The sequence below is a fragment of the Pseudomonas sp. DTU_2021_1001937_2_SI_NGA_ILE_001 genome, from assembly GCF_032463525.1.
Classification (GTDB): domain Bacteria; phylum Pseudomonadota; class Gammaproteobacteria; order Pseudomonadales; family Pseudomonadaceae; genus Aquipseudomonas.
Map to the genome: position 1 here is coordinate 2917355 of NZ_CP135971.1, position 57671 is coordinate 2975025.

Here is a 57671-nt window from a genome sequence, read left to right on the forward strand (position 1 = left end):
TTCTCCTCGCTTGTCACGCGGCAGGCGCAGCTCGGTGAGCGTGCCGCCCTGTTCATGACGATAGAGCCGGACCGAGCCGCCCGCACGGGTGACACTGGCCTTGCTCAGGAACAGGCCCAGGCCGAAGCCCTTGCCCTTGGTGGTGAAAAAGGGTTTGCCGATCTGCTCGGCGACCGCTGACGGCACACCCGAGCCATGATCGCGGATGCTGATGACGATCTCCGAGTGGTCCCAGTCCAGGGCCACCTGCAGGTTCTCGGCACAGGCATCGGCGGCGTTGTTAAGCAGGTTGAGCAACGCCTGGGTGAGATCCGGGGGCGGCGCCAGCATCGGCACACTGCCCTGCCCCAGTTGCTGGAAGCGGTAGCTGACCTCAGGGCGCATCAGGTGCCAGCGGTTCAGCGACTCGTCCAGCCAGCGCGAGGCGGTCTGGTATTCCACCGCCATGCGCCGGTTGGCCTCGGCGGCACGCACCAGGTGCTGCAGGGTGTGCTTGCACTGGCCCACCTGCTCCTGCAGCACCGCCAGATCTTCCTGCAGGCCGGGGTCGCTGTGGTCCTGGCGCATTTCCTTGAGCAGCACGCTCATGGTCGCCAGCGGGGTGCCCAATTCATGGGCGGCGCCAGCGGCCTGAGTGGCCACGGCCAGCAACTGCTCGTCACGCAAGCCCTCTTCGCGGCGCTCGGCGCGCAGTTGTTCCTGGCGGCGCAGCTCTTCGGCCATGCGCGCAGCGAAGAAGGTGATCACCCCGGCAGCCAGCACAAAACTCAGCCACATGCCGTAGACCTGCATGTTCTCCCGGGAGATCGGGTAGTTTTCCAGCGGGTAGACCTGGGCCAGCAGCCAGGTGTAGAGGGCCAGGGCGATGCCGGACAGGATCAGCGAATAGCGCCATGGCAGGGTCACCGCAGCGATGGCCAGCGGCACCAGGTAGTAGGACACGAACGGGTTGGTCGAACCGCCGGAGTAATACAGCAGCGCACTGTGGATGATCAGGTCGAGTGCCAGTTGCACGGCGTATTCCTGCTCGGAGACCAGCCAGGGCATGCGCAGGCGCAACGCGGTCAGGGCACAGAGGATCGCCGAGCAGCCGAGGGTGATCGACAGTTGCAGCCACGGCAGGGGCAGTACGTTGAACAGCCAGGCGACCCCCACCGAGCCCGCCTGCGCGGCCAGCACCAGAATACGGATGAAGGTCAGGCGCCACAGATTTTGCCGAGTGGCGGAAAGCATTAGGACGGGGACGAGCATGAGCTCTCCTGCTGGGCGCAACGCGCGCGGGTGGATCGGAGCGAGTATAACCAAGGCAGGCCGGCTACCGGCAACGCTGCGGCAATGCGCCACAGCGATGAGGCACGTGGATAAAGGCCTGCACGCAGACCGGAACCGCAACCTTTTCCCGGTAGTCTTATGCCACGGCCCGGCCAGACTGCCAGCCAGGGCCATTCGCCAACAAGGAGTTCCCATGCTTAGACTTCGCCCTGCCGCCGCCCTCCTGGGCCTCGGTGCCGCCATCCTGGCCAGTGCCCCGGCCCTGGCCGACGAACCCCGCTATAACCAGGTGTCGCTGCGCGCCGAAGTGGACAAGGAAGTACCCCGCGACCTGATGGAAGTCACGCTGTACACCGAAGCCCAGGACAGCGACCCGGCCAAGCTCGCCAAACAGGTCACCGAAGCGCTGAACAAGGCCCTGGGCCAGGCCCGCCAGGTCAAGAACATCGATGTTCGCCAGGGCAGCCGCAACAGCTTTCCGATCTACGACGACAAGGGCCAGAAGATCACCGGCTGGCGCGAGCGTGCCGAGGTACGCCTGGAAAGCGCCGACTTCGCCGCGCTGTCGCAGCTGACCGGTGAAATGCTCACCGACCTCAAGATGGACAGCATGAACTTCGCCATCTCCTCGGCCACCCGCAAGACCAGCGAAGACGCCCTGATCAAGGACGCCGTGGCAGCCTTCAAGTCGCGCGCCGAACTGGTCACCCAGGCCATGGGCGGCCAGGGCTACAAGGTCGTCAACCTGAACCTCAACACGACGGGTTCGCCACAGCCGTTCCTGCCGGCCCCGGCACCGATGAGCATGAAGCTCGACCGCGCCGAAGCCGCCGTCACCCCGGATGTGGAAGCTGGTACCGCCAAGGTCAGCGTGACCGCCAACGGCACCATCGAAGTGCAGATCCCCTGATCCACACCGCCCGGCTTGCCGGGCGACAGGTCCCGCCGGCTGGCGGGACCCTTTCTCTCTCGCCGGTGCGGACACTCCTGCCGGCGACGCTTGACGATCCCACAGTTTGCGGCGCCCCGCGCCGATAGGCCTGCTTGCCCTGAACAGTAAGCTCCAGTCCCGTACACCTTCATTCACCACCCGAAGAGGAATCACGGATGACTCCTGTCATGGCACAGACTCGGCCCCTCGGCCGACGCCATCATCACCGCCTGCCGATGGGCAGGCCCACCACAAGCGACCTGGCGTTACGCGTCCAGCCCCGGCCAGCGGCCTATCTGCACAGCCCCTTTGCCCTGGAGCAGCTCACCGCCCTGGCGCGCGACTGCCTGGAGCCCGAATTCGTCATGCTGCTGGCCCCGGTGTTCGGCCTGGACCTTTCACCCCAGGTCTACGCCCGGCTCAGGGCGGCCTTGCTGCAGGAGCGCCTGGCGTCGCCGGCATGCCAGATCGTCCAGAATGGCTTCTATCCGGCCGAGTACGACCCACAGACCCGCACCCTGCTCATTCACCTCGCGGCGCTGGAACACATCCGGGCCAACCCGCAGCGAACCTGGGAACTGCTGGAGATCCTTCTCCACGAATTCGGTCATTATCTCGACACCGTGCTGCGCGAGGACCTGGCCGAACCCTTCGTTCGCCGCGACGCCTCCGGCGAGGAGGGTGTGCGCTACGCAGAACGCCTGGCCAGCGCCGGCTGGAACACGCAGCAGCCCACCCTGCTGGCCCGCTACACCGACCTGCAGGGCGAGACGGTCGAGCTGTATGTCGAGGCGCCAGCAGCGCTGCGGCGCATTCTGCGCGACCACCGCTCACTCGGCATGCTGCCCTCGGGCACGCTGCATCGGCATCGCGAGCGTTTCGAAGCCACCGATCACCACGACGGCCATTTCAGCCACCAGCGTCTTGAACAGGGGCTGTTGACCCTGGGCTTTTCCGAGATGGAGCGAGAGCAGGTCTACTTCGGCAACTGGCTGCGCGATTATTCGCAGTTGCTCGACCCCAAGCTGGTGCGGGGTCCGCGCATGGCCAAGGCCTTTCCCACGCTGCTGTCCCGAGAAGCGCTGACCGACATCGTCGACATCCTCGCTTCCCGCCAGTTCGCCGAACAGCGCCTGCAGGACCGCGAAGCGTTTCGGGTGACCGACGCCCGCCTGGGTGTCTACCGCCCCACCGAGCACATCGACAACCCCCGTGTGGAGCCGCCGGTCCCCTTCGACCCGGCCGAACGCGACTGCGACTTCGAGCCCTGGGTGTTGCCCGAGGACGAAGTGCTGCAGGTCGACCCGCAGACGTCCCTGAAGCGCTATATCCAGCGCTCGGTGGACTACCTGCAGGAACAGTTGCGCGTCGCCATGCAGGCCGGGCGCAACAGCGACGGCCTGCACGCTTTCGGCGCCGCGCTGCATGTCCTCGAAGACCTGTTCGCCCACTCCAACTTCGTCGAACTGGCGCTGAACAAGCTGGGCCACGCCGTGCTGCCCTGGACCTCTCCGGCACAGTGCCGTCACGGGCTGCCGCTGGTGACCGGGCGCTTCGCCGGCGCTGACGTCATCGCCAGCCTGGCACCGCCCGTGGCGCGCCTGGTCGCCCCGGCGCAGAACTGGGCATTCACCCTCGCCCAGCCGGGGCAGCGCTCCGACAACGAATTGATGTTGCTGGTGCTGCTGCGCGAACACCCGGACCCGCGCTACCTCAAGGACTACAGCCGCTGGCTGGAATTCTGCGATGAAGTCAGGGCCAGCAAGCTCTATCCCCTCGTCAAGTTCAAGGCCTGGGCCGAAGCCGCGCCGCTGCGCCTGCTCAACAACGCCTGGAACGAAGTGCAGCGTGGCCTGCTGACACTGCTCGGCAACCAGGTCGACGAAGCGCAGATTTTCCTGGAGGGCGACCCGAACCGTAACGGCTCCACCGACCCTACGCATTCGCAACTGGCCAAGGATCACGGCGACCATCCGTTGCACGAAGCCGCCGCGCTGCTGGCCGAGCGAGCCGTCATGCGCGTCGCCCAGGCCATGCTCGCGCACTGGAACGGCCAGCCGGAAGAAGACCCGCTGGCCCTGGCGGCCAGTTACTTCGCCCACCCGCAAGACACCGACTGGCAGGACGAACTGCTGGCCGAATGGGCCCTGGCGAATCCGGCACGGGTCGAGCAGGCCAGCTCGCTCAGCGACCTGAAGAAACTCCAGGATCAGGCCCTCCAGCACAGCCTGGGCGCCCTGCAGCACCTGGCCGAAGAGACCCAGGCCACCTGGCACTACCTGCAGCGCACCTTCGAGAGCTGGCTGGCGCAATGGCCAGACTTCAAGGAATCGGAGCTGTGGAAATGGCTGGGCGATCGACTGGACGGCGCCGAACCGCCACCGCAGGGGTTAGAACCGTGAGTGCTGACGAGCGAACCATCTGATCTTGTAGGCAAAGCCATCAGTGCGGCATGCTCCATCGACACGCCAATCCACGCCCGACGATGGGGAATTCATGGACAAGACCGTCTTCAAACCCTTGCTGCTGACCACCGCACTGCTGGCCTGCGCGCCCCTGGCCCAGGCCGCCAGTACCCTGGTGTACTGCTCCGAGGCCAGCCCCGCCGGCTTCGACCCCAGCCAGTACACCAGCGGCACCGACTTCGACGCCTCGGCAGAAACCGTGTTCAACCGCCTGACCCAGTTCAAGCGTGGCGGCACCGAGGTCGAACCGGGGCTGGCCACCGATTGGCAGGTGGCCAGTGACGGGCTGAGCTACACCTTCCACCTGCGCAAGGGCGTGAAATTCCATACCACCGACTACTTCACCCCCAGCCGCGACTTCAATGCCGACGACGTGCTGTTCACCTTCAATCGCCTGCTCGACCCCGAACAGCCGTTTCGCAAGGCCTACCCTTCGGAATCGCCCTACTTCACCGACATGGGTCTGAACACCACGATCAAGAGCGTGGAGAAGCTCGACGACTACAGCGTGCGCTTCAACCTCAACAATGTGGATGCTGCCTTCGTACAGAACCTGGCGATGAGCTTCGCCTCGATCCAGTCTGCCGAGTACGCTGCCAAGCTGCTCAAGGAAGGCAAGGCCGGCGAGCTGAACCAGAAGCCGATCGGCACCGGGCCGTTCGTGTTCAAGCGCTACCAGAAGGACGCGCAGATCCGCTACACCGCCAACAAGCAATACTGGAAACCCGAGGACGTGAAGATCGACAACCTGATCTTCTCGATCAACACCGACGCCGCCGTGCGCCTGCAGAAGCTCAAGGCCGGCGAATGCCAGGTCAGCGGCTACCCGCGCCCCGAAGACATCGAGGTGGCCGAGAAGGACCCGAATCTCAAGGTGCTCAGCCAGCCGGGCTTCAATCTGGGCTTCCTGGCCTACAACGTGACCCATGCGCCGCTCGACCAGCTGAAAGTGCGACAGGCACTGGACATGGCCATCGACAAGCCAGCGATCATCAAGGCCGTGTACCGCAGTGCCGGGCAACTCGCCGAAAACGCTCTGCCGCCTGGCCAGTGGGGCTTCGATCCGAAGATCAAGGACGCCCCGCACGACCCGCAAAAGGCCCGGCAACTGCTCAAGGAAGCCGGCGTCGCCCCCGGCACGCAGATCAACCTGTGGGCCATGACCGTGCAGCGCGCCTCCAACCCCAACGCCCGGCTCTCGGCGCAGATGATTCAGGCCGACTGGGACAAGATCGGCATCAAGGCCAACATCGTCAGCTACGAGTGGGGCGAGTACATCAAGCGCGCCAAGGCCGGCGAGCACGACGTGATGATCTACGGCTGGACCGGCGACAACGGTGACCCGGACAACTGGCTGGGCGTGCTGTACAGCTGCGCGGCGGTCAAGGGCAGCAACTACGCCAAGTGGTGCGACCCGGCCTATGACAAGCTGGTCACCCAGGCCAAGACCACCAGCAACCGCGACGAGCGCATCAAGCTGTATCAGCAGGCCCAGCAGATCCTCAAGGCCCAGGTGCCGATCACCCCGATCGCCAACTCCCGGGTGTTCCAGCCCATGCGCAAGGAGGTGCAGGACTTCCGCATCAGCCCGTTCGGCCTGACGCCCTTCTACGGCGTGAGCCTGAGCCGTTGACCCCATCCCTGCGGGCCCGGTAACACACCGGGCCCCATTCGGGTGCATCGTACACATCTGTCCGATACATTTTGATGCACGTTAGGCGTAAACTCCGCCGCGCAAACGATCAACCGGGCAGACTTTGTACACATTTGCGACATTCCTGTACGAACGTCCCATCCTGGCGCGCTTATCTGACGTCAGTTTTCCAATTTGGGTATATACCCTGCATGACGCCCTTTCTGGTGCAGCGCATTGCTGCCCGAATCCAAAGTGACAATAAATTGAGGCCAACATGCTCAAACACGCGCTTGTTCCGTTTTTCGTCAGTGCCGGCCTGCTGGCCGGCGCGCCCCTCGCACAGGCCGCCGGTAACCTGGTGTTCTGCTCCGAAGGCAGCCCTGCCGGCTTCGACCCTGCCCAGTACGTGGCCGGGACCGATTTCGATGCCAGTGCCGAAACGATCTTCAACCGCCTGACCCAGTTTGAGCGTGGTGGCACCGCTGTCGTACCGGGCCTGGCGACCAGCTGGGACATCGCTCCGGACCTGCTCACCTACACCTTCCACCTGCGCAAGGGCGTGAAGTTCCACACCACCCCGTGGTTCAAGCCTAGCCGCGATTTCAACGCCGACGACGTGCTGTTCACCTTCAACCGCATGATCGACAAGGACCAGCCGTTCCGTAAGGCTTACCCGACCGAGTTCCCGTACTTCACCGACATGGGCATGGACACCAACATCAAGCAGATCGAAAAGCTCGATGACTACACGGTCAAATTCAGCCTCAACACCGTCGACGCCGCGTTCATCCAGAACCTGGCCATGAGCTTCGCCTCGATCCAGTCCGCCGAGTACGCCGCCAAGCTGCTCAAGGAAGGCAAGCCCGAAGAGATCAACCAGAAGCCGGTCGGCACTGGCCCGTTCGTGTTCAAGAGCTACCAGAAGGACTCCAACATCCGCTACACCGGCAACAAGGAATACTGGAACCCTTCCGACGTTCGCGTCGACAACCTGATCTTCGCCATCACCACCGACCCGTCGGTGCGCATGCAGAAGCTCAAGCGCAACGAATGCCAGGTCACCGCCTATCCGCGCCCGGCCGACCTCGAAGGTCTCAAGGCCGACAAGAACCTGCAGATGCCCGAGCAGGCCGGCTTCAACCTCGGCTACATCGCCTATAACGTCTCCGACAAGGTCAAGGGCAGCGATGCCCCCAACCCGCTGGCCCAGCTGAAGGTGCGCCAGGCGCTGGACATGTCGGTCAACAAGCCGGCGATCATCAGCGCGGTGTACCAGGGCGCGGGGCAACTGGCGGTCAACGCCATGCCGCCGACCCAGTGGTCCTACGACACCACCATCAAGGATGCCCCGTACGACCTGGAGAAGGCCAAGACCCTGCTCAAGGAAGCCGGCATCAAGGAAGGCACCGAGATTTCCCTGTGGGCGATGCCGGTCCAGCGTCCGTACAACCCCAACGCGCGCCTGATGGCCGAGCTGATCCAGGCCGACTGGAAGAAGATCGGCATCAACGCCAAGATCGTCAGCTACGAGTGGGGTGAGTACCTCAAGCGCGCCAAGGCCGGCGAAATCGGCGCCATGCTGATCGGCTGGAGCGGCGACAACGGTGACCCGGACAACTGGCTGGGCACCCTGTTCGGCTGCGACGCGGTCAACGGCAACAACTACTCCAAGTGGTGCGATGCCTCCTTCGACAAGCTGATCAAGCAGGCCAAGTCCACGCCGGGCCAGGACCAGCGCACCGTGCTGTACAAGCAGGCGCAGCACATCCTGAAAGACGCGGTACCGATGACCCCCATCGCGCACTCCACCGTGTACCAGCCGATGCGCGCCAACGTGCTGGACTTCAAGATCAGCCCGTTCGGCCTCAACTCCTTCTATGGCGTGGGCGTGAAGTGATGCACGGGTTCCGGGCATGAAGCCGCTCGCCAGGCGTCGTGTCCGGAACCGCCTCAAAGACGTTTCCTACAAGACTTGCATCCATTGGACCGACATACCGCACGTATCGTCCGACATACAGTGCAACGCTCAAGTCGCCAGCCCCAGGCATGGCGTGACGAGCCCACGGCCAAGGCGAGCACCTGACTCGCCTGTGCCTTGAGAAAGGGAAAATCATGCGCTCGATCATCATGAAGACATCACTCATCAGCCTGGCCCTGCTGGCCGGTTCTCCCGCCGCCATGGCCGCCAACAGCCTGGTGTTCTGTTCCGAAGCCAGTCCGTCGGGCTTCGACAACGCCCAGTACACCTCGGCCACCGACGGCGATGCCGCCTACCCGCTGTACAACCGCCTGGCCGAATTCGAAAAGGGCGGCACCGTCGCCGTACCGGCATTGGCCAAGTCCTGGGACGTTTCCCCCGACGGCCTGGTGTATACCTTTCACCTGCGTGAAGGCGTGAAGTTCCACAGCAACGCGCAGTTCAAGCCAAGCCGCGAATTCAATGCCGATGACGTGCTGTTCACGTTCAACCGCATGCTCAAGGCCGACCATCCGTTCCGTGTCGCCTACCCCACTGAATTCCCCTATTTCACCGGCATGGGCCTGGACAAGAAGATCCGCTCGGTGGAAAAGACCGACCCCATGACCGTGGTCTTCACCCTCAATACCGTCGATGCCGCGTTCATCCAGAACCTGGCGATGAACTTCGCCTCGATTCTCTCCGCCGAGTACGCCGAGCAGCTGATGGCCGCCGGCAAGGCTCGCGACATCAACCAGCTGCCGATCGGCACCGGCCCGTTCACCTTCCAGCGCTACCAGAAGGACGCGCAGATCCGCTACAAGGGCAACCCGGACTACTGGGACCCGCAGCAGGTCAAGCTCGACCAGTTGATCTTCTCCATCAATACCGACCCATCGGTGCGCTTGCAGAAGCTGCGCAAGAACGAATGCCAGGTCACCCTGCACCCGCGTCCGGCCGACGTCCCCGCGCTCAAGCAGGACCCACAGCTGAAAGTCCTGGAAAGTCCCGGCTACAACCTCGGCTATATCAGCTACAACGTGCGCCACGCGCCGCTGGGCAACCTGCAGGTGCGCCAGGCCCTGGACATGGCGGTGAACAAACAGGCGATTCTCGACGCCGTCTACCAGGGCGCCGGGCAACTGGCGGTCAATGGCATGCCGCCGACCCAATGGTCCTATGACAGCAGCATCAAGGACGCCCCCTTCGACCCGGACAAGGCGCGCCAGATGCTGCGCGACGCCGGGGTCAAGGAAGGCACCGAGCTGACCCTGTGGGCCATGCCCGTGCAGCGTCCCTACAACCCCAACGCGCGGCTGATGGCCGAAATGCTCCAGGCCGACTGGGCCAAGGTGGGCATCAAGGTACGCATCGTCAGCTACGAATGGGGCGAATACCTCAAGCGCACCAAGAACGGCGAACACGACATTTCGCTAATCGGCTGGACCGGCGACAACGGTGACCCGGACAACTGGCTGGGCACCCTCTACAGCTGCGCCGCAATCGGCGGCAACAACTACTCGATGTGGTGCGACGAGCAGTACGACAAGCTGATCAAGGCCGCGATTGCCACCACCGACCGCGACAAGCGCACCGCGCTGTACCAGCAGGCGCAACGCTACCTGAAGCAGCAGGTGCCGATCACGCCCATCGCCCACTCCACCGTCAGCCAGCCGCTGCGGGCCAATGTCCAGGGCTTCGAAGTCAGCCCTTTCGGACGCAACAGCTTTTTCGGCGTGAGCCTGGCGGACTGATCCGCCGGGCATGACCCACGGGCGAGCAAAGGAGCACCGACCTTGAAACCGACATTCCTGCACTGGCCACTGGCCCTGGCGCTGTCCTGCGCCGCCAGTGTCACCCTGGCCAAGCCCCTGGTGGTGTGCACCGAAGCCAGCCCCGAAGGCTTCGACATCACCCAGTACACCACGGCGGTGACCGCCGACGCCTCGGCGGAAACCCTGCTCGAACGCCTGGTGGCCTTCGCCCCCGGCACCACCGACCCGGTGCCCGGCCTGGCCGAGCGCTGGGAGATCAGCGACGATGGCCTGCAATACACCTTCCATCTGCGCCGTGGAGTGAAATTCCACACCACCGACTACTTCACCCCCAGCCGCGAGATGAACGCCGACGACGTGCTATGGAGCTTTCAGCGCCAGCTCGACCCGGCCCACCCCTGGCACAAGCTGACCTCGATCGGCTTCCCGTACTTTGAAAGCATGGGCTTCGGCCAACTGATCAAGCAGGTAGAAAAGCTCGACGAGCACACCGTGCGCTTCACCCTCACGCGCGCCGAAGCGCCGTTCCTGCGCGACCTGGCCATGCCGTTCACGGCCATCTACTCGGCCGAGTACGCCGATCAATTGCTCAAGGCCGGCAAGCCGGAGCAGCTCAACAGCCGCCCGGTGGGCACCGGCCCGTTCATCCTGACTCGCTACGCCAAGGACGCCCAGGTCCGCTTCAAAGCCAACCCGCACTACTGGAAAGGCCCGGTGCCCAGCGAAGCGCTGATCTTCGCCATCACCCTGGACAGCAATACCCGGCTGCAGAAGCTCAAGGCCAACGAATGCCAGGTAGCGCTGTACCCCAAGCCCGATGACATCGAGACCATCAAGGCCGACCCGAAACTGGCCATCGACGAAATGGAAGCCATGATGGTCAGCTACGTGGCCTTCAACACCAGCAAGCCCTGGCTCAAGGACCTGCGGGTACGCCAGGCCATCAACCTGGCATTCGACAAGCAGGCCTTCATCGACGCGCTGTTCGGCGCCGGCAAGGCCACTGCCGGGGTCGGCCCGTACCCGCCGACCCTGCTGGGCTTCGACCATCAGGCGCGCAACCCGGCCCCGGACCTGGCGAAGGCCAGGGCGCTGCTCAAGGAGGCCGGCGTTCCGCAAGGCCAGGTGTTCACCCTGTTCACCCGCAATGGCGGCGGGGTCACCAACCCCAATCCGTCCCTGGGCGCGCAGATGCTGCAGGCCGACCTGGCGAAGATCGGCCTGAAGGTCGACATTCGCGTCATGGAATGGGGCGAAATGCTGCGCCGCGCCAAAAGCGGCGAACACGACATGGTGTTCGCCGGCTGGGCCGGTGACAACGGCGACCCGGACAACTTCCTGACCCCGATGCTCAGTTGCGAAGCGGCGCGCAATGGCGAGAATTACGCCCGCTGGTGCAACCCAGAATTCGAAGCGGCGATCAACGCCGCGCGCGCCAGCAACGAACCTTCCGCGCGGGCCGACCTCTACGGAGAAGCACAGCGGGTTTTCATCCGCGAGCTGCCGTGGATCAGCCTGGCCTACCCCAAATTGTTCGTCGCAAGACGGCAAAACGTCGACGGCTTCCACATCAGCCCGTTGACCAACAACAACTTCACGACCACGAGCGTGAAGTAGATAACGACACCGCCGACTCCGACAGGAACGACCAGCCGCGCAGCCACCCTACTCCGGTGCTGCGTGGCCAGGCCACGGCGGATTTGCCTGACCGGCCGAAGAGGAACACCAAGAAATGCTGAGTTTCATTGCCCGCCGGGTGGGGTTGCTGATTCCCACCTTTTTCGGGATCACCTTGCTGACCTTCGCCCTGATACGCCTGATCCCTGGCGATCCGGTGGAAGTGATGATGGGCGAACGCCGGGTCGACCCGGAAATGCACGCCCAGGCCATGGAGCGCCTGGGCCTGAACAAGCCCCTCTATGAACAGTACATCGACTACGTGGGCAAGCTGGCCCAGGGTGACCTCGGCGAGTCGCTGCGCACCCGCGAGAGCGTATGGCGCGAGTTCCTCTCGCTGTTCCCGGCCACCGTCGAGCTGTCCCTGGCGGCGCTGCTGTTCGCCGGCACCGTCGGCCTGCTGGCCGGGGTGATCGCGGCGCTCAAACGCGGCTCGCTGTTCGACCACGGGGTGATGGGCATTTCCCTGACCGGCTATTCCATGCCGATCTTCTGGTGGGGCCTGATCCTGATCATGTTCTTCTCGGTGTCGCTGGGCTGGACCCCGGTGTCGGGGCGTATCGACCTGCTCTACGACATCCCGCCGGTCACCGGTTTCATGCTCATCGACACCCTGCTCAGCGACGAACAGGGCGCGTTCCTCGATGCGCTGCACCATATGATTCTGCCGGCCATCGTGCTGGGCACCATCCCGCTGGCGGTGATCGCGCGCATGACCCGCTCGTCGATGCTTGAAGTGCTGCGCGAAGACTACGTGCGCACCGCTCGCGCCAAGGGCCTGTCGCCGGCGCGTGTGGTGTTCGTCCACGGCCTGCGCAACGCACTGATCCCGGTGCTGACCGTGTTCGGCCTGCAAGTCGGCACGCTGCTGGCCGGTGCGGTGCTCACCGAGACCATCTTTTCCTGGCCCGGTATCGGCAAATGGCTGATCGAAGCCATCGGCGCCCGTGACTACCCGGTGGTGCAGAACGGCATCCTGCTGATCGCCTGCCTGGTGATCCTGGTCAACTTCGTGGTGGACATCCTCTACGGCCTGGCCAACCCACGCATCCGTCATCAACGCTGAGGTCAATGCCATGAGCGAACATCCAGTCATGAGCAAGGCCGCGACCAGCGTGGTCGACCAGAGCCTGCTCTACCCCTCTCCACTGAAAGAATTCTGGCAAGCCTTCGCCCGCAACAAGGGCGCGGTGGCCGGCCTGGCCTTCATGCTGCTGATCGTGTTCAGCGCGCTGTTCGCGCCCTGGGTCGCCCCGCACGACCCGAGCGAGCAGTACCGCGACTTCCTGCTCACCCCACCGGCCTGGCTGGAGGGCGGCCAGTGGCAGTTCATCCTCGGCACCGACGAGCTGGGCCGCGACCTGCTCTCGCGGCTGATCCACGGCGCGCGGCTGTCGCTGCTGATCGGCCTGTCGTCGGTGGTCATGTCGCTGATTCCGGGCATCCTGCTGGGTCTGCTGGCCGGGTTCTTCCCGCGCTTCATCGGCCCGTCGGTAATGCGCCTGATGGACATCATGCTGGCCCTGCCCTCGCTGCTGCTGGCGGTGGCCATCGTCGCCATCCTCGGCCCCGGCCTGATCAACACCGTGATCGCCATCGCCATCGTTTCGCTGCCGTCCTACGTGCGCCTGACCCGCGCTGCGGTGATGGGCGAGCTGAACCGCGACTACGTGACCGCCGCACGTCTGGCCGGCGCCACCCTGCCACGCCTGATGTTCATCACCGTGCTGCCCAACTGCATGGCGCCGCTGATCGTGCAGGCCACCCTGAGCTTTTCCTCGGCGATTCTCGACGCCGCCGCCCTGGGCTTCCTGGGCCTGGGCGTGCAACCGCCGACCCCGGAGTGGGGCACCATGCTGGCCTCGGCGCGCGACTACATCGAACGCGCCTGGTGGGTGGTGAGCCTGCCGGGCCTGACCATTCTGCTCAGCGTGCTGGCAATCAACCTGATGGGCGACGGCCTGCGCGACGCGCTGGACCCGAAACTCAAGAACGCGCTCTGAGGAGGCCGACATGTCCCTGCTTGAAATCAACAACCTCAGCGTGCGCTTCGGCGACGCCAATGCCGTGCCCGTGGTCGATGGCCTGTCGCTGAGCGTAGAGCGCGGCGAAGTGCTGGCCATCGTCGGCGAATCCGGCTCGGGTAAATCGGTGACCATGATGGCGCTGATGGGCCTGATCGATCACCCCGGCATCATCCAGGCCGACGCCCTGCGCTTCGACAACCAGGACCTGCTGAGCCTCAGCGCCCGGCAACGGCGCAGGATCATCGGCAAAGACCTGGCCATGGTCTTCCAGGACCCGATGACCGCGCTCAACCCCAGCTACACCGTGGGCTACCAGATCATCGAAGTGCTGCGTCAGCACCTCGGGCTGTCCGGCAAGGCCGCGCGCCAGCGCGCCCTGGAGCTGCTGGAGAAGGTCGAGATTCCGGGCGCTGCCCAGCGCCTGGACGCCTACCCGCACCAGTTGTCCGGCGGCATGAGCCAGCGTGTGGCAATCGCCATGGCCATCGCCGGCGAACCCAAGCTGCTGATCGCCGACGAGCCGACCACCGCCCTGGACGTGACCATCCAGGCGCAGATCATGGAGCTGCTGCTGAGCCTGCAGAAAGAGCAGGACATGGCTCTGGTGCTGATTACCCACGACCTGGCCGTGGTGGCCGAGACCGCCCAGCGTGTGTGTGTGATGTACGCCGGCCAGGCGGTCGAGGTCGGCCAGGTGCCCGGCCTGTTCGACATGCCTGCGCACCCCTACAGCGAAGCGCTGCTGGCGGCGATTCCCGAGCACAGCCTGGGCGCCGAACGGCTGGCCACCCTGCCCGGCCTGGTGCCGGGCCGCTATGACCGGCCACAGGGCTGCCTGCTGTCACCGCGCTGCCCCTACGTGCAGGACAACTGCCGCACGCAACGCCCGGCGCTGGATGCCAAGGCCCACAGCCTGGCGCGCTGCTTCTATCCCTTGAACCAGGAGGTGGCGTGATGAGCGTCGTACTGACTGCCCGCGACCTGCATCGCCACTACGAAGTCTCCCAGGGGCTGTTCAAGGGCAACGCCACTGTGCGTGCCCTGAATGGCGTGTCGTTCGAACTGGAAGCCGGCAAGACCCTGGCGGTGGTCGGCGAGTCCGGCTGCGGCAAATCCACCCTGGCCCGCGCCCTGACCCTCATCGAAGAGCCGTCGTCCGGCTCGCTGCAGATCGCCGGCCGTGAAGTCGCCGGGGCCAGCAAGGCGGACCGCAAGCAACTGCGCCGTGACGTGCAGATGGTCTTCCAGAGCCCCTACGCCTCGCTCAACCCGCGGCAGAAGATCGGTGACCAATTGGGCGAACCGCTGCTGATCAACACCGACCTCAGCCGTGCCGAGCGCCGCGAGCGGGTCCAGGCGATGATGAGCCAGGTGGGCCTGCGCCCTGAGCACTACCAGCGCTACCCGCACATGTTCTCCGGCGGCCAGCGCCAGCGTATCGCCCTGGCACGGGCGATGATGCTGCAGCCCAAGGTGCTGGTGGCCGACGAACCGACCTCGGCCCTGGACGTGTCGATCCAGGCCCAAGTGCTGAACCTGTTCATGGACCTGCAGGCCGAGTTCCAGACCGCCTACGTGTTCATTTCCCACAACCTCTCGGTGGTGCGCCACGTGGCCGACACGGTGCTGGTCATGTACCTGGGCCGCCCGGCGGAAATGGGCCCCAAGGAAGCCATCTACGAGCGTCCGCTGCACCCTTACACTCAGGCGCTGCTGTCGGCCACCCCGGCGATTCACCCCGACCCGCTGAAGCCGAAGATCCGCATCGCCGGCGAGCTGCCCAACCCGCTCAATCCGCCTTCGGGCTGCGCCTTCCACAAGCGCTGCCCGTATGCCACCGAGCGCTGTGCCATCGAGGTGCCCGCACTGCGTGAGCTGGACCGCCGCCAAGTGGCCTGCCACCACGCCGAGCAATTCGTCGCCGCTTGACCCGCCCCTCCCCACCTGCCCCGCGGTTTCGCCACCGCGGGTGCGGTTGAACCCCTTGAATCGCGAACAGCTCCTATTCTTGTAAGCACCTTCTTGCAAGCCACCAAGAACAAGGAAGCCGTCATGTTCGAGATCAGCGATTTCCCCCAGGCTGATGCAGTGCGTCGTGCCGCCAGCCTGAGCCCCGAGGCTTACCAGCGCCTGTACCGCCAGTCGGTGGACCAGCCGGAGCAGTTCTGGGCCGAACAGGCCAAGGCCCTGCTCGACTGGCAGGCGCCCTTCACCGAGGTCTGCCAGGCCGACCTGCACAGCGGCCAGGCCCGCTGGTTCGCCGGTGGCCGGCTCAACGTCAGCTACAACTGCATCGACCGCCACCTGGCCAGCCGTGGCGACCAGCCGGCGATCATCTGGGAAGGCGACAACCCTAGCGAATCGGCGGAAATCACCTACCGCAAGCTGCACCACCACGTGGCGCGGCTGGCCAACGTACTCAAGCGGCGCGGGGTGAAAAAAGGCGACCGGGTGTGCATCTACATGCCGATGATCCCTGAGGCCGCCTACGCCATGCTGGCCTGCGCGCGCATCGGTGCGGTGCATTCGGTGGTGTTCGGCGGCTTTTCGCCGGAGGCGCTGCGCGACCGCATCCTGGATGCCGACTGCCACACGGTGATCACCGCCGACGAGGGCGTGCGCGGCGGCAAGTACATTCCTCTCAAGAGCAACGTCGACAAGGCGCTGAAAAGCTGCCCGGATGTCAGCACCGTGCTGGTGGTCGAACGCACCCAGGGCGAGATCGACTGGGTCAAGGACCGCGACCTCTGGTACCACGAGGCCCTGCACGGCATCAGCGACGACTGCCCGCCCGAACCGATGGACGCCGAGGACCCGCTGTTCATCCTCTACACCTCGGGCAGCACCGGCAAACCCAAGGGCGTGTTGCACACCAGCGGTGGCTACCTGCTGCAGGCCGCCCTCACCCACAGGCATGTATTCGACTACCAGGACGGCGAGATCTTCTGGTGCACCGCCGACGTCGGCTGGGTCACCGGACACAGCTACATCGTCTACGGCCCGCTGGCCAACGGCGCCACCACACTGATGTTCGAAGGCGTGCCCAACTACCCGGACGCCTCGCGCTTCTGGCAGGTGATCGACAAGCACCAGGTGAACATCTTCTACACCGCGCCCACCGCCCTGCGTGCGCTGATGCGCGAAGGCCCCGGCCCCTTGCAGAGCACCTCGCGGGCCAGCCTGCGGGTGCTGGGCAGCGTCGGCGAACCGATCAACCCGGAAGCCTGGGAGTGGTATTTCCGCCAGGTCGGCCAGGAACGCTGCCCGATCGTAGACACCTGGTGGCAGACCGAGACCGGCGGCATCATGCTCAGCCCGCTGGTCGGCGATCCACGCATCAAGCCCGGCTGCGCCACGCGTCCGCTGTTCGGCGTGCAGCCGGTGCTGCTCGACGACAAAGGCCAGGAAATCCAGGGCCCCGGCAGCGGCCTGCTGGCGATCAAGGCCAGTTGGCCGGGGCAGATCCGCAGCGTGTACGGCAACCCGCAACGCATGCTCGACACCTACTTCAAGCCCTACCCCGGCTACTACTTCACCGGCGACGGCGCACGCCGCGACGAAGACGGCGACTACTGGATCACCGGGCGGGTCGACGACGTGCTCAATGTGTCCGGCCACCGTATCGGCACCGCCGAGGTGGAAAGCGCCCTGGTGCTGCACGACAGCATCGCCGAAGCCGCGGTGGTGGGTTACCCGCATGATGTGAAGGGCATGGGCATCTACGCCTTCATCACCCCGATCAACGGCGTAGAGCCTGACGAGACCTTGAAGAAGGAACTGCTGGCGCATGTCAGCGCCGAGATCGGCAGCTTCGCCAAGCCGGAGCTGATCCAGTGGGCACCGGCGCTGCCCAAGACCCGTTCGGGCAAGATCATGCGGCGCATCCTGCGCAAGATCGCCTGCAACGAACTGGACAGCCTCGGCGACACCTCGACCCTGGCCGACCCGAGCGTGGTCGATGAGCTGATCGACAAGCGCCTGAACCGCTGAGCAGACGCCAGGTTGTGAAGCAGTGACGGATAAGAAATGACCTATGGGAGCGCGCTGGCTCGGGCATCCGAGTGCGGCATTTTTCGCGAGCCAGCTCGCTCCCACCACCGGCCCAGGCTTCACCACCAGACTCGCGCCCATCAGCCGACGCCGCTATCCTGCGACGGTCTTCGCTTTTTATCGGTCATCATGGAATTCATTCGCCGTCGTCTCGAAGCCCAGGTGCTCAACCTCACGGGCCTGGCCCTGGGTCAGCTGGACCTGGAAAACCCCAAGGGCGACCCCGGGCTGTTCGGCCCCGAGGCAGTGTGCTGGCGGGTCAACGGCGACTTCACCAGCATGCTGATCGGCGGTATCAGCGCGCTGATGCTGCAGGCCCTGCACCCCCTGGCGCTGGCCGGGGTGTGGGACCATTCCAGCTTCCGCCAGGACATGCTCGGCCGCCTGCGCCGCACCGGGCAGTTCATCTCCGGCACCACCTACGGCTCGACCCGTGATGCCGAATGGCTGATCGACAAGGTGCGGCGCATCCACCTGCAGATCACCGGCACCGCGCCCGACGGCCGGCCCTATGCCGCCAGCGACCCGCACCTGCTGACCTGGGTGCACGTGGCAGAGGTGAGCAGCTTCATGGCCGCCCACCTGCGCTACCTCAACCCGCAGCTGTCGCTGGCCGAGCAGGACACCTACTTCGCCGAGACCGCCCGCGTGGCACAGCTGCTTGGCGCCCGCGACGTGCCGCAATCGCGCCAGGCCATCGACGCCTACCTCACGCGGATGCGCAGCGAACTGCTGTGCGACGCACGCAGCCATGAGGTGGTGCGCCTGCTGCTCGCCGAGCCGGCGCCCAATCCGTTGGTGGCGCCGTTCGGCAAGCTGATGATGCAGGCCGGCATCGACCTGCTGCCCGACTGGGCCAGCGCCATGCTCGGGCGCCAGCAGAGTCCGCGTAAGCGCGCACTGGTCCGCGCTGCCGTACGCCAGGTGGCACCGCTGCTGCGCTGGGCCGTGCGCAATGGCTCGGTACACCGCGCCCGACGGCGCATGGCCGGCTGAGGGGATGACCGGCAGGTTCTGCTGGCGCGCTTGGCCGTCATCTGTGCCAAGATGAGCCACGCATCGCCCTTCGCCAATAACAATCAGGAGCAGCAGCATGCAAGACGTCGTTATCGTAGCCGCCACCCGCACCGCCATCGGCACCTTCCAGGGCTCGCTGGCCAGCGTACCGGCCGTGGACCTGGGCGCGGCGGTGATCCGTCGCCTGCTGGAAACCACCGGGCTCGACGGCGCGCTGGTCGACGAAGTGATCATGGGCCAGGTGCTCACCGCCGGCGCCGGGCAGAACCCCGCCCGTCAGGCTGCGGTCAAGGCCGGGCTGCCGTTCAGCGTACCGGCCATGACCCTCAACAAGGTCTGCGGCTCGGGGCTCAAGGCACTGCACCTGGCCGCCCAGGCGATCCGCTGCGGCGACGCCGACATCGTCATCGCCGGCGGCCAGGAGAACATGAGCCTGGCCAACTATGTGCTCCCCGGCGCCCGCACCGGCCTGCGCATGGGCCACACCAACCTGGTCGACACCATGATCAGCGACGGCCTGTGGGACGCCTTCAACGACTACCACATGGGCATCACCGCCGAAAACCTGGCCGAGCAGTACCAGATCGACCGCGACGCCCAGGACGCCTTCGCCGCCGCCTCGCAGCAGAAAGCCCTGGCCGCCATCGAGGCCGGCCGCTTCGCTGCCGAAATCACCCCCATCATGATTCCCCAGCGCAAGGGCGAGCCGCTGCGCTTCGACACCGACGAGCAGCCGCGTGCCGGCACCACCGCCGAGACCCTGGGCAAGCTCAAGGCAGCGTTCAAGAAAGATGGCACGGTGACCGCCGGCAATGCCTCGTCGCTCAACGACGGTGCGGCGGCGGTGCTGCTGATGAGCGCCGCCAAGGCCGAGCAACTGGGCCTGCCGGTGCTGGCGAAAGTGGCAGCCTACGCCAGCGCTGGCGTCGACCCGGCGATCATGGGCATCGGCCCGGTCAGCGCCACCCGCCGCTGCCTGCAGAAGGCCGGCTGGAGCCTCGACGAGCTGGAGCTGATCGAAGCCAACGAAGCCTTCGCCGCCCAGGCGCTGTCGGTGGGCAAAGAACTCGGGTTCGACCCCGAGCGGCTGAACGTCAACGGCGGCGCCATCGCCCTCGGCCACCCCATCGGCGCCTCGGGCTGCCGGGTGCTGGTGACCCTGCTGCACGAAATGATCCGCCGCGACGTGCACAAGGGCCTGGCGACCCTGTGCATCGGCGGTGGCCAGGGCGTGGCCCTGGCCCTGGCGCGCTGAGGCAGTGGCGTTGCATCGGCCATTTCGCCGCTAACGCCCACAGCGCGCGTTGACCGGTAGGACCGGCTTCAGCCGGGTAGCTTTTCACGGCTGAAGCGCCTGCCGGCCAGACGCCGTCAGCGCGAAGGTTGCACAAATCTTCTAGATTGGGGCGCCAGGCCTTGCGCGAAAATCCTGGCTGGTGAATGAACGGGCAGTAGCACATGGGCACAGACCGCTGGATCAGTCTCAGGCTGGATACCGAAACCGGTATCGAGACCATCCGTGCCCATTTCACCGGCCATGCCTACGATCCGCACTGGCACGACAGCTACCTGGTGGGTTTCACCGAGCAGGGCGTGCAGCAGTTCCACTGCCGCCGCCAGTTGCACAGCAGCACGCCGGGCCAGGCGTTTCTGCTGGAGCCAGGCGAAATCCACGACGGCCATGCGCCAGCGCCAGGCGGCTTCACCTACTCCACGCTGTACCTGCAACCGCACTGGCTGCGGGGGCAGATGCAGGCGCTGTTCGAAGACGCACCCGACGACTGCCTGCCCGGCTTTGCCCATACCCTGGCCGAAGAGCCGCAGTTGGTCAGGCATATCGCCGAAGCCTTCAATGCCCTGCATGGCCAGGACCTGCGCATCGTGCGCCATGCCGCACTGGACAGGCTGCTGGAGGCACTCAGCGCGGCGCTGCACTGGCGCCGTGTCGAGCAGCGCAGCCCGCACCTGCCGGCGGTGGCGATGCGCGCCAGAGAATACCTGCACGCGCATGTCGAGCAGGACATCGGCCTCAACGACCTGGCGGCGGCCACCGGCACCGATCGCTTTCGCCTGTCACGGGCCTTCAAGGCCGCCTACGGCCTGGCACCCCACGCCTACCTGGTGCAACTGCGCCTGAGCCTGGCGCGGCGCCTGTTGCGCCAGGGCTCGACCCCGGCGGACGTCGCTGCGGCGCTGGGCTTTGCCGACCAGAGCCACCTGGGCCGCTGGTTCCGCCGCGCCTACGGCCTCAGCCCGGCCGGCTATTGCAGGCATTGCACAAACCTTCCAGACCGCTAGGCAGCAGGCACCGAGAATAGCGGCACGTCTCAAGGAGCCTGCCGATGACCCAGTACCTGCCCTTCCTGCTGTTCGCTTTCGTCGCCTCGATCACCCCCGGCCCGACCAACATCCTAGTGCTCAGCCACAGCGCCCTGCACGGCCTGGGCACCGCCTTGCGCCTGACCCTGGGGGCCTGCGCGGGTGCGGCGCTGATCGTCTTTCTCGTCGGGCTTGGCCTGGGCGAAGCGCTGCAGAACCTGCCCTGGCTGCAACGCCTGATGGGCTGGGCCGGCGCGCTGTGGATCAGCCGGCTGGCCTGGCAACTGTGGCGTAGCGCACCGGCGGCGGTCAGCGCGCAGACTGGCGGCCAGGTGATGGGCGCCTGGGGCGGTGCCGGGTTGCAGGCCATCAACCCCAAGACCTGGATGATGGCCCTGGCGGTGGTCAGCGTATTCGCCGGTGCCCAGGCCAGCGCCGCCGATTACGGCCTGTACGCCACGCTGTTCTGCCTGGTGGCCATACCCTGCCTGGCGGCCTGGGCGCTGCTTGGCCAGGGCGTGATGAGGATGCTGGACTCACCCCAGGCCATGCAGCGCTTCAACCGCTGCATGGCGCTGCTGTTGCTGGTGTCGGCCTGGGTGGGCCTGCTGGCCTGAGGCCTGGGAGCGGCTGCAGCCGCGAAATCCTGCACCCCATCCCGGCTAAAGCCAATACTGATCAGTTAGACCGTTGGCGCTTGCTCGCGAATGGCAGGCTATCTGGACCGAGTACACCCGTCGCTGCATCAGTGCCCTTGAGTCACCTTTCCGCCTTTACGGCGGGTTACTTTTGGTTTCCAGGTGCCCTGCGCGCCAAAAGTAACCAAAAGCCATTGCTCCTGGCTTGGGTCTGCCCTGCGGGCAGACTTCCCTCCTTCCGGCGCCATTCCAGGAGGCCGGCGCAATGGGCCGTCCCTGGCCCAGTGCGCCTAAGCCGGCTTCCCTGCCGGCTTACCTCCTTCCATGACACCTCCACTCGGCCTGCACCGAAGTCGCGTTTTGCGGCGTCTGTGAGAGCGGTGCTCGAAAAGCAAAAGCGACGCCAAATCGGATAGCTTTGGTCTAAAAGATCAGTATTGCGGCTAAAGCCAATACTGGTCAGTTAGGCCGGGTAGGAGCGGCTTGAGCCGCGAAGCGACCGCCTGTTCACAGCAGATGCAGTGAATTTCCTGGCGCTTTCGCGGCTAAAGCCGCTCCCACCGAGCCACATGCCGCTTAAGCGAACAGTATTGCGGCTAAAGCCAATACCGTGCGGTTAGACCGGGTAGGAGCGGCTTCAGCCGCGAAGCGACCGCATGTTCACAGCAAATGCAGGAAACTTCTTGGCCCATTCGCGGCTAAAGCCGCTCCTACCGGTCCAGCCGCGGCTGGGTTCACGGCGAGTCAGTCCGCCTCGGGCAGCGTCGCAGGCCGCTGGGCGTGGCCGTGGCGGCCGGCGACGAAGATGCCGATCAGCGAAATCACCAGGGCCAGGCTGATGGTCGAAGTGATTTCCGCGCGGTGCTCGGGGGTGAACATCATCACCACCAGGGCGCCGGAAATGAACAGGATCACCGCGTAGGTCAGCCAGGGGAACAACCACATCGGCAGGGCGATCTCGACGTTCTGCCGAGTCAGCATGCGGCGCATGCGCAGTTGCGAAATGGCGATCACCAGGTACACCAGCAGGGCGATGGCCCCGGAGCTGGCGAGCAGGAACTCGAACAGCCCGGCGGGGGCGAAATAGCTGACCACGGTAATGATCGCGCCGATGACCGTGCTGGCGTACACCGCCATGCGCGGCACGCCCACCCCGGAGGTCTTGCGTACCGCCGCCGGCGCTTCGCCACGCTTGCCCAGCGAGAACAGCATGCGCGAGGAGATGTAGATCGACGAGTTCATGCAGCTGCCCACGGCGACCAGCACCACCACGTCGACCATGAACTTGGCGAAGGGAATGTCCATGATTTCCAGCGCCCGCTGGTAGGAACCCACCACGGTCAACTGCGGGTCGTTCCACGGCACCACCGAGATGATCACGAACACCGAGAGGATGTAGAACACACCGATACGCCAGATCACCGAACGGGTCGCCTTGGCGATGTTGCGTGCCGGGCTGGCCGACTCGGCGGCGGCGATGGTCACCGCCTCGGTGCCGATGAAGCTGAACATCACGGTGATGAACGCACCGACCACCGCCGACCAGCCGTTGGGGGCGAAGCCGCCGTGGTTCTGCATCAGCGTGCTCAGACCGCTGACCTCACGCCCCGGCACCCAGCCCATCAGTACCGCGAAGCCCAGGCTGATGAAGCCGATGATCGCGGTGACCTTGAACAACGCGAACCAGAACTCGAACTCGCCGTACTTGGCCACGCTGAACAGGTTGGTGGCCGCCAGCAGCACGATGGACAGCAAGGCGAACAACCAGGCATCCACCTGGGGAAACCACTGGTGCAGCACGTGGCCGGCGGCCAGGGCTTCGATGGGGATCACCAGCACCCAGAACCACCAGTACAGCCAGCCGATGGTGAAGCCCGCCCAAGGGCCGATGGCCTGGTCGGCGTAGGTGGAAAACGAGCCGGTGTCCGGGTTGGCGACCGCCATTTCGCCGAGCATGCGCATGACCAGCACGACCAGCAGGCCGGAACAGAAATAGGAAAGGATGGTGGCCGGGCCGGCGGCGGCGATGGCGTGGCCGGAGCCGACGAACAGGCCGGCGCCGATGATGCCGGCGATCGAGAGCATGGTCACATGGCGCGGCTTGAAGCCTTGCGCCAGCTGGCCGTTGGAATCAGGGCTGATCATGGTGCTTGTTCTTCTCTTATTGTCTGCGGATGCAACCGGGGCAGCACCCTGGAAACGGCGCACCTTACACGCTGTGGCACATCGAAAACACGACAACGCACGCCAATGAAAAAGCACCGCCACCTTAACCGCCGGATACACGGGGGCTGTTGCTCGAATACGCCGTGACCGAAACCAATCACGACATGACCAGGCGGGGCGATAAAAGGCGTGGAAAAGAATCTGGCTGTAGGCCATCGCGGCTGAAGCCGCACCGATCAGACAGAAAAAAACCGATGGCCACCGCGAGTCTGGCGGCCATCGAAAGGAGGTTGAAGCGAATGAGGGGTGATGCGCGGAATCAGGCGAAGACGAAGTACTTGCGCACGGTCTCGACCACTTCCCAGGTGCCTTTCATGCCGACTTCGACGATGAACTTGTCACCGGCCTTGAGGTGGATCGGCTCCTGGCCGTCCGGGGTGATGATGCAATAGCCTTCCTGGAAGTCGCAGTATTCCCACTTCACATACTCGACCCGCCATTTGCCCGGCGTGCAGATCCAGGTGCCCATGATCTTCGAGCCGTCTTCGGAAGTGTAGGCATTCAGGTTGACGGTATGCGGCTCACCTTCGATGCGCTCCCATTTGCAGGCATCGACGACAGGCAAGGGAGTGGTGTCGCGCAGGACGGTGATGGGTTTCTGGCTCATGGACGGCGCCCGGGGTGGTTGAAAAGTCAGCGCAGAGTACCGGGGGTGGGGCGAGGGGAAGTGACTGGGGGCGACGTTGGGTTTGCTGATTGCGCAGGAAGGCTGGAATGGAAGCATCAAAAAGCCCGCCATATTGGCGGGCTTCGGAAGACCTAACCTGATACCCGTGAAATACGAATAACCACTTCTACATCACGACAAGCAGGTCTACCTAAATTAGCGCCAAATGATTAGTTAGCCCTAACATAACCGTTAGTTACACATGCCCCACTGTAAGTCCAGACCGCGCCCGCGCCAGCAGCCGATGGAGTCAGAGTGCAAGTGTCAGTGGTGGCAATACCTTTGAACGCATTAGGAGTTGCAGTAATAGCAGCGTTGGTGCCAATAGCAATAGTATTGACAGCACCAGTTGTTACTCCACTAGGCAGAACGGTTCCAACCTCTCCAGCAGTATCGCAGTCAGCGCGGTCAGTAGTTTGTACAAGACATACACCCACCGCAGTCTTCACCGAAGCCATCGCAGACAGCACTTCGGTATACGCCGCCTTACGGGTGTAGTTCTGATAAGACGGAATCGCTACCGCCGCCAGAATGCCGACGATCGCCACAACGATCATCAGCTCGATCAGGGTAAAACCTTTTTGTGCATTCATCTGCGCATCTCCAGGCGTCAAGGAAAGGGTGCCTGACAGGACAAAAGCACAGGGCATGCCAAGGTGACATCCGTCACATCTGCGTGTCGAAACCCGCTCTAGACTGGCGCTGCCGCATCAACATTCCGCACAAACTGACATTTTTTGTCACTCATGGCGTCGTCATTTGGCAGCGTCGCTCGACTGCGTTATAACCCTCCCACTGTCTGTGTCTGGTGGTTCTATGTCCGATGTCGTTCTCAGCGGTCTGGCCAAGCAATTGGTCGCGTCCGAGCTTCTTAGCGAAAAAGCCGCGCAACAGGCCACCCAGCAGGCACGCCGCGACAAGGTTTCTCTGGTCAGCTACCTGGTGCAGCACAAGCTGGTCGGCAGCCGGGTGTTGGCCGAAGTGGCTGCCGAGCAGTTCGGCATGCCGTTCATGGACCTCAACAGCCTGGACAAGGACAGCCAGCCCAAGAGCCTGGTCAGCGAGAAGCTGGTGCGCCAGCACCATGCCCTGCCGCTGTGGCGGCGTGGCAACAAGCTGTTCATCGGCGTCTCCGACCCGTCAAACCACCAGGCGGTCACCGATATCCAGTTCAGCACTGGCCTGAACACCGAGGCCATCCTGGTCGAGGACGACAAGCTCAGCGACGCCATCGAGCGCTTCTTCGACAGCGGCGCCGCCCTGGGCGACATGGGCGACGTCGACCTCAACCTCGACCTGGAACCCAGCGATAACCTAAAGGAAACCGCCCTCAGCGCCGAAACCGACGCCGAAGACGCGCCGGTGGTGCGCTTCGTCAACAAGATGCTACTGGATGCCATCCGCCTCGGCTCATCGGACCTGCACTTCGAGCCCTATGAAAAGACCTACCGCGTGCGCTTTCGCACCGACGGCATCCTGCACGAGGCGGCGCGTCCGCCCATCCAGCTGGCCGGGCGTATTGCCGCGCGCCTGAAGGTCATGGCCAGCCTGGACATCTCCGAGCGCCGCAAGCCGCAGGACGGCCGGGTCAAGCTGCGCATTTCCAAGAGCAAGGCCATCGACTTCCGGATGAACACCCTGCCGACCCTGTGGGGCGAGAAGATCGTGATGCGGATCCTCGACTCGGCCAGCGCGCAGATGGGCATCGACGCCCTGGGCTACGAGCCGGAACAGAAGGCCCTGTACCTGGAGGCGCTCAAGCAGCCGCAAGGCATGATTCTGGTCACCGGCCCCACCGGCTCGGGCAAGACGGTGTCGCTGTACACCGGGCTGAACATCCTCAACACCGTGGGCATCAACATTTCCACCGCCGAAGACCCGGTGGAGATCAACCTCGAAGGCATCAACCAGGTCAATGTCAACGCCCGCTACGGCATGGACTTCGCCCAGGCCCTGCGCGCCTTCTTGCGTCAGGACCCGGACGTGATCATGGTCGGCGAGATCCGCGACCTGGAAACCGCCGAGATCGCCATCAAGGCCTCGCAGACCGGCCACCTGGTGCTCTCCACCCTGCACACCAACAGCGCCGCGGAAACCCTGACCCGCCTGCACCACATGGGCGTGGCGGCGTTCAACATCGCGACCTCGATCCACCTGATCATCGCCCAGCGCCTGGCGCGCAAGCTGTGCCCGCACTGCAAGAAGGCCGTGGATGTGCCCCACGACACGCTACTCAAGGAAGGTTTCAGCGAAGCGCAGCTCGGCACCTTCACCCTCTATGCACCGGTGGGTTGCGACCACTGCAATGGCGGCTACCGTGGCCGCGTGGGCATCTACGAGGTGGTGAAAAAGACCCCGCAACTGGAAAAGATCATCATGGAAGAAGGCAACGCCCTGGAGATTTCCGCGCAGATGCGCCGTGACGGCTTCAATGACCTGCGCACCTCCGGCCTGCACAAGGTCATGCAGGGCGTCACCAGCCTGGAAGAAATCAACCGGGTCACCAAGGACTGAACATGGCCAAGCAAGCCAAAATCGTCACCTTCACCTGGGAAGGCAGCGACCGCAAGGGCAACAAGGTCAGCGGCGAGCTGGAAGGCCACAACCTGGCGCTGGTCAAGGCGCTGCTGCGCAAGCAGGGCATCAACCCTACCAAGGTGCGCAAGAAGAGCACCTCGTTGTTCGGCGGCCGCGGCAAGAAAATCAAACCGCTGGACATCGCCTTCTTCTCACGGCAGATGGCGACCATGATGAAAGCCGGCGTGCCGCTGCTGCAGGCCTTCGACATCATTGCCGAAGGCGCGGAAAAACCGGCCATGCGCAGCCTGGTCGAAGCCCTGAAGCAGGACGTCGCCGCCGGTAACAGCTTCGCCACCGCCCTGCGGCGCAAACCGCAGTACTTCGATGACCTGTACTGCAACCTGGTGGACGCCGGCGAACAGGCCGGTGCGCTGGAAAGCCTGCTCGACCGGGTCGCCACTTACAAGGAAAAGACCGAGGCGCTCAAGGCCAAGATCAAGAAGGCCATGACCTACCCGGCAGCGGTGATGGTGGTGGCGTTCATTGTCTCGGCAATTCTGCTGCTCAAAGTGGTGCCGCAGTTCCAGTCGGTGTTCCAGGGCTTCGGCGCCGAGCTGCCGGCGTTCACCCTGATGGTCATCGGCCTGTCCGAGATCGTCCAGGAATGGTGGCTGATCATCCTCATCGGGCTGGTTCTTGGCATCGTACTGTTCCGCCGCGGCTACAAGCAGTCGCAGGCCTTTCGCGACCGTATCGATCGCGGGCTGCTCAAGGTGCCGCTGATCGGTCCATTGATCTTCAAGTCCTCGGTGGCGCGCTATGCGCGCACCCTGGCCACCACCTTTGCGGCCGGCGTGCCGCTGGTGGAGGCGCTGGACTCGGTGGCCGGCGCCACCGGCAACGTGGTGTTTCGCAATGCGGTGAACAAGATCAAGCAGGACGTCGCCACCGGCATGCAGCTGAATTTCTCGATGCGCACGGTCAATGTGTTCCCCAGCCTGGCCATTCAGATGACCGCCATCGGCGAAGAGTCCGGCGCGCTGGACACCATGCTCGACAAGGTCGCCACCTACTACGAAGACGAGGTCGACAACATGGTCAACAGCCTCACCACACTGATGGAGCCGATGATCATGGCGGTGCTCGGGGTCATCGTCGGCGGCCTGGTGATCGCCATGTACCTGCCGATCTTCAAGCTGGGGGCCGCTGTCTGACATGCTCCTGGTCGATTTCTTCGCCGCCTCGCCGGCGGCCTTCGTCGTCTTTGCCCTGATTCTTGGCCTGCTGGTCGGCAGCTTCCTCAACGTGGTGGTGCATCGCCTGCCACAGATGATGCAGCGCGACTGGCAGGTTCAGGCCCGTGAAGTGCTGGAGTTGCCGGCCGAACCCGCCACGCCGCGCTATGACCTGATCCTCCCGCACTCCCACTGCCCGCACTGCCAGCACCGCATTCGCGCCTGGGAGAACCTGCCGGTGCTCAGCTGGCTGCTGCTGCGGGGCCGCTGCTCGGCGTGCCGGGCACCGATCAGCAAACGCTACCCTCTGGTGGAGCTGGCCTGCGGGCTGCTGTCAGGGTTGATCGCCTGGCATTTCGGCTTCGGTTGGCAGGCCGCCGCCCTGCTGCCGCTGACCTGGGGCCTGCTGGCCATTAGCCTGATCGATGCCGATCACCAGTTGCTGCCCGATGCCCTGGTATTGCCCCTGCTGTGGCTGGGCCTGATCGTCAACAGCTTCGCACTGTTCACTTCGCTCAGCGACGCGCTGTGGGGCGCGGTGTTCGGCTACCTGGCGCTGTGGAGCGTGTTCTGGCTGTTCAAGCTGCTCACCGGCAAGGAAGGCATGGGCTATGGCGACTTCAAGCTGCTGGCCATGCTCGGCGCCTGGGGCGGCTGGCAGATCCTGCCACTGACCATCCTGCTGTCGTCACTGGTCGGCGCCGTGCTGGGGGTGATCCTCATGCGTTTGCGCCGCCATGAAGCCGGCCAACCCATGCCCTTCGGTCCCTATCTGGCCATTGCGGGGTGGATCGCCTTGCTGTGGGGTGGTCAAATAACCGACTCCTATCTGCAATTTGCCGGTTTCAAATGACCCACCCCGTTCCAAAACCCTGGATTCTCGGCCTGACCGGCGGCATCGGCAGCGGCAAGAGCGCGGCGGCGCAGTGTTTCATCGACCTGGGCATCCATGCCGTGGATGCCGACCATGCGGCGCGCTGGGTGGTCGAGCCGGGCCGCCCGGCGCTGGCCAGCATCGTCGAGCACTTCGGCCCCGGCGTACTGCAGGCCAGCGGTGAACTCGACCGTGCGGCGCTGCGTCAGCTGATTTTCAGCAACCCCGAGCAACGCCGCTGGCTGGAAGCCCTGCTGCACCCACTGGTGCGCGAAGAGATCGCCGCCAGCCTGAGCCGTGCCACCTCGCCCTATGCCATTCTGGTCTCGCCGCTGCTGATCGAGTCCGGCCAGTACCGGACCACCCAGCGCGTGCTGGTGATCGACGTACCGTCCGAGCTGCAGATCGCCCGCACCATGCAGCGCGACAACACCAGCCAGGCTCAGGTCGAGGCCATCCTCCAGGCCCAGGCACAGCGTGAAGAACGCCTGCGCCACGCCGACGATGTGCTGGTCAACGACCGCGACCCGGCCTGGCTGAAAAGCGAGGTCGAGCGCCTGCACCACTTTTATCTGACCCTGACAGGAGGCCACTGATGAGCCAACCTACCACCGTCCAGTGCCCGACCTGCGGCGCCCCCGTGGAATGGAGCGCCGCCAGCCCGGCCCGTCCATTCTGCTCCGACCGCTGCAAATTGATCGACCTTGGCGCCTGGGCCGCCGAGGAGCATGCCATTCCTGTGGCCCCGGATGCCGAAGACGAGCTGTTCTCCGGCGACCTGGAACGCCCGCACCGCGAGCACTAAGCCCTGTAGGAGCGGCTTCAGCCGCGAATAGGCCGTATTTTCGCCGCAGATGCAGTCATTTTCCTGGCGCTTTCGCGGCTGAAGCCGCTCCTAGCAGTCATCACCTGCCTTTCGAGATTACTTCTCCAGCGCAGCGCGCAGCGCCTGGGCATCGCCGAACTGCTGCTGGCTGACCACCTTGCCGTCACGCAATTGCAGCCACAGCACCTTATCTTCATCGCCGGCATAGCGCGGCACGATGCGCGAGTCGCGGTCGAGCATCACCCGGTAGCTGTAGTCGCGCATCTTGGGAATGGCGAACATCTTGGCGATGACGGCGGGCATCTTCTGGATATCGGCGACGAACACCGTGTGGCGTGCCTCCAGGTAGCCCTTGGGCTTGCCTTCCATCGCCGTCTTGACCAGCTTGGCGGCATCCATGCTGCGCGCCACCAGCAATACCTGGGCCTGGTCGTTGAGGGTGTAGGGCTGGTCGTACTGATCGAGCAGGGTCCAGGGTTCCAGGCGCGCGCCATTTTCGACGGCCTGGGCGGCCAGGGGCAGCAGCGCCAACAGCAGGATGGGCAGGAATTTCAAGGCGTTGTCCTCGGGGGAATGAATGACGGCGATTGTATGCCTGGGTAGCGCATGGCAGGCTACAGCCATGTCGGGGTGCTTCACCACTGGCATTTTCACTTTCAGCGACTGCGATGCGACGGCTATGGATGATTCCGATTACCTGCGCCTGCTGACGATCCAGGCCGAACAAGCCAATGCGTTCCTGTCCAACGCGCGTAAATGGGAGCGTGAGCGCTGGGTGTGCCAGCGCCTGTTGCAGGGCCTGAACATTCCGTACCGTCATGAGGACTTCCTGCCCGCCAACCAGGAGCCGCCCGACGTGCTGTTCCAGGATGCGCGCTTCGAGGTGTTCTTCGTGCTCGACGAGGGTCGGCGCCTGAATGACGAGTGGCGCGAAGAGCTGCAACGGCGGCGCAACGCGTTCTCGCTGAGCCAGCTGGTGCGCCGCGAAGCCAAGCCCAAGCGCGTGCCCGCCCCTGCCCTGCTCAAGCGCCTGGCGCCGACCCTGAGCAAGAAGGCCAGCAACTACCGCGAGCGCGGCCTGGACCTGGGCGACCTGGACATCATCGCCTTCGCCAGCCTCAAGCGCGAGGCGCTGGACCTCAACAGCCACTTTCCTCCGCCCACCGAATACCTGCGCCAGGGCTGGCGCTCGCTGTCGTTGGTCGGCCCCAACTTCGCACGAGTGCTGTTCGCCCACCCCGGTGCGCCGGACTTCCTGCGCACCAACCTGGGCCGCACCGTGCTGTTCGATGTAGGTATCAGCCTGTGATGAGTCCCTTGCAACAACTGCTCGCCGATGTCCCGCAGCAGGGCCAGGTGCGCTGGATCGGCGTGCGTCCGCAGTCCCGCGCGCCGATGCTGGCGCTGGACGCCGTCGAGGCGCGCCGCGAGGCCGGCCTGACCGGCGACCACGCCCGCCCCGGCCCGCGCAATGCGCGGCAGGTGACACTCATGCAGTGGGAGCATCTGGCAGTGATCAACGCGCTGCTCGGCCGTACGCCGGAAAACCCGGTGCTGCCCGGCGACCTGCGCCGCAATCTGGTGGTCAGCGGCATCAACCTGTTCAGCCTCAAGGGCCGGCGCTTTCGCATTGGCCAGGCGATTCTGGAAACCACCGGCTGGTGCCAGCCGTGCGCACGCCTGGAGCAGAATCTGGGGCGTGGCACCTTCCAGGCGGTACGTGGGCATGGCGGAATCACCGCGCGAGTGATACAAAGCGGAATCATTCGCTTACACGACAGCCTGCAGGTCGAAGCCCTGCCTGAGGTGCTGTAGCCCGGTCGCCCGCCGAGGCGTCCATGAACCACAGTCCATTTGAACAGTCTGAATTGTCCAGCCAGGTCGCCCGCCTCCCGAATCCGGTCGAGCTCCCGCAAGAAAGCGGGACAGTGTCCTGGCACCCCGAATTTACCGGCTGGCCGGTCTGCTGCTTTGAGCTGCCTGGCGCTCGCGCAGACCACCCGAGATTTCCTTGACCTTATGAGTAACTTCCATGACACATCGCATTGTTATCGTCGGCGGCGGCGCTGGCGGTCTCGAACTGGCTACCCGCCTGGGCAAGACCCTGGGCAAGAAAGGCACGGCCAGTGTCACGCTGGTGGACGCCAACCTCACCCACATCTGGAAACCGCTGCTGCACGAAGTGGCCGCCGGCTCGCTGAACTCCTACGAGGACGAGCTGAACTACGTGGCGCAGGCCAAGTGGAACCACTTCCAGTTCCAGCTGGGGCGCATGACCGGCCTGGACCGTGCCAACCGGCGCATCCACCTGGCCGCCACCCAAGGTGAACAGGGCGAGGAGCTGGTTCCGGCACGCAGCCTGGAATACGACACCCTGGTGCTTTCGGTGGGCAGCACCACCAACGACTTCGGCACCCAGGGCGCGGCCGAGCACTGCCTGTTCCTCGACTCGCGCAAGCAGGCCGAGCGCTTCCACCAGCAATTGCTCAACCTGTACCTGCGCGCCCATGCCGGCCAGGCCGGGCGCACCGAGGAAATCAGCGTGGCCATCGTCGGCGCCGGTGCCACAGGCGTAGAGCTGGCTGCCGAACTGCACAACGCCGCGCACGAGCTGGCAGCCTATGGCCTGGGGCAGATCAAGCCGGAGAACCTGCGCATCACCGTGATCGAGGCCGGCCCGCGCGTACTGCCGGCGCTGCCCGAGCGCATCGGTTCACCGGTGCACAAGACCCTGGAAAAACTCGGCGTCACGGTACTGACCAACGCGGCCGTCAGCGAAGTGAATGCAGACGGCCTGGTCACCAACAACGGCCAGGTCATTCCGGCCGTGCTCAAGGTCTGGGCCGCCGGCATCCGCGCCCCGGCGTTCCTGCAGGACATCGACGGGCTGGAAACCAACCGCATCAACCAGCTGCAGGTGCTGTCGACCCTGCAGACCACCCGCGACGAAAACATCTTCGCCTTCGGCGACTGCGCCGCCTGCCCGCAGAAAGGCAGCGACCGCAATGTGCCGCCGCGTGCCCAGGCCGCGCACCAGCAGGCCTCGCTGCTGGTCAAATCGCTGCGCCTGCGCATCGAAGGCAAGCCGCTGCCGGAGTACACCTACAAGGACTACGGCTCGCTGATCTCGCTGTCGCGCTTCTCGGCGGTGGGCAATCTGATGGGCAACCTGACCGGCAGCGTCATGCTTGAAGGCTGGCTGGCGCGGATGTTCTACATTTCCTTGTACCGCATGCACCAGATGGCCCTGTACGGGCCATTCCGCACGCTGATGCTGATGCTCGGCAGCCGCCTCGGCAAAGGCACCGAACCGCGCATGAAGCTGCACTGATCTGCCCGCCTGCCATGGGGCGGCTTGAGCCGAGAAGACTCTACGTGCTTCGCGGCTCAAGCCTAGCCCACAGAAATTTCTTGAATCAAAGCCTTCCGCCATCAGTCACACCTTCAGACGGCCTGCAAACCGGCATGCCCATCGAATGAGGTGTTGTATGGATTTAGCAATCAAGGGGCGGGTTGCGCTGATCAGCGGCGCAAGCGGTGGTATCGGCCTGGCGACGGCGCGGCTGCTGGGCGAAGAAGGCGTGCACCTGGTGCTCACCGACATGAAGCAGGAGACGCTGGAGAAAGCCTGCGCCGGCCTGCCAGGCGAGCCCCTGCTGGTGGCGGCGGACATGACCGACCAGAAGCAGGTAGAAGCGTTGGTCGAGAAAGCGCAGGCGCGTTTCGGCCAGGTGGATATCGTGGTGCATACCGCCGGGGTCACCGGTGCCAAGGGCGACCCGCTGGAGCTGTCCGACGAAGACTACCAGCACGCCTGGGAAACCGATTTCTTTTCCGCCGTGCGTATCGCCCGCGCCACCCTGCCGAAGATGCGCAGCCGCCACTGGGGCCGCTTCGTGTGCATCACCTCGGAGAACGCCGTACAGCCCTATTGGGAAGAAGCGGTGTACAACACCGCCAAGGCTGCTTTGGCGGCTTTCATGAAGAACCTTTCTTACAAGGAAGCCGCTCACGGCGTGCTGTGCAATACCGTAGCCCCGGCGTTCATCGAGACCGGCATGACCGACGGCATGATGGAACAGCGCGCCGAGGAAATGGGCGTGTCGTTCGATGAGGCGGTGGAAAGCTTTCTGGAACAAGAGCGGCCTGGCATCGTACAGAAGCGTCGTGGGCAACCCGAGGAAGTGGCAGCAGCCATCGCCTGGCTGGTGTCCGACCGCGCGACCTTCGTCAATGGCAGCAACCTGCGGGTCGATGGCGGCTCGGTGCAGGCCGTGCAGAACTGAGCCCAGACACCCAAACGAAAAAAGGCGTCCCGAAGGACGCCTTTTTTCCGGTTCAGCGCAACTGGCTCTGAACCTGTATTTTCGCCCCGGCTGATGCCGAGTGAAAATGGTCGGGGTGAGGGGATTCGAACTCCTGACATCCTGCTCCCAAAGCAGGCGCGCTACCGGGCTGCGCTACACCCCGAGGTGACACAAGAAAACGCCCGTTAGGGCGTTTTCCGAAGGATGATGCAATTGGCATCATCTCCCTAAGATTCGACCTGAAACAGCCAGATCAAAAATGGTGGGTCGTGTAGGATTCGAACCTACGACCAATTGGTTAAAAGCCAACTGCTCTACCAACTGAGCTAACGACCCAAAACATGGTCGGGGTGAGGGGATTCGAACTCCTGACATCCTGCTCCCAAAGCAGGCGCGCTACCGGACTGCGCTACACCCCGACAAATACAGCTTACCGCTCGTTGAATCTGGCTCCGCGACCTGGACTCGAACCAGGGACCCAATGATTAACAGTCATTTGCTCTACCGACTGAGCTATCGCGGATCGTTTTCAGATTCAGCTACGGCGTTGAATTTAAACGCTTTTTAGCTTCAATTCAACCTCTTTGACATTTTTGCTTCGCGTTTCGCGTTGCGTTCACGTCTCTGAGGCGCGCCATTCTACAAGAAACAATTACCCTGTCAACACCCTAAATTGCTTTTACTACAATGATTTGCGATTTTTTTTCGAAGTGTCTGTCCAGCCTCGAAAAACACCCCATTGCTGCATAAAAGAAAGGGCTCCCTCAAGGAGCCCTTCCTGTGCCACAACGCCGGAATCAGGCGAAGACGATTTCGTCGTTTTGCAGGCTGGCGGTAATGTTCGCCCCCGGCACGAAGCGCCCGGAGAGAATCAGTTGCGCCAGCGGGTTCTCGATCCAGCGCTGGATCGCCCGCTTCAACGGCCGGGCGCCATACACCGGGTCGTAGCCCACCGCGATCAGCTTGTCCAACGCCTCGGGGCTGAGGGTCAGGGTCAGCTCGCGCTCGGCCAGGCGGCTGAGCAGGCGGCTGAGCTGGATCTGCGTGATACCGGCGATCTGCTCACGGCCCAGCGGTTCGAAAATCACCACCTCGTCGATACGGTTGATGAACTCGGGACGGAAATGCGTACCCACTGCGTCCATCACCGCCGCGCGCTGCGCTTCGCGGTCACCGGACAACTCCTGAATCTGCGCCGAGCCCAGGTTGGAGGTCATGACGATCACCGTATTGCGGAAATCCACGGTCCGCCCATGACTGTCGGTCAGACGGCCATCCTCAAGCACTTGCAGCAGGATGTTGAACACATCGGTGTGGGCCTTTTCCACTTCGTCGAGCAGGATCACCGAGTAAGGCTTGCGTCGCACCGCCTCGGTCAGATAACCGCCCTCCTCGTAGCCCACGTAGCCCGGTGGTGCACCAATCAGCCGTGCCACGGAGTGCTTCTCCATGAACTCGGACATGTCGATGCGCACCATGGCCTCTTCGGTGTCGAAGAGGAACTCCGCCAGCGCCTTGCACAGCTCGGTCTTGCCCACCCCGGTCGGGCCGAGGAACATGAACGAGCCACTCGGCCGGTTGGGGTCGGCCAGACCGGCACGCGAACGCCTTACAGCGTTGGCCACCGCCACCACGGCCTCTTCCTGGCCAATCACCCGCTCATGCAGCAGGCTTTCCATCTTCAGCAGCTTGTCGCGCTCGCCTTCGAGCATCTTCGACACCGGGATACCGGTCCACTTGGAAACCACCTCGGCAATTTCTTCTTCGGTCACCCGGCTGCGCAGCAGCTGGTTCTCCGGCTTGCCGTGCTGGTCGACCATCTGCAGGCTGCGCTCCAGGTCCGGGATGATCCCGTACTGCAGCTCGGCCATGCGGTTCAGGTCGCCGCGGCGCCGGGCGGCTTCGAGTTCCTGACGCGACTGTTCGATCTGCTGCTGGATCTGTGCCGAGCCGGTGACTTCGGCCTTTTCCGAGGTCCATACCTCTTCGAGGTCGGAGTACTCACGCTCCAGCCGGTCAATCTCGACCTGAAGCTTTTCCAGGCGCTTGAGGGTCGCCTCGTCGGTTTCCTTCTTCAGCGCCTGCGCCTCGACCTTCAGCTGGATCAGGCGGCGCTCCAGGCGGTCCAGCACTTCAGGCTTGGAGTCGATCTCCATGCGAATGCGGCTGGCTGCTTCATCTATGAGGTCGATGGCCTTGTCCGGCAACTGCCGGTCGGTGATGTAGCGATGGCTCAGGCGCGCGGCGGCGATGATCGCACCGTCGGTGATCGCCACCTTGTGGTGGACTTCGTAGCGCTCTTTCAGGCCACGCAGAATGGCGATGGTGTCTTCTTCGCTCGGCTCGTCGACCAGCACTTTCTGGAAACGCCGCTCAAGGGCCGCGTCCTTCTCGATGAACTGCCGGTATTCGTTGAGGGTGGTGGCGCCCACGCAATGCAGCTCGCCCCGCGCCAGGGCCGGCTTGAGCATGTTGCCGGCATCCATGGCGCCCTCGCCCTTGCCCGCGCCGACCATGGTGTGCAGCTCATCGATGAACAGGATGATCTGCCCTTCCTGCTTGGCCAGCTCGTTGAGCAGCGACTTGAGGCGCTCTTCGAACTCGCCACGGAACTTGGCACCGGCGATCAGCGCGCCCATGTCCAGCGACAACAGGCGCTTGCTCTTCAGGCCGTCGGGCACTTCACCGTTGATGATGCGCTGGGCCAGCCCCTCGGCGATGGCAGTTTTGCCCACACCGGGCTCGCCGATCAGTACCGGGTTGTTCTTGGTGCGGCGTTGCAGCACCTGGATGGTGCGGCGAATCTCGTCGTCACGGCCGATCACCGGGTCGAGCTTGCCTTCTTCGGCACGCTTGGTCAGATCGATGGTGTACTTGTCCAGGGCCTGGCGGGATTCCTCGACGTTGGGGTCGTTGACCGCATTGCCGCCGCGCAGGTTGTTGACCGCATTCTCCAGGGCCTTCTTGCTCACACCCTGGCCGAGCAGCAACTTGCCGATCTTGGTGTTTTCATCGAGCGCCGCGAGCAGCACCAGCTCGCTGGAAATGAACTGGTCGCCCTTCTGCTGGGCCAGGCGATCAGCCTGGTTGAGCAGGCGCGCCATGTCCTGCGACAGGTTCACGTCGCCGGTAGGGTTCTGGATCTTCGGCAAGGCGTCGAGTTCTTTACCCAGTTCCTTGCGCAGGCTATTGATGTCGAAGCCGACCTGCATCAGCAGGGGCTTGATGGAACCGCCCTGCTGTTCGAGCAGGGCCTGGAACAGATGCACAGGTTCGATGGCCGGATGATCGAAACCCACGGCCAACGACTGGGCATCGGATAAAGCGAGCTGGAGCTTGCTGGTCAATCTGTCGATACGCATTAGTCACCTTCCTCTTGCGTCAGAGCAGGCCGGAGTAATGAACACACCTGTAAAGAAAACCTGCCGGGTTACCGCTTAGATGCGGACGATTCTGCAGGATTCAAGTGAATGCGGATTGACAGATGTCAGGCGTTGGCCAGCCAGACCAGCGAGGCGAAACGGCCGGTACGGGCGCTGCGCCGGTAGGAGAAGAAACGCGTGTCGGTGTAGGTGTCCAGACCGCCGCCATACACGGCGTCGATGCCGTGTGCGGCCAGGCGCAGGCGCGCCAAGGCATAGATGTCGGCCATGAAGCGCCCGGCGTTGATACTGGGAATGAAGGCCGCAGCGGTTTGCGGGTGGCTGGACACGAAGGCCTCACGCACCTCGCCGCCCACTTCGAAGGACGGCTGGCCGATGGCCGGGCCCAGCCACACCAGAATTTCACCGGGGGCGACCGCCAGGCTGTCGGCGGTGGCCTCCAGCACACCCGCGGCCAGACCGCGCCAGCCGGCATGGGCAGCGGCGACCCGCGTACCGGCACGGTCGCAGAACAGCGCGGGCAGGCAGTCGGCGGTCATGATGGTGCAGGCCACGCCGGACATGGCGGTCCAGCTGGCATCGGCTTCATCGACCCGCGCCGGGTCGGCCTGCACCACGTTGACGCCATGCACCTGGCTCAGCCAGGCCGGCTGCACCTGCAAGGTGTCGGTCAACTGCCGACGATTGCTCGCCACGGCCTGGGCGTCGTCCTGTACATGTGCGCCCAGGTTGAAACTGTCGAACGGCGCCTGGCTGGCCCCACCGGCACGCGTGGTCACGCAGGCACGCACGTTGGCCGGAGCAGGCCAGTCCGGGATCAGCCAGTCGTGTTTCACCCGACGAACGCCTCGCGGTCCTGCTTGAGCAGCGACAGCAGCCAGACGAAATCTTCCGGCAGCGGCGACTCCCAGCGCATGCGCTGGCCGGTGGCCGGGTGGTCCAGCTCCAGGAAGCGGGCATGCAGGGCCTGGCGCGGGAAGGTCTTGAGCGACTCCACCAAGGTCGGGCTGGCAGCCGGCGGAATGCGGAAGCGCCCGCCATAGACCGGGTCACCGATCAGCGGGAAGCCGACATGGGCCATGTGGACGCGGATCTGGTGGGTACGGCCGGTTTCCAGCTTGACCCGCACATGGGTGTGGGAGCGGAAGCGCTCCAGCACGCGGTAGTGACTCACCGCCGGCTTGCCGCCTTCCATCACCGCCATGCGCTGGCGCTGCTGGCCATGACGGCCGATGGGTGCGTCGATCTTGCCGCCGGCGGTGACCACACCGAGTACCACGCATTCATAGATGCGGCTGACGGTACGGCTTTGCAGCTGGTTGACCAGCTGGGTCTGCGCCTGCAGGGTCTTGGCCACCACCATGAGGCCGGTGGTGTCCTTGTCCAGGCGGTGGACGATGCCGGCACGCGGCACATTGACGATGTCCGGCACGTGGTGCAGCAAGGCGTTGAGCAGGGTGCCATCGGCGTGGCCGGCAGCCGGGTGCACCACCAGGCCGGCCGGCTTGTTGATGACCAGGATCTGCTCGTCTTCGTAGACAATGTCCAGCTCGATGTCCTGGGCGACCCACTCACCCTGGGCCTCCTGCTCGGCGGTCAGGTGCAGTACGGAGCCGCCATGGACGGTGTCGCGCGGGCGCAGCACCTGGCCGTCGACGGTCAGGCGACCGTCCTTGATCCAGGTGACAAGACGCGAACGCGAGTATTCGGCGAACAGTTGGGCGGCGACCTGATCGAGGCGTTGACCGCCGGATTCGGACGGCACCTCGGCGCTGAGTTCTATATTTTCGGACATGACCAGACTGGGAGGCGGCTAGCCTTTGGTTTCGGCTGCGCGCTTGTGGTTAAATACGGCGTCATTTGCCCCGGCACTTTTGCGGGGCGCTCATCATAACAGGACGGCCCCGCCCAAGACAGCAGGCCGTTATAGGGACGCAAGCCGCCATGCAAGTGAAACACCTGCTGCTGATCGCCATCCTCGCAACGACCGCGGCCTGCTCGTCGAAAGAAGTCATCGACGAGAACCTGAGCGAAGTCGAGCTGTACCAGCAGGCGCAGAACGACCTGAACAACAAGAGCTACAACAGTGCCACCGAGAAACTCAAGGCCCTGGAGTCGCGCTACCCGTTCGGCCGTTACGCCGATCAGGCTCAACTGGAGCTGATCTACGCGAACTACAAGAACAGCGAGCCGGAAGCCGCCAAGTCGGCCGCCGAGCGTTTCATTCGTCTGCATCCCCAGCACCCCAACGTCGACTACGCCTACTACATGCGCGGCCTGACCTCCTTCGACCAGGACGTCGGCCTGCTGGCGCGCTTCCTGCCCCTGGACCAGACCAAGCGTGACCCGGGCGCAGCGCGTGACTCGTTCAACGAGTTCGCCCAGCTCACCAGCCGCTACCCCAACAGCCGCTACGCGCCAGACGCCAAGCAGCGCATGATCTACCTGCGCAACCTGCTGGCCTCCTACGAAATCCACGTGGCCGACTACTACCTGACCCGTCAGGCCTATGTAGCCGCTGCCAACCGTGGCCGCTACGTAGTGGAGAACTTCCAGGAAACCCCTTCGGTCGGCGACGGCCTGGCGGTGATGGTCGAGTCCTACCAGCGCCTGCACCTGGACGACCTGGCGGCCACCAGCCTGGAAGTGCTGAAGGCCAACTACCCGAACCATCCACAGCTGGCCGGTGGCGAGTTCACCCCGCGCGAGCCGGAAGCCGACAACCGCTCCTGGCTGTCCAAGGCGACCCTGGGCCTGATCGGCAACGGCGCGCCGCTGCCACCGGGCGAGACCCGCGCAAACCAGGACATCGTGCGCCAGTACGAAGAAGCCAAGCAGGCCATTCCGAAGGAACTGTTGCCGGAAAACCAGGCACAGGTCGAGGAAGAAGCGGCCAAGAACGCCGAAGGCAAGAAGAGCCGTTCGTGGTTCAGCTACATGACCTTCGGCCTGTTCGACTAAGCCGAGCGGTTAACGATCAAAGAGGCCCACGGGCCTCTTTGTCGTTTCTGCGGCCATGCTTCGGCGGACTAGCCCGGTCGCCGGGATGGCGCAATGCCTTGCGCCCCTGTGCGGCATTCCCGTCCTTGGCTAAACTGCGCAATCAACTCACTTCGATCGGTTCTCCATGATTCGCATCATTCTCTGGGCAGCCCTGATCCTGGCGGCCATCTGGTTCGTCAAGCGCCTGCTCAATCCGCCCAGCCGCAAACCCGCTGCCGATGCCTCGGCTCAGGATGCTCCCGCGCCCATGGTGCGCTGTGCGCAATGCGGCGTTCATCTGCCTCGCGACCGTGCATTGAGCCAGGAACAGCAATGGTATTGCAGCGAGGCTCACCGGCTCCAAGGCCCCGCCTCACGTGAGCGTTGAGCCACTGTCCCTCAACAGCCCCCTGGCCCAGCGCATCCTGCGGCTCTACCACCTCTACCGGCTGATCATCGGCATCATGCTGGTGCTGCTGGTGTCCAGCGACATGGATGTCGAACTGCTGGACATGAGCAATCCCGGCCTGTTCCGCGCCGGCTGCTGGATCTACCTGGTCACCAACATCCTGGTGGTGGTGCTGCTCGAGCGCCCCCGGCACAAGGCCCTGATGTTCAGCCTGGCGCTGAGCGATGCGATCCTGCTGTCGGGGCTGTTCTATGCCGGCGGCGGCACTGCCAGCGGCATCGGCAACCTGCTGATCGCCTCGGTGGCAATTAGCAATATCCTGTTGCGCGGGCGGGTCGGTCTGTCGATTGCCGCCGTGTCGGCCATCGGCATCATCTACCTGACCTTCTACCTCAGCTTCGACAACCCCAAGGTCGCCAATGACTACGTGCAAGCCGGCAGCCTGGGCGCCCTGTGCTTCGCCGTCGCCTTGCTGATGCAGGCGTTGACCGCACGCTTGCGCCTGAGCGAGGTCCTGGCCGAGCAACGCGCCGTGGATGTGGATAACCTCGAAGAACTCAACGGCCTGATCCTGCAGCGCATGCGCACCGGCATTCTGGTACTGGATGCCAACCGACGCATTCTGCTGATCAACCAGGCCGCCCATGCGCTGCTAGGCCACGAGCGTCTGAACGGCGAAGTTCTGGATGACTACTGCCCGGCCCTGGTCGAGCGCCTCAGGCACTGGCGCATGAACCCGGTGCGGATCACCGAGAGCTTGCGCACCTCTCCCGCCGGGCCGGTGCTGCAGGCCAGCTTCGCCACCCTGAACCGCCACGACCAGCAACAGACCCTGGTGTTTCTCGAAGACCTCTCGCAGGTCGCCTTGCAGGCCCAGCAGCTCAAGCTGGCGGCGCTGGGGCGGCTGACCGCCGGCATCGCCCATGAAATCCGCAACCCGCTGGGCGCCATCGGCCACGCGGTGCAACTGCTGGAAGAATCGGAAGAACTCAGTACGCCCGACCGGCGTCTGGCGCAGATCATCCATGACCAGTCACGGCGCATCAACGTGGTGATCGAAAACGTCCTGCAGCTGTCGCGCCGCCGCGAAGCCGCGCCACAACAGTTGAACCTCGCTGCCTGGCTGGAAGACTTCGTCAGCCAGTGGCGCGCCAGCGCGCCGCCCCGGCACCAGTTGCACTGCGAGATCGGCGACGGAGCGCTGAGCACGCGCATGGACCCCGAGCACCTGACCCAGGTGCTGACCAACCTGGTGCATAACGGTCTGCGCCACAGCGGCCAGGTGCATGAGCAGGCGCAGGTCTGGTTGCGGCTTTATCACCAGCCAGGCAGCCACTTGCCGGTTCTAGATGTACTCGATGATGGTGCCGGGGTCTCCGAGCAGCACCTGGGCAAAATGTTCGAGCCCTTTTTCACCACCGAAACCAAAGGCACGGGGCTGGGTCTGTACCTGTCCCGTGAGCTGTGTGCCAGCAACCAGGCGCATCTGGACTATGCCCTGCGGCCCGAAGGCGGCAGTTGCCTGCGCATTACCTTCGCCCACCCGTTCAAGTTGAGTTGAGCATGACTTCAAGGCAGAAGATCCTCATCGTTGACGATGAGCCGGACATCCGCGAACTCCTGGAAATTACCCTGGGCAGGATGAAACTCGACACCCGCGCCGCCCGCAACGTGGCCGAGGCTCACGACTGGCTCAGACGCGAGCCCTTCGACCTGTGCCTGACCGACATGCGCCTGCCGGACGGCAACGGCCTGGAACTGGTGCAGCACATCCAGCAGCAGCACCCGCAGCTGCCAGTGGCGATGATCACCGCCCATGGCAACCTCGACCTGGCGATCAACGCCCTCAAGGCCGGCGCCTTCGACTTTCTCACCAAACCGGTGGACCTCACCCGCCTGCGCGAGCTGGTTGGCAGCGCGCTACGCCTGCGCAGCGGCACCGACCAGCAGCACAGCATCGACAGCCGCCTGCTGGGCGATGCCCCGCCGATGCGCACCCTGCGCAAGCAGATCAGCAAGCTGGCGCGCAGCCAGGCGCCGATTTACATCAGCGGCGAATCCGGCAGCGGCAAGGAGCTGGTGGCACGCTTGATCCACGAACAGGGCCCGCGCATCGACAAGCCCTTCGTACCGGTCAACTGCGGCGCCATTCCATCGGAACTGATGGAAAGCGAATTCTTCGGCCATCGCAAAGGCAGCTTTACCGGTGCCCATGAAGACAAGCCCGGCCTGTTCCAGCTCGCCGACGGTGGCACGCTGTTCCTCGACGAAGTCGCCGACCTGCCACTGGGCATGCAGGTCAAACTGCTGCGGGTCATCCAGGAGAAGGCCGTGCGCAGCATCGGCGGCCAGCAGGAGCAGGTGGTGGACGTGCGCCTGCTGTGCGCCACCCACAAGGACCTGGCCCAGGAAGTCAGCGCCGGGCGTTTTCGCCAGGACCTCTACTACCGACTGAACGTCATCGAGCTGCGCGTGCCGCCCTTGCGCGAGCGCCGCGAAGACATCGAGCCCCTGGCCGCCAGCATGCTGCAGCGCCTGGCTGCCAGCTATGCACAGCCGTTGGCGCGCCTGCATCCACAAGCGCTGGAAACCCTGAAGAATTACCGCTTTCCGGGCAACGTGCGGGAGCTGGAGAACATGCTGGAGCGGGCCTACACCTTGTGCGAAGACGACCAGATCCTCGCCAGCGACCTGCGTCTGGCCGACTGTTCGCCGACCCCGGAAGGCGACAGCCCCTGCCTGGCCAGCATCGATAACCTGGAGGATTACCTGGAGAGCATCGAACGCAAGCTGATCCTCCAGGCCCTGGAGGAAACCCGCTGGAACCGCACCGCCGCCGCGCAGCGGCTGAACCTGTCGTTCCGCTCGATGCGCTATCGGCTCAAGAAGCTGGGGCTGGACTGAGCGCTCAGGAGAACAAGCGAGCCGGCGAGTAAGGCGCCGGGTCGATGACTGGCGGCTGGTCCAGCAGCAGGTCGGTGAGCAACTGGCAGGAGGCCGGCGCCAGTACCAGGCCATTGCGGAAGTGCCCGCAGTTGAGCCACAGCCCTTCGAACCCCGGCACTGCGCCAATGAACGGAATACCTTCCGGCGAGCCGGGGCGCAGGCCCGCCCAATGGCCGACCACTTCGGCCTGCGCCAGCGCTGGCAACAGCTCGATGGCCGAGGCCTTGAGGCTTTCCAGCGCCTCGTCCGTAGGGGTCTTGTCGAAACCTTGGTACTCCAGGGTGCTGCCCACCAGAATGTGCCCGTCACGCCGAGGGATGGCGTAGCGCCCCTTGGCCAGCACCATGCTGGGCAGGAAGTCTTGCGCACACTTGAACAGAATCATCTGGCCCTTGACCGGCTCCACCGGCAGGTCGATACCGAGCGGTTTGAGCAGCTCGCCGCTCCAGGCTCCGGCACTGAGCACGACACGCTCGCTGCGCAGTACTTGATCACCGAGGGCGACGCCCGTGATGCGCCCGCCTTCATACTGCAGCCCGGTAACGGCGCTGGCTTCGCGTATTTCGACATTCGTCATGCCGCGCAGCGCGGCCTTGAGCGACTTGACCAGCCGCGGATTGCGCACGTTGGCGACCTCGGCCATGTAGATGGCGCTGCGGTAACCGCTGCCGAGCACCGGCACCGCATCGTAGACCGCCGACAGGTCGACACGGCTCAGTGGCCGCCCCTCACGTTGCGCCCAGGCCAGCGCCTGCTCTTCGTCGTCGAGGTCCAGCCAATACAGGCCGGTAACATGCACCTCGGGGTCCAGGCCGGTCTGCTCGAACAGCCGCGCGCCCAGCTGTGGATAGAAGTCCTGCGACCAATGCGCCAGCGCGGTGACCGCCGCGCTATAGCGCCAGGGGTAGAGCGGCGAAACGATACCGCCGCCGGCCCAGGAAGACTCGCGCCCCACCTCGGCACGCTCCAGCAGACACACCCGCTGCCCGGCCTGCGCCAGGTTGAAGGCCGTCAACAGGCCTATGACACCACCACCGACCACCACCACGTCTTGCCTGGACATTCTGCTCTCTGGTTACGCTAAAAGAAGGGTTATCAACGGCCCCAACAGTCCCTGGCCGTCATGCCACCTGTTGCTCCGGGGTTGGTGCGCGCACCGGTATTGGTGATGGTGAACACACCGCACCTGTCATTGGCCATCAGCCCTCTACCGGTGGCCGCCAGGCTGTACTCCTGGGCGTTCAGGTTGGCGGCGATGGTGTAAAAGTCGTTGCCGGCCGACACGGTAGGCGCCGCCGTATTGGCATTGCCGTTGTAGGTGCCGACCCGCGAATAGAAGCGTTCCAGGGCCTGCGCCTGCTCGGTCAGCAGGCTGGCGATCGCCGCCCGCTGGGTGCGCCTGACGTACTCGGTGTAGCTGGGGTACGCAATGGCGGCAAGGATACCGACAATCACCACCACAATCATGAGTTCGATCAAGGTAAAGCCACGGTTGCTGGATCGCATGAATGCTCCTTTCTACTGGATCTGGCGCCACATGATGCGTTGGAAGATATTCGTACCAGGAGGGTTGGGGACTGCCATGGGCCCTGAGGCACTCAGAACGTATTTGATGTCAGGAACCCCGCCCGTTCCCAAAACGATAGCAGCCACGACTGGGGTCCCCGCGAACCCCATGCCTGACACTATGGAGTCGGAAGCATTGATTTTCCCATCACCATTGGTATCCAGCACCGGGTAGCTGAACATGTTGCCGGTGACGGCATCCAGTTCGAACAGGCGACCGCTACCAACGCTTTCACAGGGGTCTGTGGAGTTCACCGCCGCAGAGGTAAAGAGAATACGATTGCGCAGCGATTGCGCCGGAAAAATCACCCGCTCCCCAAGGTACGGTGCAGCCGTAGCCAATGGCAGATACCAACCCTTGCGGGTGCTCCAGTCCATACCGTTGCTGGTCGAGGTGAAGTAGGTTGCGTTGCTGCCGGTAACCGTTCCATTGATTGCCTGCGGCTGCAGGTTACCCTGGACGATATTACCCGCCCCGCCTTCTGCATCCCAGATGGCATAGAAAGCCTGCTGGGCGGTAGTCTGCTTGTCGCTAAGCTCGCTGAATTTGCCGGTGCCGAAATAGACCAGCTTGCCATTCTGCGGATGGTCCAGCAGCAACGGTTGTACGGTGATGGGCTGAGCGGCACCACCCGGAGCCGTGAACAGTGGCTGGCCATTGAACGCCAGCTTCCAGTTACCAGGGCTGGCATCACTAAGATCGAACTTCCACATCCGCCCCTTGAGATCGCCGGCATAAGCGGCCTGCACCACGTTCTGCGCGTTGACCCGCAACCTGACTGAAGACAAACCGTTGTCAGTTTCGTTGTTCAACTGCGGCGTCTGGATCTCAGTAATGAACTCGCCGGTATTGGCGTTGATGACATACAGCGAGGCTCGCCCCGTGAAGCTTCCATAGCCATTGCCAATCACCATGATGCCGGTGCCATTGGCCATGCGTGCCACATCGGGTTTGGAGTAGGCATACCCCAGGTTGTTGAATTTGTTGGCTGGAGTGGAGGCGTCTGGCGCCTTGATCTCCCAGAGTGCCGTTGGGGTGTTGCTGCCTGCATCGAACAGCTTGACGGCGAAGTACGCCTTGCCTCCCGCGCCGGTCGCGCCATAGGCCACTGTGCGCCAAGGCGAACCTGCACCGGCCTGGGTATCGAAGACCGAAATGGGTCCGTCGACCGTAAACTTATGCGCCCCGGAGCCATAGGACGTGGAAGCCACAGTGGCTAACGAGGTGAGCGCCGATGACGGCATGAAAGCGTAGCGACGCGTACCTTGCTGGCTATTGTTTTCGGCATTGATAACGTTAAAGAAACCATCGTTGGAGTTGGCCAGCAGGCTGTTGGTCATGCCGGCAGCCTTGCTTGTCAGATAGTCCGAATAACTGGTATCACCGGCCAGGCTCACAGCGGTCTTGTCACCTGGCATCGCGGTAACCAGCGGAGAATTGACAATGTCACCCAGCAGCTGCGTTCGAGTCCGCAGGGCAGCATTGGCCGTCCCCTTGCTCCAGTTGATAAGCGTTGTGCCCGAAACCCCGCTGGGCAGGGTGGCGTTGATCGCCGACTGCTGGTCCGGGGAGAAATTATTGAAGTCCAAGGCGATGCGTGCCGGTGTGGCAGTGTTCCAAGACTCAAAGACGGTACTGGCACCGCTGGTGATGGTGCTGTCGGTGGTCCAGAGAATCGCCCCGGGAGTACCGGTAGTCGCATTCACTTGGTAGGCGCGGATCGTACCGTGCCAATCGGCAGGGTCATAGCGCGTCTCGTAAAAGCGCGTGCCGGTCTGCAAGGTAGAGGTACTTGCAGCGCCACCGCCCCCGGAACCGGCCTTGGCATAAATATCGCCAAGGGTCAGGCTCAGTGCTGTGTTCAGTGCGGCGCTGTCGTTGGCCTGGAAGTACCGGCCTCGGCCATGGGTACTATCCGCCGCATCGATCAGCATCTGGTCATTGGTGGTGAAGCCTACGGTATAGGTGCTCATGTTCTGCACCGAAAAACCCGCCGTGTCCCAGCTCTTGCCCGTCAAGTCGCCGCCCGGCGTGCGCGAATCCCGACGCATGTCGATGTCGTAGGCAAACTTGGCAATGTCATCGAGATACAGCGTATCGCCTTCGTCATCACCGCCCGGCCCGTCGTTGGCGATACGGTCCCAGTTGGGCAGCCAGCCGTTGGGGTCGTCCGGATCGTTGTTGGGAAAGGTCCTGTCATAGGTGGGCAGGCCATCGGTGATCACCACACCGTAGTTCTTCTGGCAGCGGTACTGGATGGGGCTGGTGTAGGTCGCTGGCGAACCGTTATAGGCCGGGTATGGCGAAAGACCGCGAAAGTATCGCGTGACCTGGTAGTAGGTTTCCGCCAACGGGGTATTGGCCTCGGCCTTGAGGTTGGCGATGGCGTTGCGCAGGTTGTTGTAGTTGGTATCGGCGGTCTGCTGGCTAACAGCGGCTTGGTAGGCATTGGCTGCCACCGGCGAGAGATCGGCCACCAGTTGTTTGATGCTCCCTCCCGGCCCGAGGTCGCCGCCAGGGATGGGTGGGTTGTAGGCGGCCAGACCAATGCGCAGCGCGCGGTTGTTCTGCACCAGGTTCTGCGCCACGGATATGGCCGTGGTCAGGCGGCTTTGAGTGGGGATGCCTGAAACGCTTCGCCCCGCGTTGACCTCGGAGACCAGCCAGGATAGGTAGTTGATCGGGTAACGGGTATTGCCCGAGCCGGCCGGGTCGGCCAGGGTGATGCAGATGATCGCGTTGGAGTTTCTGTAGAACGCATAGGCGTTGGTGCCACTGCAGCCATTTCTGCTCAGGTTGCCGACGAACACGTAATCGGCTGTTCCGTTACTGACCTGGTTGCCTTGCGAATAGCCACAGAAGATCAGAAAGCAGCTGTACACCGGGGTATAGATCGGCCCGTTGTTGACGGACGGGTTGTAGCCCGTGGCGGTGATGATGGTGTCCATACTGCCGGAGTTATCCACTTGCAGCATGACGTTGGGCGTGACCGCCGGCGCACTGAGCAGTGGCACCTGGGCCGGGTTGAAGGCATAGGTCGGCGCGGCCAGGTACAACCCCAACAAGGCCCCCGCCAGATACCTGCCCACGTGCAGCAGGGCCTTAGCAATTGGCATAGATACTCTCCAGTACAGTACGCGACGGTCCTTGAATGGCCACGGCGGTCACCCGGTACAACGTCGCCGAGCCACTGCAGTTGGGTGGCCGCTGCACCGGACTTGCCGTGGTGCCCAGGTTCTGGATGGCGTAGAAAGCGCCATCGCCGACTGCTACCCAGGTGACCGCCCCCCCCGATCCCGAACCCGCTCGGGTCACGATGGTGGAATCGGTCGGCGGCAAGCAGGCGGTAGCATTGGCGCACTGGGCCAGCTGAAAGCTGGCATTGATCTGCGACTCGCCCACACGCAATACCGCTTCGGCGGTCTGGAAGGTCTGGTTGCGCAGGCTCACGCTGCCGGCCATCTTCTCCTGCAGGCTGGCGTTCTGCATGGACGAGATGCCGAGCATGGTCAGCAGCAGCAGGAACACCAGGCTGACCAGCAGCACCATGCCTCGCTGGCGGGACGGCGCATTGCGCAACGGGGTCATTGCCACCCTCTCCTTTCTTGTTTCATGAAATAGCCGATCACAACCGGTTACGCAGGTAAGCGACGACCGAGTAGGCCTGGTCCCTGACCCGGCCATCCGGGTCTCGCAGCGTCAATGCAATACGCACACTGCGAACCTCTGCAGCGCTAGCCGCCGTGAGATTGTTGACGTAGGTCATCGGGCTGCCCGCCAGGCCGAAGGTAATCTGAAAGTCGATCACGTTCTGCAGCAAAGGCTGAGGTGTCGCAGTCAGCTGGCTCCTTACGCTAAGGGTGTTATTGGCGAAGCTGTAGAACAGCTGCCGCAACGGGAAAGCTGTCTGTCCGGCAGCCGGCGCCCTGGCGCCGGCAAACAGCTGGGACGCAGTCTGGCAGTTGGACAGAATGGTCCAGGTGGGCGAGGTGCCTGTCGTGCCGATATCAGCGGTGACCAGCGTCAGGGTGCTGGTGGTGCTATCCCACAGGATAGGATTGTTCAGCGCCACCGTCGTGGTCCGGGAAATCTCTGGCGCTGTCGGCGCCAAGGTGTAGCTGTCAGTGCCCAGGCAGCCGTACATGCCGGTCATGCGCAGTTCCTGCACCATCTTGCTGAGCACGAAGCGTGCATCTTCCTGCATGCGCGCTGCCGAGCCCTGGCTGGCGAAGGTGCCACGCGCGGCGATGAACACCTGCACCACACCGGCACTGATCACCAGGCCCAGCACCAGGGCCACCATGATTTCCACCAGCCCGAAACCGCGCACCCGAGACTTCATGGTGTCGCTCCGGTGGTTGTCACACCGATCTGCGAACGGATCTGAAATGAACGCTGGTTGCCGGATGCCGTCGCCGCCAGCGCCTGATCACTGGCGCTGGCGGCGCGGGTGTCGTTCCACAGGATGGTGATGGTCACCACCTGCCCGTTCACCGCGATGCTGCTGTTGGCGCCATCGGTGCCGGCGAGGTTGGTCACGTTTTGTTGAAAGTCGTTCAGGTCGATGGAACGGGCGTCGGTGCCCCGCGCTGGTGTTGCTGCCAGGTTGGCCAGCGCGTAGGTGGCGAGCACATTGGTCGAGCCATTGCCCGTGGCGTTACCGATCACGTTGGCGCGGATGCGGTCCATCATGTCGTAGGCGATGAAGCTGGCCTGGCTGCTCATCGCCGAACTGTCGGTGTATTTCAGCGCATTGAGCTGGATGGCCGCGGCGCCCAGCAAGCCGATGGCCAGGATCAGTACCGAAATCAGCACCTCGATCAGGGTCATGCCCGCCTGGGGTACTCGGCCGGCCTTACGCATTGCAGTTCCCATTCAGAACGATCCTGCCGGTCAGACAGACAGTGAGGGTGCGGGTGATCGAGCCACGGGTGTAGGTCATGGTCACCGCATTGGCCGGCGAAGAAACCCCACCCAGGTTGTTGAAATCGATTGCAGCGACATTCCCGGTATTGATCGCCGCACCGCTGCTCATGTCCAGGAAGTTACGGATGGCCGGGTTGTTGCTATTGGTGGGGTCTGTCACCTGCAACGCCGTGGTCCAGTCGCTGCCGCTGACCGGCGCGATACGCAGGGTGATGCCGCGGTTGATCGCCTCCAGGCGCGTGTAGTTCAGCGCCCGCTGCAGTTCGCTGACTTCGGTTTCGGCGCGGTTGTTCTGGATCGAACTGCTGAAGCTGGGAATGGCGATGGCCGCCAGGATGCCAACCAGCGACACAGTGACTAACAATTCGACGAGGGTGAAGGCCTTGGCGTGATGACGCATCGAGTGTCTCCTTGACGGGACGACTATAAAGCCGCTGCAACACTTAACAACGCTTATAAGGATATACGGTGCTTTTTCGCTGACGAGTGTGAAGCACCTCTTCCAAGGAGGGAAGAGACATGAAACAGAGCGGTTTCACCCTGGTAGAGCTGTTGATCGCCCTGGCCATCCTCAGCCTGCTGATTGGCACCGCCGCGCCCGGCCTGGGCGAGCTGTACGAGAACCAGCAACGGCTCACCGCCGCGCGGGAACTGGCCAGCGGCATTCGTGCGGCACGCGTGGCGGCGATCAGCCGCAACCAGAAGGTGACCATCCAGGCCATCGACCAGGACTGGAGCTACGGCTGGCAGATCATTGCCGAACACAACACCGGCCGCCCGGATGGACCGCTGCTGGTCGAACGCGCGCTCGATGGCCGGGTGCGTATCGTGGGCAACAGCAAGGTGGCGGAGAAGCTCAGCTTTTCAGGGTTGGGCGGGTTGCTGGGAGCGGCCAACGGCACCCTGCATGTCTGCCAGCCCCGGCAGACGAGCAGCGACTACCAGGTGATCGTGGCGATCACCGGGCAGGTCCGGCTGGCAGAGCGGCGCGTGGAGCATCCGCCCTGCGGTTAACCGACGTTCTTGACGCGCAATTCCTTGGGCATCGAGAAAGTGATGTTCTCCGGGCGCCCGTCCAGCTCTTCGGCCCCAGCGGCGCCCCAGGCCTGGAGTTGCTGGATCACGCCGCGCACCAGCACTTCCGGCGCCGAGGCGCCAGCGGTAATGCCGACGTTGTTCACACCGTCGAACCAGCTGCGCTGCAGGTCTTCGGCGCCATCGATCAGGTAGGCCGGAGTTTCCATGCGCTCGGCCAGCTCGCGCAGGCGGTTGGAGTTGGAGCTGTTCGGGCTGCCCACCACCAGTACCACGTCACATTCGCTGGCCAGTTGCTTGACGGCATCCTGGCGGTTCTGGGTGGCGTAGCAGATGTCGTCCTTGCGCGGCCCGCCGATGGCCGGGAAGCGCTGGCGCAAGGCGTCGATGACCCGACTGGTGTCATCCATCGACAGCGTGGTCTGGGTCACGAAGGCCAGACGCTCGGGGTCCTTGACCTGCAGGTTGGCAACATCGTCTTCGTCTTCCACCAGGTAGATGGCCCCGCCGTTGCTGGCGTCGTATTGGCCCATGGTGCCTTCCACCTCGGGGTGACCTTCATGACCGATGAGGATGCATTCACGACCATCGCGGCTGTACTTGGCCACCTCGATGTGCACCTTGGTCACCAGCGGGCAGGTAGCATCGAACACCTTGAGGCCGCGCGCGGCTGCCTCATTGCGCACCGCCTGGGACACGCCGTGAGCGCTGAAGATCACGATGACGTCGTCCGGCACCTGATCCAGTTCCTCGACGAAGATCGCCCCGCGCGAACGCAGGTCTTCGACCACGAACTTGTTGTGTACCACTTCATGGCGCACGTAGATCGGCGGCCCGAATACCTCGAGGGCGCGGTTGACGATTTCGATCGCGCGATCCACGCCGGCGCAGAAACCGCGGGGGTTGGCGAGTCTGATTTGCATGCTGTGCCTCGGCTGCGTCTGGCGCTTGCGTAAGGTTACTGGAGCGGCGCCTGGCGGCCGGGGCCGCCACGGCTCGGAATGCGGCCTGGCTCAGGAAGCCAGCGCCGTGACCTCAAGGATGCTGACTTCGAACTCCAGCGCCTTGCCGGCCAGCGGATGGTTGAAGTCGATGGTCACCTGCTGGTCGTCGAAGGCTTTGACCACACCGGGCAGCTCAGTGTTGGCCGCGTCGTTGAAGATCACCAGCAGGCCTTCGGACAGCTCCATGCCTTCGAACTGCGAGCGTGCCATGGTTTGCACGTTCTGTGGGTTGTGCTGACCAAAGGCGTTCTCTGGCGGGATGCGCACGCTCTTGTGGTCGCCCGCCTTGAAGCCGAAGATCGCCGCTTCGAAGCCTGGCAGCAGGTTGCCGTCACCGACCTTGAAGGTGGCCGGCGCCTTGTCGAAGGTGCTGTCGACGGTGTCGCCATTTTCCAGGCGCAGCGCGAAATGCAGCGTCACCTGGGTGTTCTGAGCGATCCGAGTCTCAGCCTGTGGGGAGTGCTCAGTCATGGGCGGCCTCTGTACGTTTGTTGCTCTTGAACATGTCCAGCGCCAGCATCACCGCACCGACGGTGATCGCGCTGTCGGCGACGTTGAACGCCGGGAAGTACCAGCGGTTCTGCCAGTGCACCAGGATGAAGTCGATGACATGGCCCAGCACCACGCGGTCGTAGAGGTTGCCGATGGCACCGCCCAGCACCAGTGCCAGGGCCACCGCCAGCCAGGTGTCGTTGCGTCCCAGGCGCTTGAGCCAGACCACCAGCACGCTGCTGACCACCAGGGCGATCAGCGCGAACAGCCAGCGCTGCCAGCCAGCGCTGTCAGCCAGGAAGCTGAAGGCCGCGCCGGTGTTGTAGGCCAGGGTCCAGCTGAAGTAGTCCGGAATCACGATGATCTGCTGGTACAGGTTCAGCGAGTGCTCGAAGTAGTACTTGCTGGCCTGGTCGATGACCAGTACCAGCACACTCAGCCACAGCCAGGACAAGCGACCGAAACGGCCCGCAGCGTGATCAGGCATAGTGGCGCACCTCACCGGCACCGCTGATGTTGTCGACGCAGCGACCGCAGATTTCCGGATGTTCGGCATGGCTGCCGACGTCTTCGCGGTGGTGCCAGCAGCGTGCGCACTTGGCGTGGGCCGACTTGACCACCTTGAGCTTGAGCCCGGCGACCTCGGTGACCACGGCATCGGCCGGCGCTGCCGCGAACGGCGCGACGCTGGCGGTGGAGGTGATCAGCACGAAGCGCAGTTCGTTGCCCAGCTTGCCCAGGTCGGCGCCCAGGGAGTCTTCGGCGTACAGGGTCACTTCGGCCTGCAGGTTGCCGCCGATGGCCTTGGCCGCGCGCAGGTTTTCCATTTCCTTGTTGACCGCCGCCTTCACCGCCATGACACGCTCCCAGTAGGCGCGGTCCAACTCGAAGCCTTCCGGCAGTTCGCTCAGGCCCTGGTACCAGGTATTGAGCATCACCGATTCGTTGCGCTCGCCCGGCAGGAACTGCCACAGCTCGTCGGCGGTGAATGCCAGGATCGGCGCGATCCAGCGCACCAGCGCCTCGGCGATGTGGAACAGCGCGCTCTGGCAGGAGCGCCGCGCGGTGCTGTCGGCACCGGTGGTGTACTGGCGGTCCTTGATGATGTCCAGGTAGAAGCCGCCCAGCTCCTGCACGCAGAAGTTGTGGATCTTCGAGTAGACGTTCCAGAAGCGGTATTCGCCGTAGTGCTCCTCCAGCTCGCGTTGCAGCAGCAGCGCACGGTCCACGGCCCAGCGGTCCAGCGCCAGCATCTGGTCGGCCGGCAGCAGGTCGGTGGCCGGATTGAAGCCGGACAGGTTGGAGAGCAGGAAGCGCGCGGTGTTGCGGATACGCCGGTAGGCATCGGCGCTGCGCTGCAGGATCTGCTCGGAAACGGCCATTTCACCCGAGTAGTCGGTGGCCGAAACCCACAGACGCAGGATGTCGGCGCCCAGGGTGTCGTTGACCTTCTGCGGCTCGATGGTGTTACCCAGCGACTTGGACATCTTGCGGCCGTTCTCGTCCACGGTGAAGCCGTGGGTCAGCAGCTCGCGGTACGGCGCATGGCCGTCGATGGCGCAACCGGTCAGCAGCGAGGAATGGAACCAGCCACGGTGCTGGTCGGAGCCTTCCAGGTACAGATCGGCACGCGGGCCCTGTTCGTGGCCAATGTCATGCGAGCCACGCAGTACGTGCCAGTGGGTGGTGCCGGAGTCGAACCACACGTCCAGGGTGTCGCTGATCTTGTCGTAGCTGGCGGCTTCGTCGCCCAGCAGCTCGGCGGCGTCAAGCTTGAACCAGGCCTCGATGCCCTGTTTCTCGACACGCTGGGCCACTTCTTCCATCAGCTCGACGGTACGCGGGTGCAGCTCGCCGCTTTCCTTGTGCAGGAAGAACGGGATCGGCACGCCCCAGTTGCGCTGGCGCGAGATGCACCAGTCCGGGCGGTTGGCGATCATCGAGTGCAGGCGCGCCTGCCCCCAGGCTGGAACGAACTTGGTCTGGTCAATGGCCTGCAGCGAACGCTCGCGCAGGCTGGCACCGCTGGCCGGCTGGCGGTCCATGCCGACGAACCACTGCGCGGTGGCGCGGTAGATCAGCGGGGTCTTGTGGCGCCAGCAGTGCATGTAGCTGTGGTTGATGGTTTCGGTGTGCATCAGGCAGCCGACTTCCGCCAGCTTGTCGATGATGTTCTGGTTGGCCTTGAAGATGAACTGGCCGCCGAAGAACTCCAGGGACTCGACATACACGCCGTTGCTCTGCACCGGGCTGAGGATCTCGTCGTTGCTCATGCCGTAGTTCTTGCACGAGTTGAAGTCGTCCACGCCGTACGCCGGGGCGCTGTGGACCACGCCGGTGCCGGCGCCCAGCTCGACGTACTCGGCCAGGTACAGCGGCGACAGGCGGTCGTAGAACGGATGACGGAAGTTGATCAGCTCCAGCGCCTTGCCGGTCGCGGTGGCGACGACCGAACCCTCGCGCTTGTAGCGCGCCAGGCAGGCCTGCACCAGCTCTTCAGCGAGCACCAGCAGGCGGTCGCCGATATCGACCAGGGCATAGGTGAATTCAGGGTGGACGTTCAGCGCCTGGTTGGCCGGAATGGTCCAGGGCGTGGTGGTCCAGATGACGATCGCGGCAGGCTTGTCCAGCGCCGGCAGGCCGAACGCGGCGGCCAGCTTGGCTTCGTCGGCAACCGGGAAGGCCACATCGATGGTCGCGGACTTCTTGTCCTGGTACTCGACTTCCGCTTCGGCCAGCGCCGAACCGCAATCGAAACACCAGTTCACCGGCTTGAGGCCCTTGAACACGAAGCCGCCCTTGACCATCTCGGCCAGGGCGCGGATTTCACCGGCCTCGTTGGCGAAGTTCATGGTCAGGTACGGGTTGCTCCAGTCGCCCAGAACGCCCAGACGGATGAACTCGGCCTTCTGGCCCTCGACCTGCTCGGCGGCATAGGCGCGGCACAGTTCGCGGGTCTGGTCGGCGCTGAGGTTCTTGCCGTGGGTGACCTCGACCTTGTGCTCGATCGGCAGACCGTGGCAGTCCCAACCCGGTACATACGGCGCGTCGAAGCCGGCCAGGGTCTTGGAACGCACGATCATGTCCTTGAGGATCTTGTTCAGTGCATGACCGATGTGAATCTTGCCGTTGGCATAGGGCGGGCCGTCGTGCAGGACGAACTTGGGACGGTCCTTGCCGATTTCGCGCAGCTTCTGGTACAGGCCAATGCTGTCCCAACGCTGCAGCGTCTGCGGCTCGCGCTGGGGCAGGCCGGCCTTCATCGGGAAGGCGGTGTCCGGAAGATTAAGCGTGGCTTTGTAATCGGTCATTTCAGGCTCTTGGTAAGAATGTGCAAATGAAAAGTCTGCGCTCGCCCGCACGGCACTCGACTGCAGCTCATGGACGCTCGTCGGGTTGACCATGCCAATGGGCACGGGCGGCGGCGACGTCCGCATTGATCGCCGCCTTGAGGGCCTCCAGCGAGGCGAAACGCTGCTCATCACGCAGCTTGTGGTGGAACACCACCGTCAAACGCCGGCCATAGAGATCACCAGCAAAATCCAGAACATGCACTTCCAGGTGGGCGCTGCCGTCGCCGGCCACGGTAGGCCGCACGCCGATGTTGGCGACACCGGGCCAGGCCTTGCCATCGATCAGCGTGCTGACCAGGTAAACGCCGCTCAGCGGGACCCGACGGCGCTTGAGCTGCACGTTGGCGGTCGGCGTGCCCAGCTGGCGCGCCAGCTTCTGGCCATGCAGCACACGCCCGGCGATGCCGAACGGGCGGCCCAGCAGGTGCTCGGCCAGGGTGAAATCGGCCTGCCCCAGGGCATCGCGGACCTTGGTACTGCTGACCCGCATGCCGTCGATCTCGACGGTCTGCGCCGCCTCGACGCTGAAACCCTGAGCGGCACCCGCCTGGCGCAGGAAGTCGAAATCGCCGGAACGGTCATGACCGAAGCGGAAATCGTCGCCCACTTCCAGATGCTTCACGCCCAGGCCGTCGATCAGGATAGTGTCGACAAACTCGGTGGCGCTCAGGCCGCCAAGGCGCTGATTGAAAGACAGGCACAACACCCGGTCAACGCCCTCGCCACGCAGCAGCTCGATCTTGTCGCGCAGGCGTGCCAGGCGCGGCGGGGCACTGTCGGGGGTGAAGAATTCGCGGGGCTGTGGCTCGAAGATCACCACGCAGCTGGGCACGCCCAGCTCGACCGCGCGCTCGCGCAGGCGCGCCAGGATCGCCTGGTGGCCACGGTGGACGCCGTCGAAGTTGCCAATGGTGGCGACGCAGCCCCGGTGCTGGGGGCGCAGGTTGTGAAGGCCTCTAACCAGCTGCATAACGCGCATCTTGCTCATAAAGTGGCCGATTATACCCAGACAATGCCCGCTACGACAGAAGCCTTACGACTTGATCGCCTTGCGGGCGAAATGCCGCAGACGAAAGCCCAGCAGCAGCAGCATGGCAAAGTAGGCCGCGGCGCCGGCAGCCACCAGAACCCCCAGACGCAGCAGACGCTCAAGCA

At 64.1% G+C, this 57671-nt stretch carries 50 protein-coding genes and 4 tRNA genes (2 of these 54 running past the window's edge); 29 read left to right on the plus strand and 25 right to left on the minus strand.

Annotation, left to right across the window (positions count from 1 at the left end):
* On the minus strand, positions 1–1251 hold the 5' portion of the coding sequence (locus RRX38_RS12385) for an ATP-binding protein (protein ID WP_295473084.1). 9 nt of this gene lie to the left of the window's left edge; the window shows 1251 of its 1260 coding nt (coding positions 1–1251); it begins with the start codon at positions 1249–1251; its stop codon lies off the left edge, out of view.
* A gap of 214 nt (positions 1252–1465) precedes the next feature.
* Here RRX38_RS12385 and RRX38_RS12390 point away from each other — a divergent pair, with 214 nt between their 5' ends.
* From RRX38_RS12390 to RRX38_RS12460, 15 genes are all read left to right on the plus strand, one after another.
* Positions 1466–2182 carry an SIMPL domain-containing protein gene (locus RRX38_RS12390; RefSeq protein WP_295473086.1) on the plus strand — a complete coding sequence of 239 codons (717 nt, stop codon included), beginning with the start codon at positions 1466–1468 and terminating at the stop codon, positions 2180–2182.
* Positions 2183–2379: 197 nt separating this feature from the next.
* Entirely contained in the window at positions 2380–4605 is a 2226-nt protein-coding gene (locus RRX38_RS12395) for an HET-C-related protein (RefSeq protein ID WP_315959465.1), read from the plus strand.
* A 94-nt stretch (positions 4606–4699) separates the two neighbouring features.
* Positions 4700–6301 (plus strand): ABC transporter substrate-binding protein, encoded by a 1602-nt coding sequence (locus tag RRX38_RS12400; RefSeq protein ID WP_295473090.1) that lies wholly within the window; start codon positions 4700–4702, stop codon positions 6299–6301.
* Positions 6302–6578: 277 nt separating this feature from the next.
* A complete protein-coding gene (locus tag RRX38_RS12405; protein ID WP_315959466.1) occupies positions 6579–8201 on the plus strand; it encodes an ABC transporter substrate-binding protein in 1623 nt (540 codons plus the stop codon).
* A gap of 230 nt (positions 8202–8431) precedes the next feature.
* Positions 8432–10015, plus strand: coding sequence for an ABC transporter substrate-binding protein (locus RRX38_RS12410; protein ID WP_410524824.1), 1584 nt, complete (start codon positions 8432–8434; stop codon positions 10013–10015).
* Positions 10016–10057: 42 nt separating this feature from the next.
* Entirely contained in the window at positions 10058–11653 is a 1596-nt protein-coding gene (locus tag RRX38_RS12415; protein WP_410524825.1) for an ABC transporter substrate-binding protein, read from the plus strand.
* 115 nt (positions 11654–11768) lie between these two features.
* On the plus strand, positions 11769–12779 hold the full coding sequence (locus RRX38_RS12420) for an ABC transporter permease subunit (RefSeq protein ID WP_295473096.1): 1011 nt from the start codon (positions 11769–11771) through the stop codon (positions 12777–12779).
* Between the two features lie 28 nt (positions 12780–12807).
* On the plus strand, positions 12808–13716 hold the full coding sequence (locus RRX38_RS12425) for an ABC transporter permease subunit (protein ID WP_295473236.1): 909 nt from the start codon (positions 12808–12810) through the stop codon (positions 13714–13716).
* Positions 13717–13726: 10 nt separating this feature from the next.
* Positions 13727–14695 (plus strand): ABC transporter ATP-binding protein, encoded by a 969-nt coding sequence (locus RRX38_RS12430; protein WP_295473098.1) that lies wholly within the window; start codon positions 13727–13729, stop codon positions 14693–14695.
* Positions 14695–15669, plus strand: coding sequence for a peptide ABC transporter ATP-binding protein (locus RRX38_RS12435; protein ID WP_315959468.1), 975 nt, complete (start codon positions 14695–14697; stop codon positions 15667–15669). Before RRX38_RS12430 ends, RRX38_RS12435 begins: the two co-directional genes overlap by 1 nt.
* 123 nt (positions 15670–15792) lie before the next feature.
* On the plus strand, positions 15793–17730 hold the full coding sequence (acs, locus tag RRX38_RS12440) for an acetate--CoA ligase (protein ID WP_315959469.1): 1938 nt from the start codon (positions 15793–15795) through the stop codon (positions 17728–17730).
* 189 nt (positions 17731–17919) lie between these two features.
* A complete protein-coding gene (locus tag RRX38_RS12445; protein WP_295473103.1) occupies positions 17920–18786 on the plus strand; it encodes an oxygenase MpaB family protein in 867 nt (288 codons plus the stop codon).
* Positions 18787–18883: 97 nt separating this feature from the next.
* Positions 18884–20062, plus strand: coding sequence for an acetyl-CoA C-acetyltransferase (locus tag RRX38_RS12450; RefSeq protein ID WP_315959470.1), 1179 nt, complete (start codon positions 18884–18886; stop codon positions 20060–20062).
* 203 nt (positions 20063–20265) lie between these two features.
* Entirely contained in the window at positions 20266–21105 is an 840-nt protein-coding gene (locus RRX38_RS12455; protein WP_295473107.1) for an AraC family transcriptional regulator, read from the plus strand.
* Positions 21106–21149: 44 nt separating this feature from the next.
* On the plus strand, positions 21150–21743 hold the full coding sequence (locus RRX38_RS12460; RefSeq protein WP_315959471.1) for a LysE family translocator: 594 nt from the start codon (positions 21150–21152) through the stop codon (positions 21741–21743).
* Between the two features lie 765 nt (positions 21744–22508).
* Here the strand turns inward: RRX38_RS12460 and RRX38_RS12465 are convergent.
* The 3 genes from RRX38_RS12465 to RRX38_RS12475 form a co-directional block, all read right to left on the minus strand.
* On the minus strand, positions 22509–23909 hold the full coding sequence (locus tag RRX38_RS12465; protein ID WP_295473111.1) for an amino acid permease: 1401 nt from the start codon (positions 23907–23909) through the stop codon (positions 22509–22511).
* 340 nt (positions 23910–24249) lie between these two features.
* Complete coding sequence (locus RRX38_RS12470) at positions 24250–24597, minus strand: cupin domain-containing protein (protein ID WP_045483578.1); 348 nt, start codon at positions 24595–24597, stop codon at positions 24250–24252.
* A gap of 230 nt (positions 24598–24827) precedes the next feature.
* A complete protein-coding gene (locus RRX38_RS12475) occupies positions 24828–25250 on the minus strand; it encodes a prepilin-type N-terminal cleavage/methylation domain-containing protein (RefSeq protein ID WP_315959472.1) in 423 nt (140 codons plus the stop codon).
* Between the two features lie 223 nt (positions 25251–25473).
* On the opposite strand from RRX38_RS12475, the gene pilB reads away from it, so the two are divergent.
* Genes pilB through yacG form a run of 5 tightly spaced genes read left to right on the plus strand, consistent with a single transcriptional unit; the run spans position 25474 to position 30091 of the window.
* Positions 25474–27171, plus strand: a complete 1698-nt coding sequence (gene pilB, locus RRX38_RS12480) for a type IV-A pilus assembly ATPase PilB (RefSeq protein WP_295473116.1) — start codon at positions 25474–25476, stop codon at positions 27169–27171.
* Positions 27172–27173: 2 nt separating this feature from the next.
* The gene (locus RRX38_RS12485) at positions 27174–28391 is read left to right on the plus strand and encodes a type II secretion system F family protein (RefSeq protein WP_295473118.1); all 1218 of its coding nucleotides are present in this window, start codon (positions 27174–27176) and stop codon (positions 28389–28391) included.
* A gap of 1 nt (position 28392) precedes the next feature.
* The gene (locus RRX38_RS12490) at positions 28393–29265 is read left to right on the plus strand and encodes an A24 family peptidase (protein ID WP_315959473.1); all 873 of its coding nucleotides are present in this window, start codon (positions 28393–28395) and stop codon (positions 29263–29265) included.
* The gene (coaE, locus tag RRX38_RS12495; RefSeq protein WP_315959474.1) at positions 29262–29882 is read left to right on the plus strand and encodes a dephospho-CoA kinase; all 621 of its coding nucleotides are present in this window, start codon (positions 29262–29264) and stop codon (positions 29880–29882) included. The genes RRX38_RS12490 and coaE overlap by 4 nt, the downstream gene beginning before the upstream one ends.
* Entirely contained in the window at positions 29882–30091 is a 210-nt protein-coding gene (gene yacG / locus RRX38_RS12500) for a DNA gyrase inhibitor YacG (RefSeq protein ID WP_295473124.1), read from the plus strand. Before coaE ends, yacG begins: the two co-directional genes overlap by 1 nt.
* A 117-nt stretch (positions 30092–30208) precedes the next feature.
* Here the strand turns inward: yacG and RRX38_RS12505 are convergent, their stop codons facing one another.
* Complete coding sequence (locus tag RRX38_RS12505) at positions 30209–30667, minus strand: hypothetical protein (protein ID WP_295473125.1); 459 nt, start codon at positions 30665–30667, stop codon at positions 30209–30211.
* 124 nt (positions 30668–30791) lie between these two features.
* Between RRX38_RS12505 and RRX38_RS12510 the strand changes: the two genes are divergently transcribed.
* The 4 genes from RRX38_RS12510 (at position 30792) to RRX38_RS12525 (ending at position 34398) form a co-directional block, all read left to right on the plus strand.
* Positions 30792–31421 carry a DUF1780 domain-containing protein gene (locus RRX38_RS12510; RefSeq protein WP_295473127.1) on the plus strand — a complete coding sequence of 210 codons (630 nt, stop codon included), beginning with the start codon at positions 30792–30794 and terminating at the stop codon, positions 31419–31421.
* A complete protein-coding gene (locus RRX38_RS12515; RefSeq protein ID WP_315959475.1) occupies positions 31421–31927 on the plus strand; it encodes an MOSC domain-containing protein in 507 nt (168 codons plus the stop codon). The genes RRX38_RS12510 and RRX38_RS12515 overlap by 1 nt, the downstream gene beginning before the upstream one ends.
* Before the next feature lie 217 nt (positions 31928–32144).
* The gene (locus RRX38_RS12520; protein ID WP_315959476.1) at positions 32145–33443 is read left to right on the plus strand and encodes an NAD(P)/FAD-dependent oxidoreductase; all 1299 of its coding nucleotides are present in this window, start codon (positions 32145–32147) and stop codon (positions 33441–33443) included.
* Positions 33444–33600: 157 nt separating this feature from the next.
* On the plus strand, positions 33601–34398 hold the full coding sequence (locus RRX38_RS12525) for an SDR family NAD(P)-dependent oxidoreductase (RefSeq protein ID WP_315959477.1): 798 nt from the start codon (positions 33601–33603) through the stop codon (positions 34396–34398).
* Between the two features lie 107 nt (positions 34399–34505).
* Here RRX38_RS12525 and RRX38_RS12530 read toward each other — a convergent pair.
* From RRX38_RS12530 to rluD, 7 genes are all read right to left on the minus strand, one after another.
* Positions 34506–34582, minus strand: a tRNA-Pro gene (locus RRX38_RS12530).
* Between the two features lie 97 nt (positions 34583–34679).
* Positions 34680–34755: transfer RNA gene (locus RRX38_RS12535), tRNA-Lys, on the minus strand.
* A gap of 6 nt (positions 34756–34761) precedes the next feature.
* Positions 34762–34838: transfer RNA gene (locus RRX38_RS12540), tRNA-Pro, on the minus strand.
* A 28-nt stretch (positions 34839–34866) separates the two neighbouring features.
* Positions 34867–34942, minus strand: a tRNA-Asn gene (locus tag RRX38_RS12545).
* A gap of 274 nt (positions 34943–35216) precedes the next feature.
* The gene (gene clpB, locus RRX38_RS12550; RefSeq protein ID WP_315959478.1) at positions 35217–37781 is read right to left on the minus strand and encodes an ATP-dependent chaperone ClpB; all 2565 of its coding nucleotides are present in this window, start codon (positions 37779–37781) and stop codon (positions 35217–35219) included.
* Positions 37782–37906: 125 nt separating this feature from the next.
* The gene (gene pgeF / locus RRX38_RS12555) at positions 37907–38638 is read right to left on the minus strand and encodes a peptidoglycan editing factor PgeF (protein WP_315959479.1); all 732 of its coding nucleotides are present in this window, start codon (positions 38636–38638) and stop codon (positions 37907–37909) included.
* Positions 38635–39597, minus strand: coding sequence for a 23S rRNA pseudouridine(1911/1915/1917) synthase RluD (rluD, locus tag RRX38_RS12560; RefSeq protein ID WP_295473138.1), 963 nt, complete (start codon positions 39595–39597; stop codon positions 38635–38637). Before rluD ends, pgeF begins: the two co-directional genes overlap by 4 nt.
* Positions 39598–39746: 149 nt before the next feature.
* Between rluD and RRX38_RS12565 the strand changes: the two genes are divergently transcribed.
* The 4 genes from RRX38_RS12565 (at position 39747) to RRX38_RS12580 (ending at position 44097) form a co-directional block, all read left to right on the plus strand.
* Positions 39747–40763: an outer membrane protein assembly factor BamD gene (locus tag RRX38_RS12565; protein WP_295473140.1), complete on the plus strand. Its 1017-nt coding sequence runs from the start codon at positions 39747–39749 to the stop codon at positions 40761–40763.
* Positions 40764–40929: 166 nt separating this feature from the next.
* Positions 40930–41172, plus strand: a complete 243-nt coding sequence (locus RRX38_RS12570) for a PP0621 family protein (RefSeq protein ID WP_295473141.1) — start codon at positions 40930–40932, stop codon at positions 41170–41172.
* Positions 41162–42754, plus strand: coding sequence for a two-component system sensor histidine kinase NtrB (locus RRX38_RS12575; protein ID WP_315959480.1), 1593 nt, complete (start codon positions 41162–41164; stop codon positions 42752–42754). The genes RRX38_RS12570 and RRX38_RS12575 overlap by 11 nt, the downstream gene beginning before the upstream one ends.
* A gap of 2 nt (positions 42755–42756) precedes the next feature.
* Positions 42757–44097, plus strand: a complete 1341-nt coding sequence (locus RRX38_RS12580; protein ID WP_315959481.1) for a sigma-54 dependent transcriptional regulator — start codon at positions 42757–42759, stop codon at positions 44095–44097.
* A 4-nt stretch (positions 44098–44101) separates the two neighbouring features.
* On the opposite strand, the gene thiO is transcribed toward RRX38_RS12580, so the two are convergent.
* From thiO to RRX38_RS12615, 7 genes are read right to left on the minus strand one after another with little or no spacing between them, the layout of a single operon-like run.
* The gene (gene thiO / locus RRX38_RS12585) at positions 44102–45202 is read right to left on the minus strand and encodes a glycine oxidase ThiO (protein WP_315959482.1); all 1101 of its coding nucleotides are present in this window, start codon (positions 45200–45202) and stop codon (positions 44102–44104) included.
* 32 nt (positions 45203–45234) lie between these two features.
* Positions 45235–45645 carry a type IV pilin protein gene (locus tag RRX38_RS12590; protein ID WP_315959483.1) on the minus strand — a complete coding sequence of 137 codons (411 nt, stop codon included), beginning with the start codon at positions 45643–45645 and terminating at the stop codon, positions 45235–45237.
* 12 nt (positions 45646–45657) lie between these two features.
* Positions 45658–48822: a pilus assembly protein gene (locus RRX38_RS12595; protein ID WP_315959484.1), complete on the minus strand. Its 3165-nt coding sequence runs from the start codon at positions 48820–48822 to the stop codon at positions 45658–45660.
* Positions 48809–49294: a PilX N-terminal domain-containing pilus assembly protein gene (locus RRX38_RS12600; protein ID WP_315959485.1), complete on the minus strand. Its 486-nt coding sequence runs from the start codon at positions 49292–49294 to the stop codon at positions 48809–48811. Before RRX38_RS12600 ends, RRX38_RS12595 begins: the two co-directional genes overlap by 14 nt.
* Before the next feature lie 37 nt (positions 49295–49331).
* A complete protein-coding gene (locus tag RRX38_RS12605) occupies positions 49332–50048 on the minus strand; it encodes a PilW family protein (protein WP_315959486.1) in 717 nt (238 codons plus the stop codon).
* Positions 50045–50569: a type IV pilus modification protein PilV gene (gene pilV, locus RRX38_RS12610; protein ID WP_315959487.1), complete on the minus strand. Its 525-nt coding sequence runs from the start codon at positions 50567–50569 to the stop codon at positions 50045–50047. The genes RRX38_RS12605 and pilV overlap by 4 nt, the downstream gene beginning before the upstream one ends.
* The gene (locus tag RRX38_RS12615) at positions 50562–51032 is read right to left on the minus strand and encodes a GspH/FimT family pseudopilin (protein ID WP_315959488.1); all 471 of its coding nucleotides are present in this window, start codon (positions 51030–51032) and stop codon (positions 50562–50564) included. Before RRX38_RS12615 ends, pilV begins: the two co-directional genes overlap by 8 nt.
* A 119-nt stretch (positions 51033–51151) precedes the next feature.
* On the opposite strand from RRX38_RS12615, the gene RRX38_RS12620 reads away from it, so the two are divergent.
* On the plus strand, positions 51152–51646 hold the full coding sequence (locus tag RRX38_RS12620) for a GspH/FimT family pseudopilin (RefSeq protein WP_295473160.1): 495 nt from the start codon (positions 51152–51154) through the stop codon (positions 51644–51646).
* Here the strand turns inward: RRX38_RS12620 and ispH are convergent.
* From ispH to murJ, 6 genes are all read right to left on the minus strand, one after another.
* Positions 51643–52590, minus strand: a complete 948-nt coding sequence (gene ispH, locus RRX38_RS12625; protein WP_315959489.1) for a 4-hydroxy-3-methylbut-2-enyl diphosphate reductase — start codon at positions 52588–52590, stop codon at positions 51643–51645. The two genes, RRX38_RS12620 and ispH, sit on opposite strands and share 4 nt — an antisense overlap.
* Before the next feature lie 90 nt (positions 52591–52680).
* Positions 52681–53142, minus strand: coding sequence for a peptidylprolyl isomerase (locus RRX38_RS12630; protein WP_295473164.1), 462 nt, complete (start codon positions 53140–53142; stop codon positions 52681–52683).
* Positions 53135–53650 carry a signal peptidase II gene (lspA, locus tag RRX38_RS12635; RefSeq protein WP_315959490.1) on the minus strand — a complete coding sequence of 172 codons (516 nt, stop codon included), beginning with the start codon at positions 53648–53650 and terminating at the stop codon, positions 53135–53137. The genes RRX38_RS12630 and lspA overlap by 8 nt, the downstream gene beginning before the upstream one ends.
* Positions 53643–56474 (minus strand): isoleucine--tRNA ligase, encoded by a 2832-nt coding sequence (gene ileS / locus RRX38_RS12640; protein WP_315959491.1) that lies wholly within the window; start codon positions 56472–56474, stop codon positions 53643–53645. The genes lspA and ileS overlap by 8 nt, the downstream gene beginning before the upstream one ends.
* Positions 56475–56541: 67 nt before the next feature.
* Entirely contained in the window at positions 56542–57486 is a 945-nt protein-coding gene (gene ribF / locus RRX38_RS12645) for a bifunctional riboflavin kinase/FAD synthetase (RefSeq protein WP_295473170.1), read from the minus strand.
* Between the two features lie 63 nt (positions 57487–57549).
* A protein-coding gene (gene murJ / locus RRX38_RS12650) for a murein biosynthesis integral membrane protein MurJ (protein ID WP_295473171.1) crosses the window boundary here: on the minus strand, positions 57550–57671 show its end. 1420 nt of this gene lie beyond the right edge of the window; the window shows 122 of its 1542 coding nt (coding positions 1421–1542); its start codon lies beyond the right edge, outside the window — the gene reads right to left on this strand; its stop codon occupies positions 57550–57552.

Bases quoted from the DNA above. Each gene is read 5' to 3' on its own strand.
- ispH (WP_315959489.1), bottom strand. From the start codon at position 52,590: ATGCAAATCAGACTCGCCAACCCCCGCGGTTTCTGCGCCGGCGTGGAT.
- ileS (WP_315959491.1), bottom strand. From the start codon at position 56,474: ATGACCGATTACAAAGCCACGCTTAATCTTCCGGACACCGCCTTCCCG.
- acs (WP_315959469.1), top strand. From the start codon at position 15,793: ATGTTCGAGATCAGCGATTTCCCCCAGGCTGATGCAGTGCGTCGTGCC.
- RRX38_RS12405 (WP_315959466.1), top strand. From the start codon at position 6,579: ATGCTCAAACACGCGCTTGTTCCGTTTTTCGTCAGTGCCGGCCTGCTG.
- RRX38_RS12390 (WP_295473086.1), top strand. From the start codon at position 1,466: ATGCTTAGACTTCGCCCTGCCGCCGCCCTCCTGGGCCTCGGTGCCGCC.
- RRX38_RS12520 (WP_315959476.1), top strand. From the start codon at position 32,145: ATGACACATCGCATTGTTATCGTCGGCGGCGGCGCTGGCGGTCTCGAA.
- RRX38_RS12615 (WP_315959488.1), bottom strand. From the start codon at position 51,032: ATGCGTCATCACGCCAAGGCCTTCACCCTCGTCGAATTGTTAGTCACT.
- lspA (WP_315959490.1), bottom strand. From the start codon at position 53,650: ATGCCTGATCACGCTGCGGGCCGTTTCGGTCGCTTGTCCTGGCTGTGG.
- RRX38_RS12570 (WP_295473141.1), top strand. From the start codon at position 40,930: ATGATTCGCATCATTCTCTGGGCAGCCCTGATCCTGGCGGCCATCTGG.
- RRX38_RS12460 (WP_315959471.1), top strand. From the start codon at position 21,150: ATGACCCAGTACCTGCCCTTCCTGCTGTTCGCTTTCGTCGCCTCGATC.
- RRX38_RS12490 (WP_315959473.1), top strand. From the start codon at position 28,393: ATGCTCCTGGTCGATTTCTTCGCCGCCTCGCCGGCGGCCTTCGTCGTC.
- RRX38_RS12465 (WP_295473111.1), bottom strand. From the start codon at position 23,909: ATGATCAGCCCTGATTCCAACGGCCAGCTGGCGCAAGGCTTCAAGCCG.
- RRX38_RS12605 (WP_315959486.1), bottom strand. From the start codon at position 50,048: ATGAAGTCTCGGGTGCGCGGTTTCGGGCTGGTGGAAATCATGGTGGCC.
- RRX38_RS12630 (WP_295473164.1), bottom strand. From the start codon at position 53,142: ATGACTGAGCACTCCCCACAGGCTGAGACTCGGATCGCTCAGAACACC.
- RRX38_RS12580 (WP_315959481.1), top strand. From the start codon at position 42,757: ATGACTTCAAGGCAGAAGATCCTCATCGTTGACGATGAGCCGGACATC.
- RRX38_RS12515 (WP_315959475.1), top strand. From the start codon at position 31,421: ATGAGTCCCTTGCAACAACTGCTCGCCGATGTCCCGCAGCAGGGCCAG.
- RRX38_RS12510 (WP_295473127.1), top strand. From the start codon at position 30,792: ATGGATGATTCCGATTACCTGCGCCTGCTGACGATCCAGGCCGAACAA.
- ribF (WP_295473170.1), bottom strand. From the start codon at position 57,486: ATGCAGCTGGTTAGAGGCCTTCACAACCTGCGCCCCCAGCACCGGGGC.
- RRX38_RS12470 (WP_045483578.1), bottom strand. From the start codon at position 24,597: ATGAGCCAGAAACCCATCACCGTCCTGCGCGACACCACTCCCTTGCCT.
- coaE (WP_315959474.1), top strand. From the start codon at position 29,262: ATGACCCACCCCGTTCCAAAACCCTGGATTCTCGGCCTGACCGGCGGC.
- yacG (WP_295473124.1), top strand. From the start codon at position 29,882: ATGAGCCAACCTACCACCGTCCAGTGCCCGACCTGCGGCGCCCCCGTG.
- clpB (WP_315959478.1), bottom strand. From the start codon at position 37,781: ATGCGTATCGACAGATTGACCAGCAAGCTCCAGCTCGCTTTATCCGAT.
- RRX38_RS12525 (WP_315959477.1), top strand. From the start codon at position 33,601: ATGGATTTAGCAATCAAGGGGCGGGTTGCGCTGATCAGCGGCGCAAGC.
- RRX38_RS12445 (WP_295473103.1), top strand. From the start codon at position 17,920: ATGGAATTCATTCGCCGTCGTCTCGAAGCCCAGGTGCTCAACCTCACG.
- RRX38_RS12410 (WP_410524824.1), top strand. From the start codon at position 8,432: ATGAAGACATCACTCATCAGCCTGGCCCTGCTGGCCGGTTCTCCCGCC.
- RRX38_RS12565 (WP_295473140.1), top strand. From the start codon at position 39,747: ATGCAAGTGAAACACCTGCTGCTGATCGCCATCCTCGCAACGACCGCG.
- RRX38_RS12600 (WP_315959485.1), bottom strand. From the start codon at position 49,294: ATGACCCCGTTGCGCAATGCGCCGTCCCGCCAGCGAGGCATGGTGCTG.
- RRX38_RS12435 (WP_315959468.1), top strand. From the start codon at position 14,695: ATGAGCGTCGTACTGACTGCCCGCGACCTGCATCGCCACTACGAAGTC.
- RRX38_RS12595 (WP_315959484.1), bottom strand. From the start codon at position 48,822: ATGCCAATTGCTAAGGCCCTGCTGCACGTGGGCAGGTATCTGGCGGGG.
- thiO (WP_315959482.1), bottom strand. From the start codon at position 45,202: ATGTCCAGGCAAGACGTGGTGGTGGTCGGTGGTGGTGTCATAGGCCTG.
- RRX38_RS12590 (WP_315959483.1), bottom strand. From the start codon at position 45,645: ATGCGATCCAGCAACCGTGGCTTTACCTTGATCGAACTCATGATTGTG.
- rluD (WP_295473138.1), bottom strand. From the start codon at position 39,597: ATGTCCGAAAATATAGAACTCAGCGCCGAGGTGCCGTCCGAATCCGGC.
- RRX38_RS12455 (WP_295473107.1), top strand. From the start codon at position 20,266: ATGGGCACAGACCGCTGGATCAGTCTCAGGCTGGATACCGAAACCGGT.
- pilV (WP_315959487.1), bottom strand. From the start codon at position 50,569: ATGCGTAAGGCCGGCCGAGTACCCCAGGCGGGCATGACCCTGATCGAG.
- RRX38_RS12485 (WP_295473118.1), top strand. From the start codon at position 27,174: ATGGCCAAGCAAGCCAAAATCGTCACCTTCACCTGGGAAGGCAGCGAC.
- RRX38_RS12425 (WP_295473236.1), top strand. From the start codon at position 12,808: ATGAGCAAGGCCGCGACCAGCGTGGTCGACCAGAGCCTGCTCTACCCC.
- RRX38_RS12475 (WP_315959472.1), bottom strand. From the start codon at position 25,250: ATGAATGCACAAAAAGGTTTTACCCTGATCGAGCTGATGATCGTTGTG.
- RRX38_RS12400 (WP_295473090.1), top strand. From the start codon at position 4,700: ATGGACAAGACCGTCTTCAAACCCTTGCTGCTGACCACCGCACTGCTG.
- RRX38_RS12620 (WP_295473160.1), top strand. From the start codon at position 51,152: ATGAAACAGAGCGGTTTCACCCTGGTAGAGCTGTTGATCGCCCTGGCC.
- RRX38_RS12430 (WP_295473098.1), top strand. From the start codon at position 13,727: ATGTCCCTGCTTGAAATCAACAACCTCAGCGTGCGCTTCGGCGACGCC.
- pilB (WP_295473116.1), top strand. From the start codon at position 25,474: ATGTCCGATGTCGTTCTCAGCGGTCTGGCCAAGCAATTGGTCGCGTCC.
- RRX38_RS12420 (WP_295473096.1), top strand. From the start codon at position 11,769: ATGCTGAGTTTCATTGCCCGCCGGGTGGGGTTGCTGATTCCCACCTTT.
- RRX38_RS12450 (WP_315959470.1), top strand. From the start codon at position 18,884: ATGCAAGACGTCGTTATCGTAGCCGCCACCCGCACCGCCATCGGCACC.
- RRX38_RS12395 (WP_315959465.1), top strand. From the start codon at position 2,380: ATGACTCCTGTCATGGCACAGACTCGGCCCCTCGGCCGACGCCATCAT.